52 protein-coding genes, 2 tRNA genes, 4 pseudogenes and 2 CRISPR repeat arrays (2 of these 60 cut by a window edge) are annotated in these 55,443 nt (G+C 68.6%); of the genes and pseudogenes, 36 read left to right on the top strand and 22 right to left on the bottom strand.

All coding sequences use genetic code 11. From position 1 onward, the window contains the following. Both ACFOYY_RS22075 and ACFOYY_RS22070 read right to left on the bottom strand, forming a co-directional pair. Nucleotides 1-103: pseudogene (locus ACFOYY_RS22075) on the bottom strand (IS256 family transposase); its annotated part reaches 660 nt to the left of the window's first position; the annotation flags it as partial. A 124-nt stretch (nucleotides 104-227) separates the two neighbouring features. Beyond that, nucleotides 228-305: pseudogene (locus ACFOYY_RS22070) on the bottom strand (hypothetical protein); the annotation flags it as partial. Between the two features lie 26 nt (nucleotides 306-331). Between ACFOYY_RS22070 and ACFOYY_RS22065 the strand changes: the two are divergent. Next, nucleotides 332-544: a hypothetical protein gene (locus ACFOYY_RS22065; RefSeq protein ID WP_386191468.1), complete on the top strand. Its 213-nt coding sequence runs from the start codon at nucleotides 332-334 to the stop codon at nucleotides 542-544. Nucleotides 545-829: 285 nt separating this feature from the next. Then, a CRISPR array of direct repeats spans nucleotides 830-2,016; the repeat unit is 29 nt; unit sequence CGGCTCACCCCCACGGGCGTGGGGACGAC. Between the two features lie 13 nt (nucleotides 2,017-2,029). Here the strand turns inward: ACFOYY_RS22065 and cas2e are convergent. The 9 genes from cas2e to ACFOYY_RS22020 form a co-directional block, all read right to left on the bottom strand. Further along, the gene (cas2e, locus tag ACFOYY_RS22060; protein WP_386191466.1) at nucleotides 2,030-2,368 is read right to left on the bottom strand and encodes a type I-E CRISPR-associated endoribonuclease Cas2e; all 339 of its coding nucleotides are present in this window, start codon (nucleotides 2,366-2,368) and stop codon (nucleotides 2,030-2,032) included. A 3-nt stretch (nucleotides 2,369-2,371) separates the two neighbouring features. Beyond that, a complete protein-coding gene (cas1e, locus tag ACFOYY_RS22055) occupies nucleotides 2,372-3,307 on the bottom strand; it encodes a type I-E CRISPR-associated endonuclease Cas1e (protein ID WP_386191463.1) in 936 nt (311 codons plus the stop codon). 41 nt (nucleotides 3,308-3,348) lie between these two features. Further along, complete coding sequence (cas6e, locus tag ACFOYY_RS22050) at nucleotides 3,349-3,975, bottom strand: type I-E CRISPR-associated protein Cas6/Cse3/CasE (RefSeq protein ID WP_386191459.1); 627 nt, start codon at nucleotides 3,973-3,975, stop codon at nucleotides 3,349-3,351. After that, entirely contained in the window at nucleotides 3,972-4,709 is a 738-nt protein-coding gene (gene cas5e / locus ACFOYY_RS22045) for a type I-E CRISPR-associated protein Cas5/CasD (protein ID WP_386191456.1), read from the bottom strand. Before cas5e ends, cas6e begins: the two co-directional genes overlap by 4 nt. Then, nucleotides 4,706-5,827, bottom strand: coding sequence for a type I-E CRISPR-associated protein Cas7/Cse4/CasC (gene cas7e / locus ACFOYY_RS22040; RefSeq protein WP_386191453.1), 1,122 nt, complete (start codon nucleotides 5,825-5,827; stop codon nucleotides 4,706-4,708). The genes cas5e and cas7e overlap by 4 nt, the downstream gene beginning before the upstream one ends. After that, nucleotides 5,824-6,447: a type I-E CRISPR-associated protein Cse2/CasB gene (gene casB / locus ACFOYY_RS22035; protein WP_386191450.1), complete on the bottom strand. Its 624-nt coding sequence runs from the start codon at nucleotides 6,445-6,447 to the stop codon at nucleotides 5,824-5,826. Before casB ends, cas7e begins: the two co-directional genes overlap by 4 nt. After that, the gene (gene casA, locus ACFOYY_RS22030; RefSeq protein ID WP_386191447.1) at nucleotides 6,444-7,997 is read right to left on the bottom strand and encodes a type I-E CRISPR-associated protein Cse1/CasA; all 1,554 of its coding nucleotides are present in this window, start codon (nucleotides 7,995-7,997) and stop codon (nucleotides 6,444-6,446) included. The genes casB and casA overlap by 4 nt, the downstream gene beginning before the upstream one ends. A gap of 37 nt (nucleotides 7,998-8,034) precedes the next feature. After that, nucleotides 8,035-10,764, bottom strand: a complete 2,730-nt coding sequence (gene cas3 / locus ACFOYY_RS22025; protein WP_386191444.1) for a CRISPR-associated helicase Cas3' — start codon at nucleotides 10,762-10,764, stop codon at nucleotides 8,035-8,037. Nucleotides 10,765-11,060: 296 nt separating this feature from the next. Next, a CRISPR array of direct repeats spans nucleotides 11,061-11,882; the repeat unit is 29 nt; unit sequence GTCCTCCCCACGCCCGTGGGGGTGAGCCG. Nucleotides 11,883-12,505: 623 nt separating this feature from the next. Beyond that, entirely contained in the window at nucleotides 12,506-12,955 is a 450-nt protein-coding gene (locus tag ACFOYY_RS22020) for an NUDIX hydrolase (protein WP_386191442.1), read from the bottom strand. A 72-nt stretch (nucleotides 12,956-13,027) separates the two neighbouring features. Here ACFOYY_RS22020 and ACFOYY_RS22015 point away from each other — a divergent pair, with 72 nt between their 5' ends. The 13 genes and pseudogenes from ACFOYY_RS22015 to ACFOYY_RS21955 form a co-directional block, all read left to right on the top strand. Next, a complete protein-coding gene (locus tag ACFOYY_RS22015; protein ID WP_386191439.1) occupies nucleotides 13,028-13,813 on the top strand; it encodes a GntR family transcriptional regulator in 786 nt (261 codons plus the stop codon). 183 nt (nucleotides 13,814-13,996) lie between these two features. After that, nucleotides 13,997-14,383: a WhiB family transcriptional regulator gene (locus ACFOYY_RS22010; RefSeq protein WP_386191436.1), complete on the top strand. Its 387-nt coding sequence runs from the start codon at nucleotides 13,997-13,999 to the stop codon at nucleotides 14,381-14,383. Nucleotides 14,384-14,487: 104 nt separating this feature from the next. Further along, on the top strand, nucleotides 14,488-15,372 hold the full coding sequence (locus ACFOYY_RS22005; RefSeq protein WP_386191433.1) for a hypothetical protein: 885 nt from the start codon (nucleotides 14,488-14,490) through the stop codon (nucleotides 15,370-15,372). Continuing rightward, nucleotides 15,369-15,785, top strand: a complete 417-nt coding sequence (locus ACFOYY_RS22000) for an SsgA family sporulation/cell division regulator (protein ID WP_386191431.1) — start codon at nucleotides 15,369-15,371, stop codon at nucleotides 15,783-15,785. Before ACFOYY_RS22005 ends, ACFOYY_RS22000 begins: the two co-directional genes overlap by 4 nt. Further along, nucleotides 15,782-16,195 (top strand): ATP-binding protein, encoded by a 414-nt coding sequence (locus tag ACFOYY_RS21995; RefSeq protein ID WP_386191428.1) that lies wholly within the window; start codon nucleotides 15,782-15,784, stop codon nucleotides 16,193-16,195. The genes ACFOYY_RS22000 and ACFOYY_RS21995 overlap by 4 nt, the downstream gene beginning before the upstream one ends. Then, nucleotides 16,192-16,503, top strand: a complete 312-nt coding sequence (locus tag ACFOYY_RS21990) for a hypothetical protein (protein WP_386191425.1) — start codon at nucleotides 16,192-16,194, stop codon at nucleotides 16,501-16,503. Before ACFOYY_RS21995 ends, ACFOYY_RS21990 begins: the two co-directional genes overlap by 4 nt. After that, entirely contained in the window at nucleotides 16,493-16,876 is a 384-nt protein-coding gene (locus tag ACFOYY_RS21985; protein ID WP_386191422.1) for a hypothetical protein, read from the top strand. The genes ACFOYY_RS21990 and ACFOYY_RS21985 overlap by 11 nt, the downstream gene beginning before the upstream one ends. Nucleotides 16,877-16,908: 32 nt before the next feature. Beyond that, nucleotides 16,909-19,122: an FtsK/SpoIIIE domain-containing protein gene (locus ACFOYY_RS21980; protein WP_386191419.1), complete on the top strand. Its 2,214-nt coding sequence runs from the start codon at nucleotides 16,909-16,911 to the stop codon at nucleotides 19,120-19,122. 606 nt (nucleotides 19,123-19,728) lie between these two features. Beyond that, nucleotides 19,729-20,259: a Pycsar system effector family protein gene (locus ACFOYY_RS21975; protein ID WP_386191417.1), complete on the top strand. Its 531-nt coding sequence runs from the start codon at nucleotides 19,729-19,731 to the stop codon at nucleotides 20,257-20,259. 79 nt (nucleotides 20,260-20,338) lie between these two features. Beyond that, entirely contained in the window at nucleotides 20,339-20,524 is a 186-nt protein-coding gene (locus ACFOYY_RS21970) for a hypothetical protein (RefSeq protein ID WP_386191414.1), read from the top strand. After that, nucleotides 20,521-21,408: a helix-turn-helix domain-containing protein gene (locus ACFOYY_RS21965; RefSeq protein WP_386191411.1), complete on the top strand. Its 888-nt coding sequence runs from the start codon at nucleotides 20,521-20,523 to the stop codon at nucleotides 21,406-21,408. Before ACFOYY_RS21970 ends, ACFOYY_RS21965 begins: the two co-directional genes overlap by 4 nt. 118 nt (nucleotides 21,409-21,526) lie before the next feature. After that, complete coding sequence (locus ACFOYY_RS21960) at nucleotides 21,527-21,682, top strand: hypothetical protein (RefSeq protein WP_386191409.1); 156 nt, start codon at nucleotides 21,527-21,529, stop codon at nucleotides 21,680-21,682. Between the two features lie 27 nt (nucleotides 21,683-21,709). After that, nucleotides 21,710-22,864 (top strand): annotated as a pseudogene (locus ACFOYY_RS21955) (recombinase family protein); the annotation flags it as partial. Between the two features lie 490 nt (nucleotides 22,865-23,354). On the opposite strand, the gene ACFOYY_RS21950 reads toward ACFOYY_RS21955, so the two are convergent. Continuing rightward, nucleotides 23,355-23,440: transfer RNA gene (locus ACFOYY_RS21950), tRNA-Leu, on the bottom strand. 165 nt (nucleotides 23,441-23,605) lie between these two features. Between ACFOYY_RS21950 and ACFOYY_RS21945 the strand changes: the two genes are divergently transcribed. The 3 genes from ACFOYY_RS21945 to ACFOYY_RS21935 all read left to right on the top strand — a co-directional run bounded on the left by ACFOYY_RS21945 (nucleotide 23,606) and on the right by ACFOYY_RS21935 (nucleotide 27,712). Continuing rightward, nucleotides 23,606-24,913: a M20/M25/M40 family metallo-hydrolase gene (locus ACFOYY_RS21945; protein ID WP_352012742.1), complete on the top strand. Its 1,308-nt coding sequence runs from the start codon at nucleotides 23,606-23,608 to the stop codon at nucleotides 24,911-24,913. 214 nt (nucleotides 24,914-25,127) lie between these two features. Continuing rightward, nucleotides 25,128-25,643 carry a hypothetical protein gene (locus ACFOYY_RS21940; RefSeq protein WP_352012743.1) on the top strand — a complete coding sequence of 172 codons (516 nt, stop codon included), beginning with the start codon at nucleotides 25,128-25,130 and terminating at the stop codon, nucleotides 25,641-25,643. A 215-nt stretch (nucleotides 25,644-25,858) separates the two neighbouring features. After that, the gene (locus tag ACFOYY_RS21935) at nucleotides 25,859-27,712 is read left to right on the top strand and encodes a chaplin family protein (protein WP_386191405.1); all 1,854 of its coding nucleotides are present in this window, start codon (nucleotides 25,859-25,861) and stop codon (nucleotides 27,710-27,712) included. Between the two features lie 199 nt (nucleotides 27,713-27,911). Here the strand turns inward: ACFOYY_RS21935 and ACFOYY_RS21930 are convergent, their stop codons facing one another. Next, nucleotides 27,912-28,097, bottom strand: coding sequence for a DUF5703 family protein (locus tag ACFOYY_RS21930; protein WP_312863762.1), 186 nt, complete (start codon nucleotides 28,095-28,097; stop codon nucleotides 27,912-27,914). 155 nt (nucleotides 28,098-28,252) lie between these two features. Between ACFOYY_RS21930 and topA the strand changes: the two genes are divergently transcribed. The 13 genes from topA (at nucleotide 28,253) to ACFOYY_RS21865 (ending at nucleotide 44,616) form a co-directional block, all read left to right on the top strand. Then, nucleotides 28,253-30,910 carry a type I DNA topoisomerase gene (gene topA / locus ACFOYY_RS21925; RefSeq protein ID WP_386191401.1) on the top strand — a complete coding sequence of 886 codons (2,658 nt, stop codon included), beginning with the start codon at nucleotides 28,253-28,255 and terminating at the stop codon, nucleotides 30,908-30,910. Nucleotides 30,911-31,054: 144 nt separating this feature from the next. After that, on the top strand, nucleotides 31,055-32,287 hold the full coding sequence (locus tag ACFOYY_RS21920; protein WP_386191634.1) for a metallophosphoesterase: 1,233 nt from the start codon (nucleotides 31,055-31,057) through the stop codon (nucleotides 32,285-32,287). A gap of 133 nt (nucleotides 32,288-32,420) precedes the next feature. Continuing rightward, a complete protein-coding gene (tmk, locus tag ACFOYY_RS21915) occupies nucleotides 32,421-34,484 on the top strand; it encodes a dTMP kinase (protein ID WP_386191400.1) in 2,064 nt (687 codons plus the stop codon). A gap of 21 nt (nucleotides 34,485-34,505) precedes the next feature. After that, nucleotides 34,506-35,687, top strand: a complete 1,182-nt coding sequence (locus tag ACFOYY_RS21910; RefSeq protein WP_386191397.1) for a DNA polymerase III subunit delta' — start codon at nucleotides 34,506-34,508, stop codon at nucleotides 35,685-35,687. A gap of 416 nt (nucleotides 35,688-36,103) precedes the next feature. Next, nucleotides 36,104-36,805: a hypothetical protein gene (locus ACFOYY_RS21905; protein ID WP_386191394.1), complete on the top strand. Its 702-nt coding sequence runs from the start codon at nucleotides 36,104-36,106 to the stop codon at nucleotides 36,803-36,805. Continuing rightward, entirely contained in the window at nucleotides 36,802-37,956 is a 1,155-nt protein-coding gene (locus tag ACFOYY_RS21900; protein WP_386191391.1) for a glycosyltransferase family 4 protein, read from the top strand. Before ACFOYY_RS21905 ends, ACFOYY_RS21900 begins: the two co-directional genes overlap by 4 nt. Before the next feature lie 72 nt (nucleotides 37,957-38,028). After that, entirely contained in the window at nucleotides 38,029-38,667 is a 639-nt protein-coding gene (locus ACFOYY_RS21895; RefSeq protein WP_386191389.1) for a sigma-70 family RNA polymerase sigma factor, read from the top strand. Further along, nucleotides 38,664-39,338 (top strand): permease-like cell division protein FtsX, encoded by a 675-nt coding sequence (locus ACFOYY_RS21890; RefSeq protein ID WP_386191386.1) that lies wholly within the window; start codon nucleotides 38,664-38,666, stop codon nucleotides 39,336-39,338. Before ACFOYY_RS21895 ends, ACFOYY_RS21890 begins: the two co-directional genes overlap by 4 nt. A gap of 94 nt (nucleotides 39,339-39,432) precedes the next feature. Beyond that, complete coding sequence (locus tag ACFOYY_RS21885) at nucleotides 39,433-40,257, top strand: PSP1 domain-containing protein (RefSeq protein ID WP_386191631.1); 825 nt, start codon at nucleotides 39,433-39,435, stop codon at nucleotides 40,255-40,257. Nucleotides 40,258-40,312: 55 nt separating this feature from the next. Further along, entirely contained in the window at nucleotides 40,313-41,818 is a 1,506-nt protein-coding gene (locus ACFOYY_RS21880; RefSeq protein ID WP_386191383.1) for an alpha/beta hydrolase, read from the top strand. Nucleotides 41,819-41,886: 68 nt separating this feature from the next. Further along, nucleotides 41,887-41,963 (top strand) — tRNA-Thr (locus ACFOYY_RS21875). A gap of 220 nt (nucleotides 41,964-42,183) precedes the next feature. After that, entirely contained in the window at nucleotides 42,184-43,632 is a 1,449-nt protein-coding gene (locus ACFOYY_RS21870; protein ID WP_386191380.1) for an alpha/beta hydrolase, read from the top strand. Between the two features lie 516 nt (nucleotides 43,633-44,148). Then, nucleotides 44,149-44,616 carry a hypothetical protein gene (locus ACFOYY_RS21865; RefSeq protein WP_386191377.1) on the top strand — a complete coding sequence of 156 codons (468 nt, stop codon included), beginning with the start codon at nucleotides 44,149-44,151 and terminating at the stop codon, nucleotides 44,614-44,616. Between the two features lie 509 nt (nucleotides 44,617-45,125). On the opposite strand, the gene ACFOYY_RS21860 is transcribed toward ACFOYY_RS21865, so the two are convergent. The 4 genes and pseudogenes from ACFOYY_RS21860 to ACFOYY_RS21845 form a co-directional block, all read right to left on the bottom strand. After that, a complete protein-coding gene (locus ACFOYY_RS21860; RefSeq protein WP_386191374.1) occupies nucleotides 45,126-45,341 on the bottom strand; it encodes a hypothetical protein in 216 nt (71 codons plus the stop codon). Between the two features lie 231 nt (nucleotides 45,342-45,572). Further along, nucleotides 45,573-46,829, bottom strand: coding sequence for a formamidase (fmdA, locus tag ACFOYY_RS21855; RefSeq protein ID WP_352012789.1), 1,257 nt, complete (start codon nucleotides 46,827-46,829; stop codon nucleotides 45,573-45,575). A 30-nt stretch (nucleotides 46,830-46,859) separates the two neighbouring features. Beyond that, nucleotides 46,860-47,012, bottom strand: coding sequence for a hypothetical protein (locus ACFOYY_RS21850; protein ID WP_352012974.1), 153 nt, complete (start codon nucleotides 47,010-47,012; stop codon nucleotides 46,860-46,862). A gap of 9 nt (nucleotides 47,013-47,021) precedes the next feature. Further along, a pseudogene (locus ACFOYY_RS21845) lies at nucleotides 47,022-47,141 on the bottom strand (FmdB family zinc ribbon protein); the annotation flags it as partial. Nucleotides 47,142-47,683: 542 nt separating this feature from the next. On the opposite strand from ACFOYY_RS21845, the gene ACFOYY_RS21840 reads away from it, so the two are divergent. Next, on the top strand, nucleotides 47,684-47,923 hold the full coding sequence (locus ACFOYY_RS21840; RefSeq protein WP_386191371.1) for a hypothetical protein: 240 nt from the start codon (nucleotides 47,684-47,686) through the stop codon (nucleotides 47,921-47,923). A gap of 234 nt (nucleotides 47,924-48,157) precedes the next feature. Continuing rightward, on the top strand, nucleotides 48,158-48,514 hold the full coding sequence (locus tag ACFOYY_RS21835; protein WP_352012792.1) for a helix-turn-helix domain-containing protein: 357 nt from the start codon (nucleotides 48,158-48,160) through the stop codon (nucleotides 48,512-48,514). Nucleotides 48,515-48,522: 8 nt separating this feature from the next. Here the strand turns inward: ACFOYY_RS21835 and ACFOYY_RS21830 are convergent, their stop codons facing one another. From ACFOYY_RS21830 to ACFOYY_RS21820, 3 genes are all read right to left on the bottom strand, one after another. Further along, nucleotides 48,523-49,125: a ClpP family protease gene (locus tag ACFOYY_RS21830; protein WP_352012793.1), complete on the bottom strand. Its 603-nt coding sequence runs from the start codon at nucleotides 49,123-49,125 to the stop codon at nucleotides 48,523-48,525. Further along, complete coding sequence (locus ACFOYY_RS21825; protein WP_362782274.1) at nucleotides 49,122-49,748, bottom strand: ClpP family protease; 627 nt, start codon at nucleotides 49,746-49,748, stop codon at nucleotides 49,122-49,124. The genes ACFOYY_RS21830 and ACFOYY_RS21825 overlap by 4 nt, the downstream gene beginning before the upstream one ends. Before the next feature lie 302 nt (nucleotides 49,749-50,050). Beyond that, entirely contained in the window at nucleotides 50,051-50,668 is a 618-nt protein-coding gene (locus tag ACFOYY_RS21820; RefSeq protein ID WP_386191367.1) for a TetR/AcrR family transcriptional regulator, read from the bottom strand. A 95-nt stretch (nucleotides 50,669-50,763) separates the two neighbouring features. Here ACFOYY_RS21820 and ACFOYY_RS21815 point away from each other — a divergent pair, with 95 nt between their 5' ends. Further along, a complete protein-coding gene (locus tag ACFOYY_RS21815) occupies nucleotides 50,764-51,573 on the top strand; it encodes an alpha/beta fold hydrolase (RefSeq protein WP_386191364.1) in 810 nt (269 codons plus the stop codon). 184 nt (nucleotides 51,574-51,757) lie between these two features. Continuing rightward, nucleotides 51,758-52,138 carry a hypothetical protein gene (locus ACFOYY_RS21810; RefSeq protein ID WP_386191361.1) on the top strand — a complete coding sequence of 127 codons (381 nt, stop codon included), beginning with the start codon at nucleotides 51,758-51,760 and terminating at the stop codon, nucleotides 52,136-52,138. A gap of 129 nt (nucleotides 52,139-52,267) precedes the next feature. Here the strand turns inward: ACFOYY_RS21810 and ACFOYY_RS21805 are convergent, their stop codons facing one another. Continuing rightward, complete coding sequence (locus ACFOYY_RS21805; RefSeq protein ID WP_386191359.1) at nucleotides 52,268-52,756, bottom strand: hypothetical protein; 489 nt, start codon at nucleotides 52,754-52,756, stop codon at nucleotides 52,268-52,270. A 551-nt stretch (nucleotides 52,757-53,307) separates the two neighbouring features. Here ACFOYY_RS21805 and ACFOYY_RS21800 point away from each other — a divergent pair. After that, the gene (locus ACFOYY_RS21800) at nucleotides 53,308-53,958 is read left to right on the top strand and encodes an ester cyclase (RefSeq protein ID WP_386191356.1); all 651 of its coding nucleotides are present in this window, start codon (nucleotides 53,308-53,310) and stop codon (nucleotides 53,956-53,958) included. 211 nt (nucleotides 53,959-54,169) lie between these two features. On the opposite strand, the gene ACFOYY_RS21795 is transcribed toward ACFOYY_RS21800, so the two are convergent. Beyond that, a complete protein-coding gene (locus ACFOYY_RS21795; protein WP_386191353.1) occupies nucleotides 54,170-55,303 on the bottom strand; it encodes an FAD-dependent oxidoreductase in 1,134 nt (377 codons plus the stop codon). A 107-nt stretch (nucleotides 55,304-55,410) separates the two neighbouring features. Here ACFOYY_RS21795 and ACFOYY_RS21790 point away from each other — a divergent pair, with 107 nt between their 5' ends. Then, nucleotides 55,411-55,443 carry the 5' portion of a TetR family transcriptional regulator gene (locus tag ACFOYY_RS21790; RefSeq protein WP_352012801.1) on the top strand. 513 nt of this gene lie beyond the right edge of the window, so 33 of the gene's 546 nt are visible here — the first part of the coding sequence; the start codon lies at nucleotides 55,411-55,413; its stop codon lies beyond the right edge, outside the window.

Genomic DNA, 55,443 nt, shown 5'->3' with positions numbered 1-55,443 from the left:
AGACCTGGCTCTTGGAGATGGTCTTGATGCCGAGTTGCTCGACGAGTTTGTCGACCCGCCGGGTGGAGACGTCCAGCAGGTAGCTGGTGGCCACCATGCTGATCAGGGCCTGCTCGGCCCGCCGTCGACGCTCCAGCAGCCCGTCGGGGAAGGTAGGAGCCCGAGCGGAGCTTGGGAATGGCGAGCTCCACGGTTCCGGCGCGGGTGTCCCAGCCGCGGGAGCGGTAGCCGTTGCGGCGGTTGGTGCGCTCCTCGGTCCGCTCGCCGTATCCGGCGCCGCACAGGCCGTCGGCCTCGGCCGACATCAACGCTTCGGCCATGGTCTCCCGCCATGGATCGCAACAGATCCGGATCGCCGGTCTCGATCTACTCCGCCAGCCAGGAATCGGGGGCCACACTGTTGTCTGCGGCCATCGCCTGGTTCTCCTTCGAACTTGATCTTCGCTACTCGAAGGATCACGCGATGACCGTCATCATTTCCCGGCGCCATGCCTGTGACCAGGTCAAACTCGTACGCCACCTCCGTGGACGCAACCTTGGGTGATGCTGTCCGGGTGCTGAACGAGGCCGACCCCGAGCGGAAGGCCAGGATCTACGCCGCTTTGGGGATGCGGTTGACCTACCACCCCGGAAAGCGAAAAGTCCTGGTCAGTGCGAGCACTGACCAGGACGATATCGGCCAAGGGTTTGTGTCCGAGGGGCGACCACAACCCTTCGCTCATCTCTTGGACTCTCAGGACACCCTCTGGCTAGACCTTGATTGAGGCGTTAGGCGCCCCCACGAATGTAGGAACGACCGCGAATACGGCATCCGATCGTCCACCATCCGCGGCTCACCCCCACGGGCGTGGGGACGACTGAGGCGGGACGCGGGCCTGACCGGCAGGGAGCGGCTCACCCCCACGGGCGTGGGGACGACCGCTTGGAGCGGCGGCCGTCGCGCGGACGCAACTGGCTCACCCCCACGGGCGTGGGGACGACAACAGCCACTGCGTACCCGCAGGCAAAACGACCGGCTCCCCCCACGGGCGTGGGGACGACGGATCGTCATCAAGGAAGTGAAGCCGCGGGGCGGCTCACCCCCACGGGCGTGGGGACGACGGCGGCGAGGGGCCCTGCGGGCTGCTGGAGGTCGGCTCACCCCCACGGGCGTGGGGACGACCCAGGGACATCCACGAACCGGGTCCCGTCGCCCGGCTCACCCCCACGGGCGTGGGGACGACGGCAGGCCGGGTGATGACCGGCTCCGAAGTCACGGCTCACCCCCACGGGCGTGGGGACGACCTCTACGAACTGCTCTTCCTGGGGGGTCACCGCGGCTCACCCCCACGGGCGTGGGGACGACACCGCCCAGGCCGTGGAACTCCTCACCCAGACCGGCTCACCCCCACGGGCGTGGGGACGACGCCCGGCGAGGCGACGGAGACCGCGGACAAGGCGGCTCACCCCCACGGGCGTGGGGACGACGTGAGGGGGTTGTTGTAGCGCTTGCCGCACCGCGGCTCACCCCCACGGGCGTGGGGACGACTCCTCCAGGAGCATCAGCTCGCGCCACAGCGGCGGCTCACCCCCACGGGCGTGGGGACGACGTCGAACAGCGAGGCCTGGACGTCGCGGGCGGCGGCTCACCTCCACGGGCGTGGGGACGACGACCCATGCGAACATCCGCATGCGCTCGATCACGGCTCACCCCCACGGGCGTGGGGACGACGCTCTGCGGCGGGCTTTGCGGGCCGTCAGGGACGGCTCACCCCCACGGGCGTGGGGACGACTACATCGAATGGGTGAATGGGAGCGGCACTGGCGGCTCACCCCCACGGGCGTGGGGACGACTGCCCGTACGGCTCCTCGACGAGGGGCCCGGCCGGCTCACCCCCACGGGCGTGGGGACGACGTCAGCACCCGGCCCTCCAAGCTGCCGGGCACCGGCTCACCCCCACGGGCGTGGGGACGACGGAGGCTGCGAAGTGGGCGCGTGAGGACGCTGCGGCTCACCCCCACGGGCGTGGGGACGACCCTTTCCGACCTGCTACTTCACAATCGCACTTGAATTTTTCAACACGCTCGACGCGTCGCTCAAGTCGCCGGCGGCGAATCTGATCAACTGTAGGCCGTCGAAGTCGATCACATGGCGGCGGCGTTGGCCCGCTGTGCGCATCGCGAATCCCTGTTCCGTGTTAGCCGGATGGATGAGAACCGCCAGGCCCTCTCCAACGCTCGCGCTGACCGCGGCCCAGAGCTCGTCGCGAACTCGTGCCGACACGGTGCCGACGAACAACCCCGGACAAGGTTCGATCAGCCAGCGGGACAGTGCTCCACCGACATGGTCGGGGACTGCGGTGGTCGAGACGACAATCATCGAGGCCATCGGCTACTCCGATGAAAAGTCGAAGGTTTCGGACCCGTAGTTCACGCCTGCGGGAAGAGCACCCGCGTGCGGATCCCACAGATGCACAAGATCGCTCTGGCGATCTGTGTAATGGGTCCCTCCGGTGTCGGGGTCGATCAGTGCCTGGACGTCGGCCACGATCTGCGGCATGAGCTTGAACGCCCTGAAGTCCTCGCGGAGACGTCTGCGTGCTTCCCGCTCAGGGTCTTCGGAGGCGTGCAGGGAGAAGGCCAGGGGGATGGTCACACGTGCCTTGTAGATGTCGGCGACGTCGTAGACGAAGGACATCTGAGTGCCGTTGTGGACGAAGCCCAGAGCCGGGGAGCAGCCGAGGGCCAGGATCGCCGCGTGGACGACGCCGTACATGCAGGAGTTGGCCGCCGACAGCGCCTTGTTGACGGGGTCTTGATCGTCCCAGGACTCCGGGTCGTAGTTCCGCTTGAACCGCTTGATTCCGTGCTTCGTCGTCAGCAGCCGATACAGCGCTTTGATGCGTTGGCCTTCCAGCCCGCGAAGCTTGGCCAGGGACGCTCCGGCCGGTGCGGAGGCGACGCCGAAGCGAGCCTCGTACATCCGGACCGCGACCTCCAGGCGAGTCTTGTCGTCGGCCCAGGCACGCACCTGCTTCTCCAGCCACGATGTGGTCAGAGAGGCGGGCATGATTCCGGCGTAGCTCCGTACTCCGCCCGCTCCCACGCACACCAGAGAGGTGCCGTGCCGTGCGATCGTCGCCATGGCCGGTTGAGTGATCGACGTCCCAGGCCCCAGAAGCATGCACGCCAGGGAGGCCGTCGGGATGTAGACGCGATCGATCCCCCGAGCCGACTCGACTTGGGCGCAAACACCGGTGTCGTCCTGCACGACCCGGACCGCCTCGGCGTAGAGGAACGACAGGGAGTCCGAGACTCGTGGCAGCATCGCGAGCGTCGGAGCGGCGAGTTTACGCCGCGCGGCGCTGGTCACGGTCGTGCCAGGGCGATGCTGAGGAGCCCGCAGCCATATGTCTTGCCGCGTCCGATGCCTTGCAGTACGGCCGCGCGCACAGCTTCCGGATCGGCCACGGTCGCGCTGCCGTCGAACCGGACGACAGCGTGCCGGATCGTGCCCTTGGCTCGGATGTCCTGCTGGGACTGCGAGGACACTGTGGAGACCACGAGGCCGTTGGCGGCGGCGCGCCTCACCCACCACTCCTCGGCGGCCGCGCCGCGCAACGCCTCGATCTTGCCCTCCTTGGGGCCGGCGTTCCTGCCGAGCCGCTTGGAGGGGTTGGCCGCGATGCGGTAATGCACCACCGTGCCGGACCTGAGCCGCGCCAGCAGCCCGTCCAGCTCACGCATGGCGATTTCCCCGTACCCGTCGGGCAACCGTGACAGATCGGGCTTCATGCCGCTCTGGACCAGGAGCTGAAGGCCGTTCCGGGTGTCCTCCACCCGGAACAGGACACCCGTCTTGGCTCTGGCCTGCTCGCCCAGTTCGTCGGGCACCAACATCATCATGCGCTTGTGCAGCCGGTCGGGGTCGGCCAGGTCGTTGTTGACGTCCCGCCGCCGCACGTCGGGCAGGATCCGAACCAGCCAGGCCGTCACAGCTCCTCCTGGACGTAGGCGATGAGGCTGTCCCAGAACTTCTCCCCGGTGTGACACAGCTCCCTGGACAGCGGCCGGGTGCTGATGCTGACGGTGCGGATGCCGTAGCGCCGGTCGTACCGATTGAAGTTCTCCGGGACGTCGGCCAGCTCAGTCACCGCGTCGGCCGTGTCCATGGCGCCTTCGGTGACGAACTCGACCATGGGCTCCTCATCTCCCCGGAGACGGCGAGCGAGCGGCACCCTCGTCTCCAGGTGGGTCACCGGGTCGTCCGTCTCACGCAGCAGCAACGGCTGATCCGGCGGACACGACCGTCGCCCCAGGTACGGCTGCCAGTACGGCTGCCGCAGCGCCGCGGCGAGCTCGTCCACACGCTGCTCGGAGCCCTCGACGGCGACGGTGAAGACCGCATCCGACAGGTACTGGCGTCTGGTGACCATCGTCGCCGTCTCACGGGAGCGCTGCGTACCGTCAGGCCGGGGCACTCCGCGGGGCAGACCGCCACCGACAGTGTGAAAGTCGATCATTTGCACGCCGGGCCGGTCGATCCGAACCGTGAAGCGCAACGCCTCATAAGCGTCCAGGCGTCGGCCCCGGCTCAACCCCTCGGCGGAGGCGAGCAGACCGATGAGGCCGGAGCGGGTAGGGAACCGCAGGGTGTCACGTTGAGCGAAAACACTGTGCTCCCCCCAGGACTGCAACGGCCCGGCCAGCCGCAGCACCAGGCCGCTCATGCCGAGGGCTCCCCATGGGCGGTGGCAACCGCGCCACCGATGAGCTCGGCGAAGGAGTCCACCTGCGTTCCCAGGCCCTCCAGTGGCTTGTCCTCGATGCACGCGTACCCGCGGTAGACGACACCGGTGGTGCCCCACAGCTTCTCCAGCCGCCCGGCGTGATGTGCCAGCTGCCTGCGAGACGGCGCCGCGATGCCCTGCTCCGGCCGGATCGGAGCCTCGAACGCCGCCGCGAACGAGATCGGCCGGTCGGCACGCACCGCCAGGTGCACCAGGTCAGGAAGCGTGTTGGCGGCCGAGGCGGTCTGCTTGCCCGTCGGCAGCGAGGACACGAAAGCCTTTAGGAACTCGGTCGTGAGCTCCCTCGCCATCACCGCGTCACCGCCGAGGTTGCTCAGCAGGCCGGCCAGGTCGAGGCTGGCGTACCGGTAGAACACTCCCGCGCTGAACTCGGCGCTGTTCATGTGGCCGCTGCCGACCGCGTCCTCAGGCAGGCAGTCGTCGACCGCCGTGAAGAAGTCGATCTCCGGGGCGACCTCGTGCGTGGTGAACGCGTGTGCCACCTGGACCACGCCGTCGACCCCTGCGCCGGGCAGTTCGGCCAGCATCCGACCGAACAGGTTGATGACACCGTTGCGCTCCGACAGCACGGCGGCCACCCGCTCGACCGGCAGGACCCCCTTGGGCTTCTTCACCCCCACCGTCTGCTCGATCGCCTCGCGGTACTCCTCGGCCAGGTCGGCCAGCGCATCGAGCGCAGCCTTCGGCAGGTACAGCAGAACCGAGGTGCCGCCCTTGTCCTCCAGCTTGAGGCCCTCCTTCTTGTTGGCCGACAGAGCGACCTGCGCCCCCGCAGCCAGGGCCGCCTCCTCGCTCCACCCCCGCTCCTGAAGCCGGGCGGCCACCTCTGCCGGCACCCGCCGGGTCCGTACCGCCGGGTCACCGATCGCCCGCTCGACCTCCAGCCGGACGGCACGCTTCCACGACTGGCTGGAGACCCGGGTCCGGGTCGCTCCGCCGTACACCAGACTCTTGGGCGACCCCAGGTCATCACGGTTGAGGTTGGCGAACGGCACCGTCTGAAGCACGTGCACGTCGAGGTATCGGGCAGTGGTCACTGGTCCTCACTTTCAGGGTCGTTGTCACCGGTCGTGCTGTTCATCGCGCGGTAGAAGTCCTGTAGCCAGCCCTTGACCACCCGATCGCGCCCCCACTCCCACCAGCTGAGGTCGATCAGCAGCCGCCCCCAGTCAGGCGCGACCTCCTTGGCGGCCAGCTGGCGAACCAGGCCGGGCAACTGGCGGTGCAGACCCGCCACGTCCTGACGGCACAGCAGATGCAGGCGCGCCTCCACCGTGTCGGCATTGAGCTTGCCGTCCCGTACGGCACCGCCGAGAGTCGCACCGATGCTGGTCGTGGACCGCTTGGGCTTCTCCGGGCCGTCCGGCGCCGCCGGGGGAGTCACCACGGTCGGCGCCTCCTCCGCCTGCCCCTGGCGCCTGGCGGGCTGAGCGGCGATCAACGCCGCGACCGAGTAGTAGGCGCTTTCGACCGCTCGACCGGGCCGGGTAGGAAGCCACGGCACCACGACCGCGTGGGCTTTGCGCACCAGGACGTCCTCCACCGGCCGCCCCAGCCCCCTGCGCAGGGCCGAACGGCGTCCTGGATCACTCCGGGTCACCCGATTGAGGTAACCCACGTACTTGTCAGCCGTGTCGATCGACGGGATCGAGTTCACACACGCTCCTTCGTCTTGCTCGTCCTGCTCGCCTTACCGATCGGAGCCCGCGCCTTGTAGATCAGCCCACGCTTGAGCTCGATCGCCCGCTTGGCCCGGGGCAGGGATCCCGCGCTGTCGGTCACCTCGTCGTAGACCTCCAGCCCCAGTCGTAGGAAGTCATCCACCACGCTGTCGAAACGCCGCTCACGCACCCGGCGCCAGAAGATCCCCTCAGCACGCGCCCAGTACCGGTAAGCCCCCTGAGCGGGCCACGGCCCCTCTGAGACGTCCTTGCGCTGTGGCTTGCCGTCCCCGTTGGACGGGTCGTTGAGCGCGATCCAGACATCACGCAACGCCCACCGCAGATGCTGTTGCACCCGCTCGGCCGCCTGTCGCATGTCGCTGATCGCACGCGCCACCCGGATGTCGCTGGCCAGCGCCAGCAGCGCCGGAGTCACCCCGACCGTCCACTCCTTGTCACGGGTCTGACCGTCCTGGTCGAACCCGAAGGCCCGGACCCGCAAAACCGGCAGCAGCGTGCCCCGCAGATCCTCAAGCGCCGCCAGAACGGCGGGCCGGCGACGATGCTCGTCACCGATGTCTTCGAGCAGCAACGAGTCGAAGTCCCGCCACAGCGCCCGGCTCGCATCGGCCTGACGGGCGTAGAAGGAACCCTCCTTGTTCTGCTGATAGACCAGGTACGGATCCTCAGCCGGGAGCTCCCGATCTCGCCACGCCCAGGTGATCCACGCGTCGACGACCGACTCACCGTCCGCGGACGGCTCCAGCAACACCGCGTGCTGGAAACGCCCGGCCAGCACCCCGCCCAGGCCACTGGGCCGCGGCGGCACCCCCAACGGGTCGGGCAGTTCCTCGGCCTCCCAAGGAGCGAGATCGGCCCCACCGGAGTCACAGAGGTAAGCCGGGGGAATCCCGGCGACCAGCGACTCGAAGACGGTACGGCCCAGCGGGTGGAACGAGATCGTCCTGCGCAACGGACCGGCCTTGCTGTTCCCACCGGAGGTCCCCGAGACCACCCGGGGGGTGCACTGACCCGACGGACCGTAGTAGAGCTGCGTCAGAAGGTGGAACACCGCCTCCGAAGCAGGAACCGGCGGGGGATCCAGCGCGGTCGCGTGGTTGAACCACACCTGGTTGTTACCGGCCGGCCGGGACATGACGAGCTTGTTGACGCCCGACCTGCCCTTGCACTCCTCCCGGAGCCGAGGATCCTGCAACCACGGCCGACCCGCGTCAAAGAGATCGAAGCGCCCCTCATGCTTCCCGAAGTACTTCTCCACCGCCTCCTGATCGAACGCCCCCCTCTCCAGGACCTCCGCCTGCCGTTCACCCCACTCGTAATCGCTCAAGGTCATGTCATCCAGGCCGGTCACCCGAGCCGCGATCACGGTCAGCACCCGCCACAGCCCTGACGCCCCAGGAGGAGGCGAGGCCTCGATGTCGGTCAGCTCATGCGCACGCTCGAACAGCTCCCGTAGCCCGATCTCTTCTCGCACATCCCCCGTCCGGACGGACAACCAAGGACGGGTCAGCAGGTCATACGACACGGCATCCCTCTCTTCTTCTGCGCGATGAGCGCGGGCCTCAATCGACCACGGCAGGAAAGTCCGACAACCCCAGCTCCTGTGACAACCAAAGCTGCCGATCGCCGAGCAGGCCGGACCGTTGCTCCCCGGACATCCGGACCACGACGAGATCACTGAGATGAGGGCTGTCAGCCCATGCCGACGGCGCGGCATTGTCAGCCGACAGCCCGCGCAGCCACGTCCCCGGCACCGGAACGGTGTTGCTCATCACCAGCCGGACCTGCTCCTTGGTGAACCACTTCCTCCCGCCCTTACCTCCCGCCTCGCTCACGGGAAGCGGCTCGTCACCGAGCATGAGCCGTCCGTCGGCCGCCACCGTGCAGCAGACGACCCGACCCGAGTCGGCACCCAGCCGGGTCGAGAACTCGCTCACGAAGTCGTCCCCGCTGAGCCTGCTCAGATCGCCGACACGGCCGGGCAGGGGAATGGCGGCCATCTGCGCATACAGGTCTTTCGCCTGCTCGTCGGCCAGCCGGGCCACGTCGTCACTGACGCAGGGCGAAGTCTCGTCGTCGAAGTTCTCGTCGTACACTCGGTCGACCAGCCCCTGAATGGCTCCAGGAATGGCCACCACACTGCCCGGCAGCCTCGCCAGCACGTCGTGAGTACGGCGCAGCAGGGCCCGAGGATAGACATGGGGCCAGGCCCGGGGAATGACCAGGGCCCCTTGCGGGTCGGCCGGGTTCAGCACCACCAGCCGCATCAGATCCCTCGCCCAGGGCCTTCGTTTCTCGTCGAGCACCGGATGCCGCTGGCAGCGACCCGCCCGTTGAAGCAGCAGGGCGATCGGTGCAAGATCACTGATGACGACGTCGAAGTCCAGATCCAGGGACTGCTCGATCACCTGCGTCGCCACCAGGATCGCCGCCGTCGGCCGATCGTCCCCGGCCTCCTTACCGAACCACCTCACCATCTCCCCGGTGATCTGCTCGCGACGGTACGCCTCGAACCGCGAATGCAGCAGTCTGACCTCCGGCACCACCAGGCCTTCCGCCCCCGACGCCCGCGCCCAGCTACGGAGCGTCAAATAGGTCTGCTGGGCCTCGGCGACGGTGTTACAGATCACCGCCGCACACCCTCCCTCACGGACCAGCGGCGAAAGAACCTCGCGGAGAGCGGGAAACCGATCAGGGCGCCCATCAGAGGCGATCGGGGCATCGCGGGTCTCGATGTGCAACTCCCGCTCCCTGCTGGCCACCTGTACAGGCACAGCCGTCTTCGGACTCACATAGATCCACCCCGGATACACCACTTCGGGCATCTGCTGATCCCGGCATCCGGCACCCGCCAGATAGGCCTCCGCCAGCCGCCGCCCCACCGCCACGGGAAGCGTCGCCGACAGGAGGACGACCGGAACCTTCAACGAGCCCAGCCAACCCAGCAGCGTCTTGAGCAGCCCCTGCATGTACGAGTCGTAGGCGTGGACCTCGTCGACCACGAAGACCTTCCCCGCCAGGCCGAGCATCCGCAGCACGTTGTGCCGCCCACGTAGAACCGCCATCAGCGCCTGGTCGATCGTCCCCACGGAGAGATTGGCGAGCAGACCACGCTTACTGCCACGTAGCCAACGGGTCGCCATGGGGTCATGAGTCAGCACGCCGACCTCCTCACCCTCAGGGGAGTAAGCGGCGTTCAACCAGGCCATGCCGTGCAGCAGGCTCAGCGAGCCGGCACCTTCGATCCGGTCTCTGCGGAAGCCGTCCACCCGGCGGAGCATCTGGTCGGAGGTGGCCATCGTCGGCAACCCGACGAAGTAACCCGGCCGCCCCGACGCCTCACCCATCAGCCGCCCCGCGTGCAGCATGGCCTCGGTCTTCCCTTCACCCATCGGCGCCATGATCAGCAAAAGATCGGGTTCGTCGCTGATGAGGTCGGGAAGTCGCTCGCTGATCGACCGTTGCAGGTCATTCGGCTCGAACGGGAAGTCATCAACGAATCCACCCGGCTTGAACGACAACCGGCCCAGCCCCGCCTCCCGCAACAGCCGTGGGACGGCAGCCCGGCTACGAGCCAGGTGGCGTTCGAGGCAATCCACGTCACCACGCTCCGGCAGACCGGCGCTGATCCGCCCACGCAAGAAGGCGTCCTGGCTCACCAGCCAGTCCGCGAGAATCACCAGCCCACACGCAAGGGCCCCGCCCGCGTCGGACACCTCCTTCGGAGGCGCGGGATGACCAGCCAGTTCATACACCACGGTGGCGATGGCCTGACGCTGCTCCTCCCACCTGCCCTCCCCGAGCGTTGGCAGCGAGCCCAGCGGGTTACGGAACTCGTGGTGGTTGAACGGAAAGAACGTGCCGTGATGGCCGCCCAACAGTTGAGCGACCCGGACGGCGGGAGACGCCGTTCTGCCGACCTTGTAGCCGAGAGCCGCCAGAAGCTGCCCCAGCCAGACATGCGCGGCAAACGCGTGACCTTTAGGGTCAGCATTTACCTCCAAATAGCCGGAGAGCTGGCCAAACCCTATTTTGTCTTGCTCCTGAAAACAGGACATGCACTTACAAATGTCATGCAGTGCCGCCCAATGAGCGAGCAGGGAACGGGCGTGTGTCTCATCGGTTCCCAACTCGTCCGCCAGCAAAGCGCGCAGGCCCGGTGAGAGGTATTCATCCCACAGGACCTCAACTGCCGCAAGGGAGTCAAGGAGGTGACAGACCAGCGGATACCGCCTCGGCAGCCCTCGCGACTTGCCCCACAGGGCGACGTCGACGTCCCGGTGATCTTCCATCTCTGCCCTCCGTGGCCGAGCGGGCCAGCCGATGGGGTGTGCCCGTCGGCCGGATTTACGAGAGATCACTGTAGAGACGCCCACCGACATTTCATCTCAGACAAAGAATGTGAAATTTATTCGATTTTCTGGGCAGGGGCTTTTATAGGCTTTGGTGTATTTGTGCGAACTTTGGGGCGAGTGGGCCTTCGAAGCTCACTCTTGGGGGAGGGGTAGGCTGGCTTGCGATGCCTTCGATCACGCGTTCGGCCTACCAAAAACTTCAAGTGCGAATGTGAAAGCGCAGGTCGGAAAGTGTCCTCCCCACGCCCGTGGGGGTGAGCCGTGGACTGCGGTCTCACTTAGGGAATGGCGGAAGTCCTCCCCACGCCCGTGGGGGTGAGCCGTGCCGGCGCTTTTCCTCTGGATCAGGGTGGGCGTCCTCCCCACGCCCGTGGGGGTGAGCCAGAGGTAGGTCCCATCATGACCGAAAAGAACACGTCCTCCCCACGCCCGTGGGGGTGAGCCGGCCGCCCACGTCTCGGCGCGGAGGGACGGGATGTCCTCCCCACGCCCGTGGGGGTGAGCCGTGGCAGCGGGAGCTGCAGCCTGACGTGTTCCCGTCCTCCCCACGCCCGTGGGGGTGAGCCGGCAGACGGTCCGCTGCGTCGTGTGCGACGCAGGTCCTCTCCACGCCCGTGGGGGTGAGCCGCCGACGGCAGCCGACCGTGAGCAGGCGGTCGCGTCCTCCCCACGCCCGTGGGGGTGAGCCGCGCGCTGGAAGCGACGACGCGGGCCCGGCCCGGTCCTCCCCACGCCCGTGGGGGTGAGCCGGCCAGGCCTGGCGGTACGTGTTGCCCGCGGACGTCCTCCCCACGCCCGTGGGGGTGAGCCGACGAATTGCACCATGGAGGTCGGCGCGGCAGAGTCCTCCCCACGCCCGTGGGGGTGAGCCGGTCAACAAGGACGGCACGATCACGACGATCGAGTCCTCCCCACGCCTGTGGGGGTGAGCCGGCGGATCAGCCGCATCAGCAGCTCGTACGAGCGTCCTCCCCACGCCCCTGGGGGTGAGCCGCTGCTCGATCTCCCGGGCGACCGTCCACATGTGTCCTCCCCACACCCATGGGGGTGAACCGGTCCCAGTTCCGTCCTGCGAGAAGGGCTGATTTCCTTCTCCGCGCTCGTGGAGATGAGCCGACTCTCTATACAGCTTAATGCGCTGCTACCCTCACAAATGTGAGGAAAAGAAAATTCTGGCGTTCGGCGTTCAACTCGTACTGGTTCACCCTCACTAAAGGTGAGGAGAGGCTCTGCAGGCTCAAAAAAGTCGGCTACCTAAGAATCCTATAGCTACTAATGATATCCACCATGCCGTCAACTTGGATTTTTGCCACAAAACTCTCAGATCGCTCTCGTTGATCTGCACCCGAACTTTCATGTGCGCCTCCCGGTACTGAAGGTACGGGTTGAGCGCTATTGAGGAAGACTGAATTGCTGAAAATCCTTTTTATGTCTTATGGGTCTCAGTTCCCCTTTGGGATTTCTGAACTGTTCGTGTCCCACGCCCGGTGGGGTGAGCTGCTGACCTCTGGCGTTCAGGTCTTCGCTCCGAAGCCCTCACCATGCTCGTGAGTGGGCTGTCGTGCATCGGTCATCGAGTGCTTAGAGCGAGCATCCCCGAGTGGGGTAAATCCAGTGGATCGCAGGACCGATTTGGGTACCGAAGTCTTCCTTGCGCCTGTGGGGGCGGTCGGTATCCCTACAGGTAGCTATGGGTCACGTTGAGCAAGTGAGTGCCGTCATGCTGTCGGATTGCGGGAGCGTGGTGCATGCTCATGGCGTCCAGAACGCGGACAGCAAAAGCCTCAGATGCCAGCTCTCGAACCTGGTCGGCATTGGCCCAGCGGAAGGCGCGTGATTCGTCGTTTTCCGTGAGTTGGCCTCCGACAGCGCGGCAGCGGAAGACCAGGGCGACAATGCCGCGGGGCATGTTCTTGTAGACGCCGGTCAGGGCCACGGGCTCGACTTCGAGGCCGGTCTCCTCGCGAACCTCGCGAAGCAGCCCCGACACGATGTCCTCGTCCCGTTCGAGGATCCCCCCGGGTGCTTCCCAGTGCCCGTTGTCGCGTCGTTGGATGAGGAGCGCGCGCCCCTGGTCGTCGATGATCACACCGGCCACGCTCACGGAGTGCATGTTCTCGTGATCCATGGCTACAGACCTTTCGCGCTGGCCGTCACTAGACTCGACGGTACACGTATGTACGAGTTGAGGAGTTAGGGCATGGCGGAGCTCTCGCTGCCGGAGCTGGACCCGGCCGGCGACCGGGCCGTGTTCCGCCAGATAGCCGATCACATCCGAGACGCGATCGGCCGTGAGACCCTCCGCGAGGGTGACAAACTGCCCTCCGAGGCTCAGCTCATGCAGCACTACGGCGTCGCTCGGATGACCATTCGAAACGCCCTCCAGGTCCTGCAGAGTGAAGGGCTCACGGTGGCCGAGCATGGACGCGGGGTCTTCGTGCGGTCGCGGCCGCCGGTTCGGCGGCTGGCCTCCGACCGGTTCGCCCGTCGGCACCGCGACCAGGGGAAGGCCGCGTTCATCGCGGAGACCGAAGGGGCCGGTGGGAAGCCGTCGGTGGACTCCATCAGGATCACCGAGGTCCAGGCGCCGGTCGAGGTCGCCGAACGGCTCAGGCTCGGAGAGGGCGACTCGGTCATCTCCCGCTCTCGGCGGTACTTGATCAATGGGCAGCCGGTGGAGACGGCTGTCTCCTATGTTCCGGCTGAGATCGCGAGGGGCACCCGCATCGAGCAGCCGGACAGCGGGCCCGGCGGCATCTACGCCCGGCTGGAGGAGCTGGGTTACCAGCTCGATCACTTCGTCGAGGAGATCCAGTCTCGAATGCCGTTCCGCGATGAGGTGCGTGCGCTGAAACTTGCTCCCGGCGTTCCTGTGTTTCGTCTGGTTCGTACGGCTTACGCCGTTGATGGGCGCCCCGTTGAGGTGTGCGACACGGTCATGTCTAGCGACGCCTACCTGCTCTCTTACGAATTGCCGGCGAGATAGCTTGACGAACTCGTCTAGAGGAGTCATAAAGAGAGGGCAACTCCTCTAGTTGAGTAGGTGTCTGCGGATGAATCTGTAGCCACTGCTTAGGAGGAACGGCAGATAGGTCAGCGAAGACGGCCCCGGTGTTCCAGCACCGGGGCCGCGAGAACCCGGGTTCACCTCAGGAAAGGACACACCCGGATGCCGTCCATCATTTCATTCCTGATCACGCCCACCCCCACCCTGTCCCGCCGTGTTCTCGGCGCCGGGGTATGCGTCAGCAGCGACGACCCCGACGCCTGGTTCCCGCCAGAGCCCTCTCCGAGCGGCGGTGAGCCCGTGGAAGCGGTCAAGGCCCGGCGCGCCGAGTACGAGGCCATCGCCCGTCGGCTCTGCGGCGGCTGTCCTGTGCGGGCGGAGTGCCTGGAGCTCGCGCTGCGCGAAGAGCATGACCTGCCCCGGACCTGGTTCCACGGCATCCGCGGCGGTACCGCTCCATGGGAGCGGCAGAACATGGTTCACAACCGACGTCGCATCGCCCGCCGTGCCGTCCAGCGTCTTGCCGAGGACTCGGAGGCGGTGGCCTGATGAGCGTCACGACCCCCACTCCGGAGCCCTTTCCTGAGGATGTCGCGCGTGGTCTGGCCGAGATCGAGCGGTACGTGGCTGATCGGGCTCCGAGTCTTCCGTCCGTGTCCAACGAGAGCGAGGAGGGCGAGACCCGGCAGGTCCGTCAGCTGCGCGCGAAGGTCGCCGAGGCCCGGCTTCTGCTGGACCTCCAAGAGGACGACGCGCCGCTGTTGCTCGACACGCCGAAGGTCCGCAGGCGCCGCCGGGCCGCCCATGAGGCCGCGCGGTTGCATGAGCTGGCCCAGGATCCCGTGATGCGGGCCTGGCAGGCGTCGCGGACACGTCGGCTCCTCGTGACCGGTGCGATGGTCTCCCTGACCCTGGCGCTCGGCTGGTCCACCGCAGGCGTGCAGGAGTTCGCCGCCGACGGCGCCCCGACCTGGTCTCCCGCGTGGATGTCCGCCTGGTTCGTCGAGCCGTTCGTCTCCCTGGCACTGCTGGTCGTGGTCGGTGCCCGCGCCTACCTGGCCACCCGGGGCCGGCCGCTCGACGACCCGAAGCTGGCGCGGATCGAGTGGCTGTTCCTGCTCATGAGCCTGGGCATGAACGCCTGGCCGTACCTGCCGTGGTCGCTGGCGGACGGTGAGGCGTTCTCGGTCGCCGATCTGGCGATGCACCTCATCGGTCCCGTCGTCGCCGTGACCATCGTGACCGCGCTGCCGATCATCCTGGCCGGATTCACCGCGCTGGACCACGGCCGTCGGTACGGGGGTACCGGGGCGGAGTACAGGGCAAACGCGGTGACCCGGTACCCCTCCGCGTACACCGTCGCGCCGGACATCGAGGTCCTGGCGACCCGCGTCCGGCGCATGATCGAGATCGGGGAACTACCCGCCGAGCCGGGCATCCACAAGATCCGCAAGGTCCTCGGATGCGGTACGGACACCGCCCGCGACGTCGCCAAGGCCGTCCGCAGCGGCGGTGCGCAGACGGGCGGTGCGGCATGAGCCCTCGCGAGATCACCAAGGGGATCACCCTGTGGCCGACGGACCGGCCGGACTACCCGCTCGCGGCGGTGCTGTCCTACCGCGTCAGCGACCCGTACGCCGTGCGCCTGGCCTTCGTCCAGGGCCGCAAGGAGACCGTCGTGTACGGCTTCGCTCGGATGTTGCTGGCTGCCGGCCTACTTGAGCAGGTCGGCGAGGGCGACGTGACCGTGGCCCCGCACGAGGAGGTCGACGACTACCTCGTCCTGACCGTCACCCCCGAGCACGGTTACCCGTTCGCGCTCTACGCCCAGCGTGAGGTCGTCCAGGACTTCCTGGATCGGGCGTTCGGACTGGTTCCACTGGGCCGCGAGCACGAGCACCTGGACGTCGACGCCGCGATCACCGCGCTGCTACGGGAGGTGCCCTCATGACCGCTCGCGCCTTCGCCGGAGTGCCCGAGCAGGTCCCCGCCGCTCGTGTATGGGCGCTGGGGTGCCTGCCCGCCGGTTGCCCGCGTGCCGTCGACGTGGCCCTGGTCACCTCCGAACTGGTCACGAACGCCGTCCTGCACAGCCTGTCCGGCGTGCCCGGTGGCGCGTTCACGGTGCAGGTCGAGGTCACCGCGGCCGCGGTGGAGGTCAGCGTGATCGACCAGGGGCCGCGACCGGTCCCGGCCCGCCGTGAGGCGGGTGCCTCCGGGTGGGGGCTGGCCGACATCGTGGCCTGTCTGGCCGACGCCTATGAGGCCACTCTCACCCCGGCGGGCCGCGTCGCCTGGTGCCGTCTGGACTGGGCTGCTTCCTCGGCCACTCCGGCGGACGGGATGGAGACGGTCCGGTGATGCTCCGCCTGATCGACCTGCTGGTCTCCCTGGTCACGCACCTGTCGCGCCGTACCGCCGATCTGGTGGACGTCGCGCTGGCGCGGACCGGGGAGCCTGGCGGGGGAGCCGCGGGCCTGGCCATGTGGGCCCGCTACCGCACCGCCCAGGCGCTGCTGGAACGCGCCGCCGACCAGGTCCGGCCCGGTGACGAGCTGACCGTCCAGGTCGCCCCCTGGATCCGCTGCCTGGTTCCTGACCCACTCGACCCGATGCAAGACGCCGACCTGTTCGACACCGACCCTGAGGAGTCCACGCATGCGCACTGACCTGCCCGCCCTGGTGCGGAAGTGGGAGAACTACGAGTTCAAGACCAACAAGGATCTGGAGATCTACTCCGAGCTGACGCGCACCATCGCCACCGAGATGTTCCTGCGCTCGCACATGAACGCCCGGGTCATCCAGGGCCTGTTGGGCCGCTACAAGGGCCGCTGGTACAGCTTCGGCGTCTCCTCCAAGGTCAAGGCCCGTATCTGCGCCGCCTACCTCAAGCTCGGCGCCGAGGCGCTCAAGCAGTTCGGCGTCGCGGCCGCCCGCTTCTCCGGCGCCTTCGACAAGCACTTCGTCCAGCCCGAGCGCGAGGCTCGCACCGGCTTCCGTAAGGCGCCCGCTCGCGGCGGCGGCTTCACCATCGACGTCTGACCCAGCGAACCACCTGAGCAGGAGAAACACTCATGGCTTCCAAGTCGTCCTCCACTTCCAAGGCCCTGGAGCGCTCACTCAGCAGGCGCGTCGACCGGCAGTGGCTGTCTCGTGGACTGCCGATGGCGGCTCCCTGGGGACTGGCCGTCGTGTTGATCCTGCTGATCGCCCTGGTCCACGATCTGTGGGGCGGAGACGCCCTCGTCACGCCGTTGGTGGCCCTGTTCATGAGCGCTCTCGGTGTCGTCGTCACCGGATACACCTGGATCGCCGCCGGTAACCGGCCGCACCTGCGCCTGATGGCGACCATCTCCTCCGCCCTGGTCACGCTCGCCCTGGTGGTCGGGTTGATTGTCGGATTCGGCCCGATGTGGCAGGTCTACGCCATGGTCGCGTTCACGTGGTGCGTGTGCTGGGACATTCGCCACGTCATGAAGTGGGCGAACGAGGAGAAGGTCGCCGCGGCCAACGGCCTGGCCAGACTGGGTGAGGTCGTCGAGGCCGAGAAGTTCTCCTGGCGCAAGATCAAGGCCACCGGAAAGGGCATCGTCAAGGCCGAGGTCATCGCCACCGCCCCGGACGCCACCATCGGTGAGGTCCAGGACATGCGCGAGCGGATGGAGACCGCCGCCCACCTGCCGGTCGGCGCGGTCACCGTCAAGCGCGACCCCGGCAACGCCGCCCGTGGCCTGGTCGAGGTCATGGTCGACGACCTGCTGGCCGTACCGGTGCCGTGGCCCGGCCCGCACCGGGTCGGCGCCCTGATCAGCGACCCGATCCCGGTCGGCATCTACAACCACGGTGAGGCCGTGGAGGTCTACGTCACAGGTCGCACCGAGGACGTCGACCTGGAACACCTGTTGGCCATGGGCGTCTCGGGCGCAGGAAAGTCCTTCTTCGCCCGTGTCCTGGTCGCCGGGATGCTGGTTCGCAAGAAGGTCACCGTGTGGGCCATCGACTGCAAGGGCCTGCAGACCTTCGGCTGCCTCGCCCACGGCCTCGACTGGCTGATCACCGACTACAAGGAAGCCCGCAAGGCACTGCACGTCATGGCGAACGTGATCACCGTGCGGACCAACAAGCTCGCCGAGGAGGGGCTGGACCGCTGGTCGAAGAAGTCGTCGCTGAACTTCCTGGTGGTCTGGATCGAGGAGGCCGCAGACTTGTTCGCCAGCAAGAACGCCTACGACGAGTTCGTCCGCAAGGCCCGCTCCGCCGGGATCATGGTCGTCTCCTCGTTGCAGCGCGCCACGCACGACAATCTGTCCACCGATGCCCGCGCCAACCACGGCTCCGGGATGTGCTTCGGAGTACGCGAGACCGCCGACGCCGAGTTCGCGCTGCCTTCGGAGGTCGTCGACGCCGGAGCCAGCCCCTCCTGGCGGGCCTCCAAGCCCGGCTACGCCTATCTGGCCGGGCTGGGCACCGACCCCGACGACTGGGCCCGGCCGCTGCGCACATACCTGGCCGGTAAGGCCGAGCTGGCCGCGGCGGTGACGGCGGCCGTTGGAGTGCGCACCCCACTGGACGAGACCACCGTGCTCTCCGCCGGGGTGCCGTACGCCAACCGGACCGTCTACGACGCCCCGATCGGCGTCGAGACCCCCGACCCGGCACCGCGCACCGTCGCTACGGTGCCGCCGGCCCCCGCCCCGGTCGTCACGGCGGACCCCGCGGCGGAGCGGCCCGCTTCGCCCACCCTGCGGATGCACGCGGTCCGCACCCCCGGTGGCGAGGACGAGTTCGCCGTCGACGACGGCACCGGAGACGAGACCGAGATGTTCACCGACCCTGAGGACGTGGACCTGATGAGCATGCAGGCCGAACACGAGATCAGCGACGCCCGCCGTGACCTGGAGGAGGCCCTGGCCGAGGCCGAGAACGAGCACCTGGCCGACGTCGACCCCGCCGAGCGGGCCGAACTACGCGGCATCGGCATCGACACCCCGCTCCCGCGCTCCGAGGACATGGAGCTGTCGTTCGGAGAGGAGGAGACCGAGCTCACTCCCGAGCAGGCCCACGCCGTGATCGACCGCCAGCTGCACGAGTGGATCCGCACCGGGCGGACCACCTTCGGCGTCAAGGACCTGGGCGACCTGCTGGAGGCCCTGGGCAAGAGCCGCCGCTGGTTCTACCACCACCGTGACGACCTGATGGAGCAGGGCGTGCTGGCCGAGGGCGCCGAGTACGGCACCTACGACATCCTGCGCTCCCCGCTGGAGCCGACCGACCCCGTGGCCGCCTGACCCCTGATTCGTCACGGATCGTGACTGTGCAGGGAGTGTGCGCCCGGTCGTCCCACAGGTGTGCGAGGCGGTGCGTCCCCGCTGTGCACGGGTGTGCGAACCACTGTGCGTACCCCGCACACCAGCGCACAGTTCAGCTCTCTCTATAGGCCCGACGGCTGTGCGCACACCCCGGGTGTGCGCACAGCTCCCCATCCCGCCACGGCCCACCGCCTCTCAGGCGGGCGGGCACCCAGCGTCACCGAACTACAAGATCATCATCCAGGCGAAGGAGCCCTGAAGTGATCCACTCCAGCCCTCCGGCCCCCGCGGTGGACCGGGTACGGCGGCCACAGGCGAGCGCGGCCGTCACCTGACATCGGCCTGCCTTCCGGTCCCGCATTCACACGATCACCGAGGAGATCTTCACGGGACCGTTCGCCCGCGACCCGCAGCCCGCGAAGAGCTCGCCGCGTTCAAGGCCGACGCCGACTGGCCGCGTGACGACCGCCACCGAGCCCCCTACCTCGCCCGGGAGCAGGAGACCGTCCGCAAGTACCGCCCCTGACTCCCGCACACGCGGTCCACGCTCGCACCTCCCATCCATCAAGACAGGAGAGAACCATCATGCACTCCACTGACGGCGCCTCGACAGAGGCTGGCCCTGTTCCGGCCGGGAAGGCGTCCGCGCCGCGTGATGATTTCGGCACCGCCGACCTGCTCGCCGAGGCCACCGCGGCCCGTGCCGAGCTGGCCCGGACCGACACCAAGACCGGGATCCTGCTCGCCTTCGCCGGGACCGTGTTCTCGGTGCTTGCCGCGCTGGCGGTGCTTGCCTCCGGGCTGGCCGTGTCGGCCCGGATCGGCCTGGGAGCGGCGGTGGTGCTGCTCGCGGCCGCCTGCGGCGTGGGGCTGGCCGTCGTCCGGCCTTCCCTGCCCCGAGCCGGGCAGGCGACCGGTGTTCTGGCCAATGCCGCCGTCACCGATCCCGAAGAGCTGCTGGCCGTACTGGCCGGTGACGTCGAGACGCGCAGAGCTGAGGACGTCATTCGCCTGGCGCGGATCGCCAGCGCCAAGTACCGGCGGTTGCGGCTGGCGATCGACCTGGCGCTCGCCGCACTGGTCGTCCTCGTGATCACCGCCGCCGTCGCGCTCTGACCGTCCGATCGGACCGCGCGGCGCGGTTCGGACCGCGCCGCGCTTCCTCCCCTGACTCTCTCACCGATCTGAGGTGACCATGACTTCCCAGAACAACGACCTGCCCGTCTACTGCTACGGCCAGGTGCCTGAGGGCCTCGCCACCAGGACCCAACTCGCCCGGGACCACCGGCGTCGTCCCGCCGAGGGCCAGGTCCCCCGAGGCCGGCTGTTCTACCACGGCAACAAGCACGCCCCGCTGAACGAGTCCGAGGCGGCGCGGTGAGCATCGCGGTCATGAACTGGGTGTGGCAGCACTCGCCCACCAGTGGCAATCAGCGCCTGGTGCTGCTGGCGTTGGCCGACGCCTGCTCGCGTGACGACGGGACCGGCTGCTGGCCCGCGGTTGCCACCGTCGCACGCAAGGCCAACATCAGTCCCCGCTCGGTACGGCGGGTCATGGCCGACCTGGTCGCCGCCGGGCACCTGATCGTGCATCGCGGGATCGGACCCCGAGGGACGAACGGGTATTCACTCGTTCTCCACAAGCCTGTGTACAACGAAGTCGAACCTGTGTACGACTCTGTGGAAACTGTGGATAACTCGTTCGATCGCGGACAGGATGTCACCCCTGACGAACTGTCCGGGCTGACACCTGCGACCGCAAGGGGTGACGCAGGTGTCAGGGGAGGGGTGACACAGGTGTCACCCAATCCACCAAAGAACCACCATGAACCACCACCGCCAACGCGGGCGCGCGCGATCGTCGCTCCGACGCCGAGTCAGGCGTCGGGCGGTGGTGGGAAGTCGAAGCGGGAGATCCCCGAACCGGTCCAGCGGTTCGTCGCCGCGCTCGGTACGGCCTGGCCGCTGTCAGCGACGCAGGTCCGGCGCCTGGTTCCGATCGTGGCGGCCGCGCTCGCCGACGGCTGGACGCCCGCCGCGCTGGCCGAGCACGTCGGCGCCAACACCACCGGGGTGCGCAACCCGTACGCCGTTCTGAGCAGTCGCCTGACCGACCTGCCGGACCCGGTCAGCACCGCGCTTCGGGCCGGGCCGGCCGACCAGACCCTGGCCGAGGCCTTGGCCGTTGGTGGCTGCCCGCATGGTGCCGCCCATCCCGGCCGGTGCGCCCTGTGTCGCCATGGCCGTGCTCCGGCCGCTTGGTGATCCACGAAGCAACCGCTGAAGCGATCCCTGACCGCAGAGCGGCTCCGGAGCCCACCGCCAAGCAAGCCACCGGAGCCGCGCCCCTATCGACGAACAGACGAACAGGAGCGTGACCATCATGACCACCCTCAAGGGATCCGGCCAGCCCACCGTGCACGTGGTGCTCCCGCAGAGTCCACCACGGCTGACCCCTGGCGCCGCCCGGGAACTGCTGGAGATCCTCCTCGACGCCCACGCCGAGCTGGTCGGCGCCGCTGTCCCCGACGTCGCCTGAGAACCCGAGAGAAAGGCTGGAGCACCGATGCGGTTCGCCTTCTACGGCCGGGTCTCGACCGAGGATAACCAGGACCCCGAGTCGTCGCGGGCCTGGCAGATCACCCGGTCGCGGGCGCTGATCGAGTCGCGTGGCGGGGAGATCGTCACCGAGTTCTTCGACGTCGACAAGTCCCGCTCGATCCCCTGGCAGCGACGCCCCCGCGCGTCGGCTCTGCTGGCCGAGCTGCGCGACCCGCACCGGGGGTTCGACGCCGTGGTGATCGGCGAGCCGCATCGGGCGTTCTACGGCAACCAGTACGGCCTGACCTTCCCGATCTTCGAGCACTTCGGGGTGCCGCTGTGGGTGCCCGAGGTCGGTGGGCCGATCGACCCGGCCAACGAGGCGCACGACCTGGTGATGAGCGTCTTCGGCGGGATGAGCAAGGGGGAGCGGAACCGGATCAAGATTCGAGTGAGAACCGCGATGTCGGCCCAGGCCCAGATGGAAGGGCGCTTCCTGGGCGGGCGCCCGCCGTACGGCTACCGCCTGGGGGACGCCGGCCCGCACCCCAACCTGGCCAAGGCCGCCGACGGCCGGCGCCTGCACTGTCTGGAGCTCGACCCGGTGGCCGCGCCCGTGGTGGCCCGGATCTTCGCCGAGTTCCTGGACGGGTACGGCCTGTACGCCATCGCCGAGGGCCTCACTCGCGACGGCATCCCCAGCCCGTCCGCGCACGACCCCGAGCGCAATCGGCACCGGGTCGGCGTCGCCTGGTCGAAGTCGGCGGTGCGGGCGATCATCACCAACCCCCGCTACACCGGGCATCAGGTGTGGAACAAGCAGCGCAAGGACGAGGTCCTGATCGACGTCGACGACGTCGGCCTGGGCCACACCACCAAGCTCCGCTGGAACTCCCGTGAGGAGTGGGTGTGGTCGGAGGCCGCGGCTCATCCGCCGATCGTCGGTGTCGAGGATTTCGACGAGGCCCAGGCCGTGCTCGCCGGACGGGGCGGACGGCAGAGCGGGCGGCGCCCCAGGAGAGTCGGCAAGCCGTACGTGCTGCGGGGGCTGATCTTCTGTGGGGTGTGCGAGCGGCGGATGCAGGGCAACTGGGTCAACGACGCACCGTATTACCGGTGCCGGTTTCCTGAGGAGTACGCGCTGGCCAACCGGGTGACGCACCCGCGTAACGTCTACCTGCGCGAGGACGTGGTGGTGCCGCGGCTGGACCGCTGGCTCGGCCGGCTGTTCGCGCCGCACCGGGTGGAGGAGACCCTGGACATGCTCGTGGCCGCCCAGTTGGTCGGCGCCTCCGAGGGTGAGGTGCTCGTCGCGGCCCGGCGGCAGATCGCCGAGTCCGACCGCAGGCTGGCTCAGCATCGGGCGGCCCTGGAGGCCGGGGCGGATCCGGGAGTGGTCGCCGGGTGGATCAGGGAGGAGCAGGCGCGGAAGGTGGAGGCGGAAAGAAGGCTCCGTCGCACTCCGGTCCGTTCACGCAGGCTCGGCAGGGACGACCTGGCCGAGATGATGCACGCCCTCGGTGGGATGGTGCGGATCCTGGGCGAGGTGGAGCCGGTGCGCAAGGCGAAGATCTACACGGACCTCGGGCTGCGGCTCGTCTATCACCCGGGAAAGAGAAAAGTGCTGGTCAGTTCGAGAACTGACCAGCACCTCATAGGCGAATCGAGTGTGTCCGAGGGGGGACTTGAACCCCCATGCCCCGCAAAGGGCACTAGCACCTCAAGCTAGCGCGTCTGCCTATTCCGCCACCCGGACTTGGTGCCTGCACGCGGGACCGTCATCCCGCGTCGGCGGAATCAGGTTAGCAAACTCTTGAGCTTGCGTCATATCGGTATGCGGGCAGGTCCGCCGGGGATGCCGAGACGTGTCCGGCGACGGCAGGATGGGAGGCGCAGGCCGTACGAGATTTAAGGAGTCGCCATGACCACGCTCAACGGTGAGGACGAGGTCGCGGGGCTGTGCCGTGATCTGATCAGGATCGACTCGACCAACGCGGGCGACAACTCGGGTCCGGGGGAACGGGCGGCGGCGGAGTACGTCGCGGAGAAGCTGGCCGAGGTCGGGCTTGAGCCGCGCATCCTGGAATCCGACAGCCACCGGGCGAACGTGGTCGTGCGCGTCGAGGGGGAGGACCCCTCCCGTGACGCGCTGCTCCTTCACGGTCATCTCGACGTCGTCCCGTTCGACGCCGCCGACTGGACCCTCCACCCGCTCAGCGGGGAGATCGCCGACGACTGTGTCTGGGGGCGTGGCGCCGTCGACATGAAGAACATGGACGCGATGATCCTCGCGGTCGTCAGGCAGCGGATCAGCGAGGGGCGCAGGCCGCCGAGGGACGTGGTGCTGGCGTTCACCGCCGACGAGGAGGCGGGGGGCGAGTACGGCGCGCAGTGGCTGGCCGCCGAGCACAAGGACCTCTTCGAGGGGTGCACGGAGGCGATCGGCGAGGTCGGCGGGTTCAGCGTCTCCATCGACGACGCGCGCAGGCTCTACCTCATCGAGGCCGCGGAGAAGGGCATCGCCTGGATGCGGCTGACCGCGACCGGCAGGGCGGGGCACGGCTCCATGCTCAACGCCGAGAACGCCGTGACCGAGCTCGCCGAGGCGGTCGGCCGTGTCGGGCGTTACCAGTGGCCGGTACGGCTGACGCGGACGGTGGAGACCTTCCTCACCGAGACCTCCCGGGCGCTGGGGTTCGACTTCGACCCCGACGACCCCGAGGCGACCGTGGCCAAGCTGGGCCCGTTGGCCAGGATGATCGGCGCCACACTGCGCAACACCGCCAACCCGACCATGCTCCAGGCGGGTTACAAGGCCAACGTGATCCCGCAGACCGCCACCGCGCACATCGACGGCCGTTTCCTGCCCGGTTACGAGGAGGAGTTCTTCCAGACGCTCGACGAGCTGCTCGGGCCCAACGTGACCAGGGAGTTCGTCTATCACGACGTCGCCCTGGAGACCGGGTTCGACGGGCCGCTGGTGCGGGCCATGGCCGACGCCCTGGTGGCCGAGGACCCGGGGGCGCTGGCGGTGCCGTACACGTTGTCGGGGGGGACGGACCTGAAGGCGTTCAGCGTGATGGGGGTGCGCGGGTTCGGTTTCGCGCCGCTCAAGCTGCCCGCCGACCTGGACTTCTCCGGGATGTTCCACGGGGTCGACGAGCGGGTGCCCGTCGACTCGCTCAAGTTCGGGGTGCGGGTGCTTGACCGTTTCCTCGACGCCTGCTGAGAGGTTCTTGGCCAAACCCTCAGGAAACCTCTCACGTTGACTCCCCGTGCTGATAGCGTAACGCTCCGTTGAGGGCCGGGCTTTGCCTTGGGCTGGTCCGGCTGGGAGCTTCGGGGAGGTTCGCGTGGCGCGTGTGCCGCATGGTCGGTGGAGGGTTCTCCCGTCCGCCGTCCAGCGCGCGTGCGTGACTGTCCCCGTTGTCCGGGCTGACCGGATGGCACGGTTCGTGGCCGGTGCCCGGACAGTCGTCAGGCGGGTTCTCGCGCTCGGCGGCCTGGTGGCCGCCGGGTGGTTGCTCGCGCTTGTCTTCGGGCTTCTCGGTGCCGCTCCGGCGATCGCGGACACCACCGCGGCCACGGAGACGGCACATCTCGACGTTCTCGATCCGGCCGCTCCCGGACCGGCCTTCCAGGCCGGTGTCTTCCCCACGGGCGGCGGCGGGTTCTCGGTGTCAGGAGACGCCGAGGCCATGGCGGGGCGGGGTGTGGACGGGCTCACCAGCCAGTCGAAGCCTGCTTTCCCGACCCCCGCGTCGGCCGACCACAACTCGGGCGCGAACGGTTTCGTGCCCCAGGGCGGTGGCGGTTCCGGTCTTTCCTGGCCGGGCGCGGGGGACGTCACCCGGTTCGTTCACGACCCGCGGGTGACGGCGCGGCGTGTCCCTGCGGCCCGCGCGTTCCCCCCGGTCGTCCGCACAGCGGCGGACGACCCCTCCATCTCCCCTGACTGAGTTCCCCTGGCCCCGATCCGGGCCTCTCGCGCGCTCGTGCCGGGCGCCGGCCCGATGGTCGCGAACTCAGATCATTCCGCCGGAGAACACACATCCCTCGTGACGGTCGCCGCCGTACGGGCGCTCAGCCGACCCCGCACGGCCTCCGGCCGATCACGAAATTTCCGGCATTCCCCTATTAAGCACCGATAAATAATCGCATAGGAGCATAAATCATGCGTATGTGGGTCAAGGGCACCGCCCCGGCGGCACTGCTCGCGCTGGGCGTCATGTCCCTGGGCAGCGGTACGGCCCTCGCCGACACCGACGGCAGGCACTCGGTCGGCGGCGGCAACCAGATCCAGGCTCCCATCACCCTGCCCGTCGACATCAGCGGGAACGCCGCGGCCGTCGGAGGCACGTCGACCGCGGTCTCCCCGGGCGGCGCCTCGGCCGCCGAGAAGGGCGGTATCCCCGGCAAGACCTCGGGCAGGTCGTCCGTGCTCGGTGGCAACCAGGTCAACGCGCCGGTCACCGCTCCCGTCAACGCCTGCGGCAACGCCGTCTCGGTCGTCGGCGGCTCCTTGGCGGCCTGCCGGGGCGGCGCCTCGGTCGTCAAGCGGGGCCGGGGCGCAGGCGGGGCCGGTGGCAACCGTACCGACGGGACCTCCAGCGTCCTGGGCGGCAACCAGGTCACGGCGCCGATCACGGCGCCGGCGAACGTCTGCGGCAACGCGATCGCGATCTTCGGTGACGCGGTCGCGGGCTGCCGGGGCGGCGCCTCCGTGGTCGGGTCCGGCGGCCGCGACGGGGCGGGTGGCAACACCACCTCGGGCAGGTCGTCGGTGCTCGGCGGCAACCAGGTGACGGCGCCGGTCACGGCCCCGGCGAACGTCTGCGGTCTCGCAGTCGGGGCGGTCGGCAACGCCTTCTCCGGCTGCACGGGCGGTGCCGAGGCCCCCGGCATCCCCTCCCGTCCGAACACCGGCTACGCGGGCACCGGCCGCCCCGGCGCGGGCGGTAACACGACCTCCGGCACCTCCGGCGTGGCGGCGGGCAACCAGGTCACGGCGCCGGTCACGGCCCCGGTGAACGTCTGTGGCACGGCGGTCGCGGTGGCGGGCGACGCCGCCGCGGGCTGCGTCGGCGGCTCCTCGATCAACGGGTTCGGCGCGGGGCGGGGCGCGGGCGGCAACACGACCTCCGGCAGGTCCGGTGTGGTCTCAGGGAACCAGGTGACGGCGCCGGTCGCGGCCCCGGTGAACGTGTGCGGTACGGCGGTCGCGGTGGCGGGCGACGCCTTCGCCGGGTGCCGGGGCGGTTCCTCGGTCGGCGCCGGTTACGGCCGGGGCGCGGGTGGCAACCGTACCGACGGGACCTCCGGGGTGGCGGCGGGCAACCAGGTGACGGCGCCGATCACGGCCCCGGTGAACGCGTGCGGCAACGCGGTCGCCGCTCTCGGTGACGCCGCCGCGGGCTGCCTCGGCGGCTCCCGGGTGGGGAACCCGGTCGGTTCCGTCGCCGGGGTGCCCGTCGGGGCGCGTCAGGTGTGGCAGGCCTACGGCAAGGGGAACCCCCCGGCTCCCGCCGCGCCCCCGGCCGCGCCCCCGGCCGCGCCCCCGGCCGCGCCCCCGGCTGTGGCCCCCAGGGTCGTCGGAGGGCTGCTGTCCGTGCTTCCCGCCCCGGTCAAGGGGCTGATCGGCCGCGTCAAGGGAGTCCTGCCCACGCTGCCCCAGACGCCGGTCGGCTCGCGCCCGCGTCCGGCCTCCGCCGGTCTCGTGGACGGCCTCCTCGGCAGGGGCGGGATCGTGGGGGTGACCCGTACCTCCCAGTCGGCGCCCCAGGCGGTGCCTCAGTCAGCGCCCCAGTCGGCGCCCCGGCCCGCGCAGGGGAAGGGCGGCGCGCTGCTCGGCGGCAAGGACCTGCCCGTCGACACCGGGCTGCCGGTCGGCCTGATGAGCGCCGCCCAGCCGATCGGGGTGACCGGGATGAACTCGGGCTCGCTCTTCGCGCTGCTGCTCGGAGCCATGGCCGCCGCCTCCGCCGCTCTCTTCGTGACCGCGCGCCGTATCCGCTTCGCCAAGAAGTAAGGCGTTAGTAACCCTCTAGACATGTCTCCTCCGATCATCTGTGGGAGACGCCGGACGCTTCGCGGATGACGGGGGAGATCGACGATCTTCGTTCATCGAGCGGGGCACGAGAGCTTTGCCCGCTCCGGGGGCGCGGCCCGGGGCGGGCAAAGCCATGTCGAAAGCCGTCGAGGGGCATGGCCGAAAGCCATGACAGAGGTCACATTGTCCTGGTCACACGTATGATCTTGCGACGCAGGCGGATGTCACGGCGGCCGTCGGGATACAGTCGCAGACGGTCGAGTTCCCAGTCGCCGTATTCTGCATGTTCGGTCAGTATCCTCCGGGCCACGTCCCGGGAGGTGCCACGCGGAAGATGGAGAACCAAGTAGGAGTAGTCGAGCACAGCGATTAGTCTCCGAGGGTGTGCAGGGGACGTCGGCTCCCATAGGGCTTTATTGTGCGTCCTTGCGGCTTTACTTGGAGTGTGCCCGATGCGGATCGGGTAACCCGAGTGGAAGTGAACGGGGAACGAATGGGAACAGCGAGGTAGGAAGCAGCGTGCCAGCCAAGAACGGCAACGTCGGCGGAACCCGCCTGGTGATCGTCGAGTCGCCCTCCAAGGCGAAGACCATCGCTGGGTACCTCGGCCGTGGCTACGTCGTGGAGTCCAGCATCGGACACATTCGCGACCTCCCCGAGAAGGCCGACGACATCCCGGAGAAGTACAAGGGCGAGCCGTGGGCCCGTCTGGGCGTCAACGTGAACCACGAGTTCGAGCCGCTCTACGTCGTCAACCCCGACAAGAAGTCACAGGTGAGCAAGCTCAAGCAGCTGCTCAAGGACGCCGACGAGCTCTACCTCGCCACCGACGAGGACCGCGAGGGCGAGGCGATCGCCTGGCATCTGCGTGAGGTGCTCAACCCCAAGGTCCCGGTTCACCGCATGGTCTTCCACGAGATCACCCCGAGGGCGATCCAGGAGGCCGTCGCCAACCCGCGTGCCCTGAACCTGCGTCTGGTCGACGCCCAGGAGACCCGGCGCATCCTCGACCGCCTCTACGGCTACGAGGTCAGCCCGGTTCTGTGGAAGAAGGTCAAGCCCCGCCTGTCCGCCGGGCGCGTGCAGTCCGTGGCGACCCGGCTGGTCGTCGAGCGGGAGCGTGAGCGCCTGGCGTTCACCAGCGCGAGCTACTGGGACCTGCAGGCGCTGTTCGACACCGGCCGCGACGAGGTTCCCCACGAGTTCACCGCCGCGCTGACCGGCGTCGAGGGCAGGCGCGTCGCCCAGGGACGCGACTTCGCCAGCAACGGCACCCTCAAGACCGCGGGCGTCCTCCACCTGGACGAGGAGGCCGCGCGGGCACTGGCGGGCAGGCTGGCCGGTACGGCCTACACGGTCGCCTCCGTGGAGCGCAAGCCGTACACCCGCAAGCCGTACGCGCCGTTCAGGACGACGACGCTGCAGCAGGAGGCGAGCAGGAAGCTGGGCTTCTCCGCGAAGTCCACCATGCAGGTCGCCCAGCGCCTCTACGAGAACGGCTTCATCACCTACATGCGAACCGACAGCATCACGCTGTCGGAGACCGCCGTCGCCGCCGCCCGCAGCCAGGCCATCAAGCTGTACGGCTCCGCCTACGTGCCGGACAAGCCCAGGGTCTACACCAGCAAGGTGAAGAACGCCCAGGAGGCGCACGAGGCGATCCGCCCCTCGGGGGAGGAGTTCCGCACCCCCGGCGAGACCGGGCTGACCGGCGACATGTTCCGGCTGTACGAGCTGATCTGGCAGCGGACCGTCTCCTCCCAGATGAAGGACGCGGTCGGCGAGTCGATCAACGTCAAGGTGACGGGGACGTCCAGTTCGGGGGAGCAGGTCGAGTTCTCCGCCACCGGCCGGACGATCACCTTCCACGGCTTCCTGAAGGCCTACGTCGAGGGGGCCGACGACCCGGCGACCGACCGTGACGACTCCGAGAAGCGGCTGCCGACCCTGACCGAGGGCGACCGTCTCACCGCGGCCGAGCTCAACGTGCTGGCGCACGCGACCAAGCCGCCCGCGCGTTACACCGAGGCCTCGCTCGTCAAGGAGCTTGAGGACCGGGAGATCGGCCGTCCGTCGACCTACGCCTCGATCATCGGAACGATCCTGGACCGTGGCTACGTCTTCAAGAAGGGCACGGCGCTGGTGCCGTCCTTCCTGGCGTTCGCGGTGGTCAACCTGCTCGAACAGCACTTCGGGCACCTCGTCGACTACGACTTCACCGCCGACATGGAGAAGGTCCTCGACGACATCGCCAACGACCGGGCCGAGCGGGTCCCCGAGCTACGGCGCTTCTACTACGGCGCCGAGGGCGACGAGGGCCTGAAGGTCCTGGTCACCGAGCTGGGGGAGATCGACGCCAAGGAGATCAGCTCCTTCCCGATCCGGGGCACCGACATCATGATCCGGGTCGGCCGCTACGGTCCGTATCTCGACCGTGACGGCGCCAGGGTGAACGTCCCGGAGGACCTCGCCCCCGACGAGCTGACCGCGCAGATGGCCGAGGAGCTGTTCGCCCGGCCGTCCGGGGTCAGGGAGCTGGGCAAGGACCCGGTCACCGGCAACGTGATCGTGGCCAAGGACGGCCGCTACGGCCCCTACGTGACCGAGATCCTCCCCGAGGTGGAGGAGCCTCCCGCCGAGGGGAAGAAGCGCACCAAGAAGGCCGACGCGCCCAAGCCGCGCATCGAGTCGCTGCTGAAGAGCATGACCCTGGACACCGTCACCCTGGACGACGCCCTGCGCCTGCTCTCGCTGCCCAGGAGCCTGGGTGAGCTCGACGGCCAGGTGGTCACGGTGCAGAACGGCAGGTTCGGGCCCTATGTGAAGAAGGGCACCGACTCCCGATCGCTGGCGTCCGAGGAGGAGATGTTCACGGTCACCCTGGAGCAGGCCGAGGCGCTGTTCGCCCAGCCCAAGGCCCGTGGCAGGGGCAGGGCCGCCGCGGCTCCCCCGCTGCGCGAGCTGGGTGAGGACCCGGTCTCCAAGAAGCCGATCGTGGTCAAGGAGGGACGTTTCGGCCCGTACGTGACCGACGGTGAGACCAACGCCTCCCTCCGCAAGGGTGACGAGGTCGAGCAGATCACCACCGAGCGTGCCGCCGAACTGCTCGCCGAGCGTCGCGCCCGTGGCCCGGCGCCGAAGAAGCGCACCACCTCCAGGGCGAAGGCCAAGGCCTGACGTTCGTCCCCGCCCGGGGCCCCGATTTCCGGGGTCCCGGGCGTTTTTTCGTGGTTTTCACGGAACGCATCCGGGGTTGCGGACGTTCTTGGAAACGAGCCGGGTACGGCGAGCGGACGCGAAAGAAAGCGAGTCGTGGCGGCGATGGGCTTCGTGGTGCTGATCGTCCTGATGACCACCCTCGTCCACTACTACCTGTGGCGCAGGCTCGTCCGGGCGACCACCGCCCCGGGGCCGCTCCGCAGGGCGCTCACCTGGGCGACGGTCGCGCTGGGAGCGCTCATCCCCGTCACGCTCGTCGGCTCCCACAGCGACTGGGGGCGTTTCCTGGCGTGGCCGGGGTTCCTGTGGCTGGCGGTGATGTACTACCTGGCCGTGTTCCTCGTGGTTCTTGAGGTGCCCAGGGCGGTCGCGCCGGCCGTACTGCGGCGGCGGGCGCCCGCGAGAACCGCCCCCGTGCTCGTCGGGGCTCCCGAACCTCCTGGCGAGGAGCCCTCCGACGAGGAGCCGAAGGGGGTGGCGATGAACCGCAGGGACTTCGTCGCCCGTACGGCCGCCGCCGTCGCCGGGGCCGGGGCGCTCGTCACGGTCGGGACGGGGGTGCGCACCGCCCTCGGCGACCCGCTGATCGAGCGGGTGAGCGTGGCGCTGCCCGGCCTCGACCCGCGTCTGGGCGGGCTGCGCCTGGCCGTGGTCAGCGACATCCACCTCGGCCCGCTCACCGGCCTCGGGCACACGGAGCGCATCGTCCGCATGATCAACGGGCTCCAGGCCGACGTGGTGGCCGTCGTGGGAGACCTGGTCGACGGCACGGTCGCCGAGCTCGGCCCGCTGGCCAGGCCGCTGCGGAGCCTGGAGTCGCGCTACGGCGCCTACTTCGTCACCGGAAACCACGAGTACTACACCGCCAACGGCCCGGACGAGTGGGTCGAGGAGCTCCGTGACCTGGGAGTCCGCCCGCTGCGGAACGAGCGGGTCGAGATCGCCCACGCGGGAGCCGTACTCGACCTGGCGGGGGTCGACGACGTCACGGGGGCCTCGGGCGGGGGAGGGCCCGACTTCGAGCGGACCTTCGGCGGGCGGGACCCGGGACGCTCGACCGTCCTGCTGGCCCACCAGCCGGTGCAGGCCGTACAGGCGGCGAAGTACGGAGTGGACCTGCAGCTTTCCGGGCACACCCACGGCGGGCAGATGGTGCCCTTCAACCTGATCGTCCCGTTCCAGCAGCCCATGGTCTCCGGCCTCGGCGAGGTCGACGGCACCCAGGTCTACGTCACCAGGGGAGCGGGTTTCTGGGGGCCGCCGGTCAGGGTCGGGGCCCCGCCGGAGATCACCCTGCTCGAACTCCGTCCGGGAGACCGGCGGAAGGCGGGGTGAACCCACCGGTTTTCCTACCGCCTCCGCTGCGCGGGCCGGGCCGTACGTACTAACCTCAGGCGACGAACGGCCTGGCACATCGCCTGGTCCCGTGTCTTCCCCCGCCCGGCGAACACCTGGATACGCTGACATCATGACCACCCCTGGCCGGAACACCGCGCGTCGCAAGCCTCCCCACGTGCTGGCCAACGCGCCGTTCCGCAAGCTGTGGACGGCCATGTCGGTGTGCAGCCTCGGCGACTGGCTCAACCTCATCGCGCTGACCGCCCTGGCGGGCAACCTCACGGCCGGGTCCGGCTACCGGATCCAGAGCTTCGCGATCGGCGGCGTCTTCGTGGCGAAGATGCTCCCGGCGATCCTGCTCGGCCCGCTCGCCGGCGCGTTCGCCGACCGGTTCGACCGCAGGCTGACGATGGTCGCGGCCGACGTGGCGCGCTTCGCGCTGGTGCTGTCGATCCCGCTGGTCGGCAACTACCAGTGGATCATCGTCGCCACGTTCCTGGTCGAGTGCGTCAACCTGTTCTGGGTCCCGGCCAAGGACGCCACGGTGCCGAACCTGGTGCCCAAGGAGCGCCTGGAGGCCGCAAACCAGCTCAACCTGCTCGTCACGTACGGCACGGCCCCGATCGCCGCGCTGTTGTTCGCGGTGCTGTCCTTCACCACCGACCTGCTGGGCGCCCTGGTGCCCTCTCTCGCGGACACCTCGCTGGCGTTGTTCGTCAACTCCCTGGCCTACCTGGCCTCGGCCGTCATCATCTTCACCCTCAGGGAGATCCCGAAGACGACCTCTCCGACCGTCAAGGTCGCCACGCCCTCGGTGCTGCGGCAGATCGTGGACGGCTGGCGCTTCGTCGGCCGGGACAGGCTGGTCCGCGGACTGATCACCGGCATGATCGGCGCGTTCGCCGCCGGGGGCGCGGTGGTCGGGGTGGCCAAGCTCTACGTGCGGGCGCTCGGCGGCGGCGACCCGGCCTACGGCGTGATGTTCGGCGCGGTCTTCCTCGGCATGGCGGCGGGCATGTTCTTCGGCCCCCGGATGCTGCGGGAGCTGTCCCGGCGCAGGCTGTTCGGACTGTCGATCATCGGGGCCGGGGCGGTGCTGGCCGCGGTCGCGCTGGTGCACAACCTGGCGATCGTCGTCATGCTCACCACATTGCTGGGGGCGTGCGCGGGAACGGCCTGGATCATCGGCTACACCATGATCGGCCTGGAGGTCGAGGACGGGCTGCGGGGCCGTACGTTCTCCTTCCTGCAGTCGCTGGCCAGGGTCACGCTGCTGCTGGTCGTCGCGGTGGTGCCGACGCTGGCCGGCCTGTTCGGCAGCCATGACTTCGTCTTCCGCCGGGAGACGGTCTACGTGTTCGACGGCTCCAACCTGGTGCTGCTGATCGGGGCGCTGCTCGCGGTGACCGTCGGCTTCCTCGCGCTGCGGCAGATGGACGACCGTCCCGGCATGTCGGTCCTGGCCGACCTGGTCGCGGCGCTGCGGGGGCACGGCAGCCCGGTGCCGGGCGGTGCCGGGCACCGCAGGGGGGTGTTCGTCGCCTTCGAGGGCGGCGAGGGGTCGGGCAAGACCACCCAGTCGCGGCTGCTGGCGATCTGGCTGCGGGACCAGGGCTTCGACGTCGTGCAGACCAGGGAGCCCGGCTCGACCAAGGTGGGGATGCGTCTGCGCGCGATCCTGCTCGACGCCGTGCACCAGGGGCTCTCGGCCAGGTCGGAGGCGCTGCTGTACGCCGCGGACCGGGCCGAGCACGTGGAGAAGGTCATCCGTCCCGCCCTCGACAGGGGCGCCCTGGTGATCTCCGACCGCTACGTCGACTCCTCGCTGGCCTACCAGGGCGCGGGGCGGGCGCTCGACCAGGCGGAGGTCGAGCGGCTCAACAGGTGGGCGACGGGCGGGCTCGTCCCCGACCTGACCGTGCTCATCGACACCCCGCCCTCGGTCGGGCTGGCCCGGCTCGGCGGGGCCGCCGACCGGATCGAGTCGGAGCCGATGGAGTTCCACGAGCGGGTGCGGCGTGAGTTCCGCGCGCTGGCCGCGGCCGAACCCGAGCGCTATCTGGTCCTCGACGGGACGCTTCCCCAGGAGCGGATCTCCCAGCTCATCCACGACCGGATGCGCGAGATGCTGCCCGACCCGGTGCCGCAGGAGGCGGAGGACGCCACGGGGACCATCCCCGTCATCCGCGACTGATCCCGGCGGTAGGTTGATGGCGTGGGTGTCTTCGATGACCTTGTGGGGCAGGAGCAGGCGGCCCTGACGCTGCGCCGCGCCGCCGTGGCGGGGGCCGAGCTCCTGGCGGGCGGGCGCGGAGCGGGGATGACCCACGCGTGGCTGTTCACCGGCCCGCCGGGGTCGGGCAGGGAGGAGGCGGCCAGGGCCTTCGCCGCCGCGCTCTTCTGCAAGGACCAGGGGTGCGGCCACTGCGACATGTGCCACCAGGTGGCCGTCGGCTCCCACCCGGACCTGGAGACGGTACGGCCTCAGGGGCTGTCGTACGGCATCAAGGACACCCGTCAGCTCATCCTGCGCGCGGCCGGGGCGCCGACCCTGGGCCGCTGGCGTGTCGTGCTGTTCGAGGACGCCGACCGTGCCACGGAGGGCGCCTCGAACGCGCTGCTCAAGGCGATCGAGGAGCCGCCGCCGAGGACGGTCTGGCTGCTGTGCGCGCCCGCCCCCGACGACATGATGATCACCATCAGGTCGCGCTGCCGTCAGGTCACGCTCGTCACCCCGCCGACCGCCGCGGTCGCACACGTGCTGGCCACCCGGGAGAACGTCCCGCCCGCCACGGCGGAGTTCGCCGCCAGGGCCGCCCAGGGGCACATCGACCGGGCCCGCAGGCTGGCGCTGGACGAGGAGGCGCGTAAGCGCCGGGACGCGGTGCTGTCCATCCCCAGGTCGCTGACCGGCGTCGCCGAGTGCGTCACGGCCGCAGAACGGCTGGTGAAGACCGCCGAGGAGGAGGCCGCCGCGGTCACCGCGACCCTGAACGAGTCCGAGGTCGCCGAGCTGCGGAAGATCTACGGTGAGGGCTCCTCGGGCAAGGGGCTCAACAAGGGGCTCATCCGGGGTGGGGCCGGCGCGCTCAAGGACCTGGAGGAGCGGCAGAAGTCCCGGGCGACCAGGACCAAGCGCGACGTCATCGACACGGCCCTGCTCGACCTGGTGGCGTTCTACCGGGACGTGCTGGCCGTACAGTTCGGGGCGCATGTCGAGCTGGCCAACGAGGACCGCAGGGACGACCTTGAGGGGCTGGCCCGCTCCTCGACGCCGGAGGACACCCTGCGCAGGATCGACGCGATCATGCGGTGCCGGGAGCGGCTGGCCGCCAACGTCAACCCGCAGATGGCCGTGGAGGCGATGACGCTCTCCCTACGGCGTCCAGTCGCCTGATTTTTCGGACTTTTCACCACCTGTAAGCAACCTTACGGGTGGGTTTCGGCGTCTCTTGGGCATGCAGGTCGGGATGAAACCCCGCCCGGGACGACTCCGCCTCCCTGTGGCCTCGCTCACGCTCGCCGGGCGTGAGCCCGCCAAGGACGTGCGAGAACGCCCGGCGCGCGGGGAGCGGGTGCCGCCTGGTGAGGAACGGTTCTTAGATCGGATGGAACCATTCCCGGCTAATCCCCCTCAAAGTTGGGGTGTGCATCGTTAGAATTCCCAGCAAATTTCGATGCATTCGTTATAAAACTACCGAACATGTCCTGTTCGACGGGGATGGACAGGGAAGGACCGGGGGACTCTTGGTCAGCATGGGATCGCGGGGGGACGTGACGGTGCCAGGGGGCCGGCGGGCCGTCACCAGCCGCGTGAGAGACGACGACACACTGCGGATCGAGTGGCCGGGGCAGACCGCCCCGGCCGACGACGCGGAGATCGTTCTGCGGCACGCGGAGACAGGGGAGGAACGTTCCGGGACGGACCTGACAGGTCTGCGGGCCGGGATATGGCTGGCCTCCCACCGGGGGGAGCCGCTGGCCACCGACGACCCGGGCTTCTCCCTCGACGACCTGGTCGCCTACGCCGGGACTCCCCGTGACCGGGAGGTCAGGGCCTTCCGTACGTCGGCGGGAATCCTCGCCCTGACCGTCCGCGAGGTCGAGCCGTACGTCGAGGTCACCGGGGTCGTCGCCGACGGCGGGGTGATCGAGGTCGAGGGCCTGGTCGCCTACGGAGAGCAGTACGAGGGGGCGGCCAGGCTCGTGGCCGTGCCGCGCAAGGGGACCGAACCGATGAGCGGGCCCGCCTCCTTCGGCGGACGGCGCTTCGGCGGCAGCGTCCTGATCGAACCGATGGCCGACGGCCAGGCGCGTAAGCGCGTCTTCTGGGACCTGCACGCCGAGATCGCGGGAGTACGGCTGCCGCTGGCCGCCCGGCTCGACGACGTCGCCGACAAGAAGACCAAGGTGCGCTTTCCCGCCCAGCACGTGGGCCGGATCAGGGTCAGGCCGTACTACACCGACAGCGACAGCCTGGCCGTCGCCTTCAGCGTCGAGGAGGAGGCCGCGTGAAGGTCTCCTACCTGATCCTCAACGCGTACGGCATGGGCGGCACGATCCGTGCCACCTTCGACCTGGCGACCGAGATGTCCGAACGGCACGACGTCGAGGTGATCAGCGTCTTCCAGCACGCCGACCGGCCCTTCCTGCCGCTGGGGGAGAAGGTCAGGCTGCGTTCGCTGGTCGACCTGCGGCCGGGGGCACGGGTCCGCTGGCCGTACACGAAGCGGGCCGAGCGGCTGAGCGCGATGGAGAGCACGCTCGTCCACCCCGAGGAACGCGCCTACCCCTCCTTCACCGCCTGGAGCGACGAGGTGCTCAGGCGGGAACTGCGGAGGCTGCGCACCGACGTGCTCGTCACCACCAGGGCCGGGCTGAACATCATGGCCGCCAGGTTCGCCCGCAGGGGGGTCGTGAGGATCGCCCAGGAGCACCTGCACTTCGAGGCGCACAAGCCCGGGATCTTCGAGGAGATCCGGCAGTGGTACCCCAGGCTCGACGCGGTCGTCACCCTCACCGAGGCCGACGAGCGCGACTACCGCGCCATGCTCGGCCAGGCGGGGACCCGGGTCTACACCATCGGCAACGGCCTGGCCGGAGGGGCGCGCCCGCGCTCGAAGCAGGACAACCGCATCGTGCTGGCCGCGGGAAGGCTGGTGCCGGTCAAGGGCTACGACCGGCTGCTGAAGGCCTTCGCCCAGGTGATCACGAAGCGCCCCGACTGGAAGCTGCGCATCTACGGCGAGGGCCGGATCGCCGACAAGCTGATGAAGACGTCCGTCAAGCTCCGCCTGCACAACAACGTCATGTTCATGGGGCCGACGGACGACATCGAGGGAGAACTCGCCAAGGCCTCGATCCACGCGGTCAGCTCCCGCTTCGAGGGCTTCGGCATGACGATCATCGAGGCGTTCGCCTGTGGCGTCCCGGTGGTCAGCTTCGACTGCCCCCGGGGCCCCCGGGAGATCATCACCTCCGGCCACGACGGGCTGCTGGTCCCGCCCGACGACGTGGACGCCCTCGCCGAGGGGCTGCTGGAGATGATCGACGACGAGGAGGGCAGGCTCAGGATGGCCGCCAACGCCCTGCGGACGGTGGAGAAGTACGACATCTCCACGATCTCCGCCCGCTGGGAGAGGGCCTTCGCCGACCTCACCCGCTGACGGCCACGGCCCGGGGTTTCGAGCGGCCGGGTTCGGGTGGGTCCGGGTTCGGCGGGCAGAGGTTTTCGCCGGATGAAAGCAGCAGATCCCGATCGGCGGCGTCTCTGTGATGTGAAGGCCGAACTGCTCTCCCACGGAGAGCCAACGATCAGGGACGGCACCGACATCGCGGCGCTGTTCGCCGACCACCACCTCGGGCTGGTACGGCTCGCGCTGCTCATGGTCGGCGACCAGCCCACGGCCGAGGACGTCGTGCAGGAGGCGTTCGCCCGCACCCACGCGGGCAGACGCCGCCTGCGCGACCCCGGGCGCGCACTGGCCTACGTCCGCTCCGCGGTGCTCAACGGCTGCCGTTCCGTGCTGCGGCGCAGGGCCGTGACATGGCGGCGGGCCGTGCCGTACGAACCGCCCGTCTGGTCGGCGGAGCATGCGGCGCTGCTCGGAGAGGAACGCCGTGAGGTGCTTCTCGCCCTGCTCCGGCTGCCCAGGCGGCAGCGGGAGGCGCTCACGCTGCGCTACTACTTCGACCTGTCGGACCCCGAGATCGCCGAGACCATGGGCGTGGGCGCCAGCACGGCCAGGTCCACCATCACGCGCGGACTGGCCGCCCTCGCCAGAGCCCTCGGTGGCCCCGGAGCGCCTGGAGCGTCCGGAACCCCGGCAAGTCCTGGAGGCCCTGGAGACCTTAGAGACCTTGGAGAGCAGCCATGACCGAGACGGAGAACCGTCTGCGCGACGCCCTGTCCGCCGCCGCCTCGACCGCCGTGAACGTCCGCCCGCTGACCGTGCCTTCGCGCCGTCGCAGGCGGTGGGTGATCCCGGTCGCGGTTGTCGCCGCCGCCGCGTCCGTCGCCGTGTTCCTGACGGTACGGGTCGCCGCTGTTCTGTCCTCTCCCGACCGGAGCGAGGTCGTCGCCATGTCCGTGGGGGCTCTGGACGAGTCCGATACATCGAGCGTCAACGTCTTCCTGTGCCTCAGCGGTGATGCGACCGTGCACCCCGGATGCGCGGGAGGGAAGGCGACCGAGACGGAGAAGGCCGACATCCAGCGGGCGCTTCAGGGGCGGCCCGAGGTGGGGAGCGTCTCCTTCAGGGACCAACGGACGGCCTACGAGGGCTTCCAGCGGCAGTACGAGGACAAAAACCCTGCTCTTCTGAAGACCGTGAAGATCACGGATATGCCGGAAACCTTCATCGTCCAGGTCAGGCCGGGCGCGGACCGGGCGGCGCTGCTCGGAGCCGCGAGCGAACTACCCGGGGTGGCCGTCGCCGTGGACGCCGTGTGCCTCCGCGAACGCGCCTCCCTGCGGTCGGTCATCATCGACACGGTCTTCGGGGACGAGGACCGACCGTCGTGCTCGGTGAAGGGCAGGGGCAGGTAACCCGAGCTTGGGAGTCCCCAGGGACGGCCGTGACGCGTAGGGTGGCTGGCGTGGGCGCTTAGCCGTACCCCCAGCCGCTTGGAGCCATATGAGCATGATCATGGCCGTGAGCTTCACCCGATACGGCCGTCTGTACTACCTCGATCCGGGCGGCCACAGCCCCAAGATCGGCGACAAGGTGCTCGTGCCGACCGACGCCGGTCCCGAGGTCGCCGAGTGCGTCTGGGCGCCGCAGTGGACGAGTGAGGAGATCGACGGCCTGCCGGTGTGCGAGGGCCTCGCCGGGGAGGAGCACCTGACCCGCGACGAGACCAACAGACGTCGGCGGGCCGAGGCCAGGAGCGTCGCCAAACGGCTCATCAGACGGCACGAACTGCCCATGAAGGTCGTCGGGGTCGACTACCTCGACACGGACAACGTCTACACCGTCTACTTCTCGGCCCCCCACCGGGTGGACTTCCGTCTCCTCGTCCGCGACCTGGCCAGGAACCTGCGGGCCCGCGTCGAACTGCGCCAGATCGGCCCCCGCGACGAGGCCCGGCTGCAGGGCGGAATCGGTCCCTGCGGCCGTGACCTGTGCTGCGCGACCTTCCTGAAGGACTTCGAACCGGTCTCGGTGCGGATGGCCAAGGACCAGGAGCTGCCGGTCAACCCGATGCGCATCGCCGGGGCGTGCGGGCGGCTGATGTGCTGCCTGAAATACGAACACCCCCTCTACACCGAGGCGCAGAGCAGAATGCCCAAGGTCGGGGCGAAGGTGGACACCGCGCAGGGCCCGGGAACCGTGGTCGGGCGCAACGTCCCCTCCGACTCAGTGGTCGTCCGCCTCGACGACGGCGGCCGTCGCTGCGCCTGCCCGTCCGCCTCCGTCTGCTCCCCGAGAAAACAACACGACGCCGCCTACGGCGACTCGCAGTAGGATCCGAACGTCTCGCGCGTGACCTCGCACGCCCTGACCCAGAAGGATGAGGCGAGTGGTCACACCGCACAGGTACCGCCGTACGGCCGCCGCGTTCGCGGCGCTGACGTTGTTCGCGACGGCTTGTTCGGGGGTGGACGCCCGCGACGGTCGTGACGCCGGTGCCGCTCGTGACGGCGGGGTGGCCACCTCACTCGCGTGGACCTCCTGTGGCGGTGGCTACGAGTGCGCCAAGCTGGGGGTTCCCCTCGACTACGCCAAGCCGGACGGCGAGAAGATCGAGATCAGCGTCATCCGGCTGCCCGCGAAGGGCAAGCGTGTCGGCTCCATCCTGATCAATCCCGGTGGTCCCGGCGCCTCGGGCGTCGAGTACGCGCGCAACGCCCAGTCGGTGCTGAGCGACGCCGTACGGGAGAGGTTCGACGTGGTGGGCTTCGACCCACGCGGGGTCGGCGGCTCCGCACCCGTGCGCTGCCTGTCGTCGAAGGAACTGGACGACTACACCGGTCTGGACGGCTCCCCCGACTCCCCGGAGGAGATCGCGGCCCTGGAGAAGGGCGCGCGTGCCTACGTCGCCGGGTGCCAGGCCCGCTCGGGCAAGCTCCTGCCGTACGTCGGCACCACCAACGCGGCCAAGGACATGGACCTGCTGCGCGCCGCCCTCGGCGACGAACGCCTCACCTACCTCGGCAAGTCGTACGGCACGCAACTCGGCGCGGTCTACGCCGACCTGTTCCCCAAGCGGGTGCGCGCCCTCGTGCTGGACGGCGCCGTCGATCCCTCGCTCACCCCGGTGGAGATGAACGTCACCCAGGCCCGTGGCTTCGAGGTAGCCCTCGACGCCTTCCTGGAGAACTGCCTCACCGCGCCCGACTGCCCCTTCCAGGGCACGGTGGCCTCCGCCCGGAAGCAGATCGCCGAACTGCTGAGCCGCGCGGACCGGCAGCCGCTCACCAACAGGACCGACAGCCGCGCGATCGGTGAGTCGTGGACCGTCCTCGGCCTGGTCACCCCGCTCTACGAACGGCAGGCGTGGCCGATCCTGCGCCGTGCGCTCACCGACGCCCAACGCGGCGACGGGACCACCCTGCTGCGCCTGGCCGACCTGCTGGTCAACCGTGACCGGAACGGCGAGTACGCCAACCAGACCGAGGCGAACACCGCCATCAACTGCGTCGACTCCGCCTTCCCCCGGGGTTCGGCCGAGTTCGCCGCCGCGGCGCGTGAGTCGCTCAAGGACGCTCCCCTGTTCGGGCCGTACATCATGTGGGGAACGCTGGCCTGCGCCTACTGGCCGATCGAGCCGGCCCCCAAGGAGAAGATCGATGCCCCAGGGGCCGCGCCCATCCTGGTCGTGGGGACCGAGCGTGACCCGGCGACGCCGTACGAGTGGGCCAAGGCCCTGGCGAGCGAGCTCTCCTCGGGAGTCCTGGTCGACTTCGACGGCGACGGTCACACGGCCTACCGCAGCGGTTCGTCCTGTGTGGACCGTTTGGTCGACGACTATCTGATCAACCTGACCGTTCCCGAGGACGGTGTCCGCTGCCCGAAGATCGACTGACACGGTGGAGCGCAAACCCCCGCGAAGCCTGTAGACTGCCGTAGGTCGCGTTCACGCGGACGCGACATGCCGCCTTAGCTCAGTCGGCCAGAGCACTTCACTCGTAATGAAGGGGTCTCGGGTTCGAATCCCGAAGGCGGCTCCAGGTCAGAGGCCCTCTCTCCCTAGGCCGGAGAGAGGGCCTCTGTCATTTTGGGAGAGCTTTGGGAGAACAGTGGGATCACGGCCCTTCGGTCGAAGCCCTGCAGAGCCTCATCAAGGACGCCCACCGCCGACCGAGGTGAGATCTCGAATCTCCTTTGGAGAGTGAACTATCGTCCGTTCGGCCGATGGCGGAGGCTGGTGGGGTGGGGACGATCTAGATCATGAAATGGACACCCCTCATCACGGGCTTGGCGCTGATCGCGGTAGCGCTTCCCGCGGCACCTGCCGCCGCGACCGGCCAAGTGACCCAAGCGGTAAGTGTGACCGGTACGGACACGATCGACTGGCGAGCCTGCGGGGAGGAACCCGGGGCCGAGTGCGGCGCCCTCGCGGTGCCGGTGGACTGGGAGAAGCCGGACGGGCCTCGGATCTCGCTGAACATGACGCGTCGCAAGGCCACCGGACAACGGGTCGGGACGCTGTTCTACAACCCGGGCGGACCAGGGGCGGGTGCGGCCTATCTGGTGCGGAATTGGTCGCAGTACTACTTCTCCGAGGAGTTACGCGAGCGGTTCGACATCGTCGGGATCGATCCGCGCGGGGTCGCCGGCAGTGGGCAGATCCAGTGCGGGAAGGCGGTGCATGATCCGGCTGTCACGCAGTTCCCTGAGACGCGGTGGGAGTATGACCGCCTTGTCGCGCACAACCGGGCCGTGGGCGTGAGTTGCGGGCCGTTGATCGGTCACGTGGACACCGGGAGTGTGGCGCGAGACTTCGACGCGGTGCGGGCCGCGCTGGGCGAGGAGCAGATCAGCTACCTGGGACGCTCCTACGGGAGCATGCTGGGGACCGAGTACGCGCGGCGGTTCCCCGACCGGGTACGGGCGATGGCCCTGGACGGGATCGTCGATCACGGGATGAGCTCGCGCCAGATGGTGCGGGATGCCGCGACGGCGGTGGAGGACGGGTTCGACAGATTCGGCGAATGGTGCGAGCGGACGGAGGAATGTGAGCTGCACGGCCGGTCCGTACCGCAGGTGTGGGACGCGCTGATGCGCAAGGCGGAGAAGACGCCGATTCCGGTGACCGGCGGGCGTCCGCTGACGGCGGAAGAACTGCGCTACGCCGCGTACGTGATGCTCACGCTGGCCCCCGAGTTCAACGGCGATCTGGCCCGGGGCATCGTTCAGGCGGAGCAGGGCGATGCGGAGATCCTCGGGCAGATGCGGACTGAGGCGCTGGACAACTCCGCGATGACCTCGGCCTACCGGGCGGTCCTCTGTCAGGACATCGACCCTGGAACCAACGGATTCTCGCAGCTCAGGGCCTGGGCTCGGGACGCCGCACGGAGGGCCCCGCACATGCGCGGGACATCGGAGTTCTGGGACATGACGACCGGATGTCTGGGATGGCCCGTCCAGCCGTCCAATCCGCAGCGGCCGGTGCGCATCACCCAGGTGCCGCCCGTTCTGCTGGTCGGGAACACGCATGATCCCGCAACGCCGCTCGTCTGGGCCAAGAGCCTGGCCAGGGGTATCAAGGGGTCACAGGTGCTGACCTATGACGGCGACGGGCACACCGCGTACCTGCGTAACGCCTGCGCGACCGGGAGTGTCGACCGTTACCTGATCTCCGGGGCGCTCCCTGCGCCCGGTACGGTCTGCCGCTGAACCCGGCGTGGGCGCCGGTATTCAGTCGCGGCGTCCAACCTGCGGGTAGCCGGTTCGCTCCAGCTTCCCCAGGGTGTCCGGTGCCGCGTTGCTGATCGAGGGTGTGGATGCCGGCTGGGCCGGGGGAACGATGGTTCAGATCATCATGCCGAACCACTGTTCGCGCGCCTGAGGCTGGACACCGACGAGGGTCGAACGCGGGTGATCATCGCCTTGGCGTGCTCGGCCCCGCCCGGGCACCCGGTCCGCGACGAGGCAGGCGCCCTGGTGGCGGCCGATGAGAGCGGCCCGCCGCGGTGGATGCCGAACAGCTTGACCGCCGCCGCCCGTGTGGCGGGCATCGGCATCCACCGCTCTCAGGCGCGCCGAATTCTGGTCACCGCATCGGATCCGGTTGCTTCAGCGGACCGCCGCGGCCAACCGGCGCGGACCGGTCATCGTCGTCACTGACGATCTGTCCGGCCGTTTCAGCTGACGGGCACGCCTGACAACTACGGCCAGGGCGGGACCGTCTACATGGGCATGTCAGGCCATGCCTGGCGGTTGATTGTCGTTCTGTGCGAGTTTGATCTCGTGGATTCCGAAGATCGGCCTTCGTCGTGGTTCAACGCGCTGTCCAAGCCGCAAAAGGTGACCGCGATCACAATGTCGTTGACCGGCTCCATAGGAGGAGCGGCCTACCTCTGGCTGGGGCCGCCAATGGATCTCGCTCCGGGCTTCCTGATCTTCGCTTACGTGATTCTCAGCCTGATGATCCTCAACGGCATTCCCCGTGTCCACCTGTGGTTCGACGGGCGAGGATTCGTGCTCTATCTGGGTGTCTTCTTCGTCCTCAAGGGGGCGTCAAGAGACCTGGAGACCCCCGCTGTCCGCGTGGGTGTCCTCGTCGTGGGGGTACTGCTGCTGACCTATCTGATCGTCCGCGCCGTACGCGTCGAACGGAGGAAACGGCAGACAGACCGTGCCGATTCGCAAATTCTCTGATGGTCCTACGGCGACGTCTCACACCGGTGTGGAGGCCTTTGCCGTACAGACGCTGTGCGTGGTTCCGATCGTGATGTGGAGATCCGGTCCACGAGATGGCGGGCCATCGGCTTGGGAAGGTTCAGCGGAGGGGACCGGCTGAGGTTGTCGGCGCCTGTGCGCTTTCCGAGCTTGAATTCATCTGGCATCGGTCTGTTCGAGATCGTCGGTAAACGGTGCGGTGCGGCCCTTCGATCGCCACCCGCCGGCTCGTCGGCCGCGCCCTCACCCGGCCGTCGCCGACCTCTTCCGCGTCGACGAGAACGTTCGGAACCCCCGGTCGAGGCCAAGGCCGTACCGGCCGGTATCTCGCTGTCGTTCCTGGAACGCTTCCCCAGCCCGCAGTCGGCCCCCAGCAGAGCGCCGTCACGACGACGGCTTTCCGCTACACCGGCGGCAGGTCCGGTGCCGAGCTTGTCGAACGACCGCGTCAGACACCCCAGCCAGTGTGAGGTGACTGAACCCTGTGGTCAGTCGTGGGAGCGACGGCGGACGATCGCATCGCTGATCTGCTGTGCCGCGTACAGCTCGGGCGCCACCCACTGCAGGGTCGCGTCGACTGGGTTTCCGGGCTCGGCGATCACCTGCGGCAACGGGTCCTCATCCCGGCCCGGCATCCAGGTCGCAGGGTCCGGCCGCTCAGGCAGACGCTGGAACCGGCCGGTTGGCTTCTCATCGCTCGTCATGATCAGTTAACGCCGTCCACCTTTGCAGGGTTCCTCGGTCGGTGTGGATGTGTCGTTTCAGACACCTCAATCTCTGGAGGCCTCATATGCAGCCGCCCACCGAACCTCGGGCTTGTCTTTCACGTGGCCCGCAACCGGGCCTCGCACTCCACGTGTTCCGGCTCACTTCGGCCACCGTCTTCGTTACCCGACCAGAGCGATCGGCCCGCCTGAAAGCGGGAAGTCGGCGGCTCAGTCAAAGCCGGCGTGCGGGGCGCTGGTGCCCTGCGGTACGCGGAACGGGCCGGAGGAGCCAGGACGGACGTCGAAGTCGAAGATCGCGGTTGGCAGATAGACGGTGGCGCAGGAGTTGGGAATGTCTACCACCCCCGACAACCGGCCCTCGATCGGCGCGGCGCCGAGCAACAGATACGCCTGCTCGGGGCTGTAGCCGAACGCCGTCAGGTAGTCGATCGCGTGCAGACAGGCCCGCTGGTAGGCCAGCTGCGAGTCGAGATAGCGCTGCTCGCCGTCCAGGGTGACGGACACCCCGGAGAAGGCCAGCCACTCGCTGTACTGAGGGTCCGTACGGCCCGGCATGAAGATGGCGTTCTCGCCGACACGGTAGGTCTGCATGCCGTCCTTGATGACGTCGACCCGCAGGTCGATGAAGCCACCCATCTCGATGGCGCCGCAGAAGGTGATCTCACCGTCGCCCTGTGAGAAGTGCAGGTCGCCGACCGACAGGTTCGCACCGGATACGTACACCGGGTAGAAGATTCGGGAGCCCCGGGTGAGGTTCTTGATGTCCTGGTTGCCGCCGTTCTCTCGCGGCGGCGCGGTACGGGCGGCCTCGGCCGCGATCCGGTCGAACTCGGACGGGGAGACGCCGCCGAGGATGGCCTCTCGGGGCTCGGGAGACAGGGCCAGCGGTGGCACCCTCTGCGGGTCTGTGGCTATCAGCGCCGACTCCCGCGCGTTCCACTTCGACAGCAGCGCCGCCGACGGCGCGGTGCCCATGAGCCCGGGGTGGGCGATGCCGGTGAACGACACCGCTGGGATATGGCGTGATGTGGCGACCTGGCCGGAGAAGTCCCAGATCGCCTTGTAGGCGTCGGGGAACTGTTCGGTGAGGAACCCCCCGCCGTTCTTGGTGGGGAAGATCCCGGTGTAACCCCAGCCCTGACCGGCCAGTGGGCCGCTGTCCTCCTGGGGGATGGGCCCCAGGTCGAGGATGTCCACGACCAGCAGGTCACCCGGCTCGGCTCCCTCGACCGCGAACGGGCCGCTGAGCGCGTGCACCTTCATCAACGGGGCGTCACGGACGTCCTCGGCGGAGTCGTCGTTGTGGATCGCGCCGTCGAACCACTCCCGGCAGTGGACCCGGAAGCTGTCGCCGGGCTTGACCCGCGCCACAGGCGGGATCGCGGGGTGCCAACGGTTGTGACCGATCTTGGCCTGGTCGGTGAACTTCTTCGTCGAGTCGAGCGGGAAAATCAACTCTGGCACGGCTGGATTCCTTTCGGCGCTGCGGGACGGTCACGGCCTCGGCAGGCGGGCGGTGGCGGGATGGACGGCCACCGCGCCTCCGGTACGGCGCCGTGGCAGGGACGTGACGACTTCGGGCTCGGAGGCGCTGCGCTCCGCGCGCTGCAACTGCGCGGACACGGCGGTCGGAATGCGCGCCAGCATCGGCGCTGAGAACGTCCGAACAGAGGCCGCGCCGCAGTCTGGGCACGGCACCGTAGCGGGTGCGGTGCCGATCGGAAAAACGGCCTCAATTTCGGAGCAATGCGGACATCGGTATGCATATGCCGCCATAGCATGCGCCCTTCGAGCGAATTCAATCCGGTCCACCCCGGTCGTGATCCCTCTCTACCGATGTGGCCTCGGGAAACAGTCTCAGAGTCGGATGTATCCGCAATTTAATGTGTGAATTGGATGTAATCCATCTCGCTTCCGTCAACTTGCTCACGCAGTAAGGTAGATCGCTTGGTTCATGAGCGGAAATGCGGTGATATGTTCTTTCGTGCTGAATAAGTGAATTATCTCCTGTTTGCCGATCCGGCCGGGATCCGAGGGCGTTGGGGGAAAGAAGGAGCGTCGTCTCCCCCTGGTGTCGGCGCGCGTCGCAACACTCCAGGTAGGTCCGCCAGGTCGAACCGCTCGTCGAGGACGTCGAGGTCCGGGATTCGCGAGACTCGGCAGGTACGATCCGTTCGGCGTCGCCGGCCACGAGATACCGCTCACGCGGGCTCGCGGAGACGGTGGAAACACGTGGTCACCCTGAAGGCCGTACCTGTGCTTCGGGAGGGTGTGTGTCGCGTCGTGACCGGCGAGGTTTCCGTCGGCTGCCCGACTGGGTGGGCAGGGAGCTGTCCGAGAGGGAAGCCGCTGACCTGATCACCTCTGGCGAGATGGTGGAGGTGCGCCATGACCCTGACTGGCTGGCTCAGGGAATGGCCGCCTTGCGAGAGCGACGGGAGAGGTACGCCGCCGAGTGGGAGAGCGGTCAAATGGTGGACTATCAGGCAGTCGCCGCCAGGCGTGACCGTCTCATGCCTGTCAAGACCGAGTACCGCCGTCGCCGGAGAAGCGACTGACCACCCGGCTAGAGCTTGGTGATCGAGCCCTGTCCTGCCGATGAAGGACTTGGCGCTGAGGCGGATGGCCAGGAGCTTCCGGGTTGACCTCCATGGCGTGGGCCCCTCGATCCAGCCATGGAGGTGTTCGTCCACGGTGATCGTGCTCACCGAGATGGGCCAGGGAAGACGGGAACGGTTCTGCTCTGCGCGGATTGGACTGAACTTGGGGGTGGCGTCTCCTTAAGGTGAGGTATGGCCTCTTCCGTTCCGCCGCTGCGTCCGGCGATCGTTCGGACCGACTCCAAGCCGTCTCCGGTTCGCGAGCCGTTGTGGCGGCACGCGCTCGGTGAGTGTCTCAGAGGTCTTCGTCACGAGCGGGGCGAGAAGCTGAGCGAGACGGCACGTCGTGCCGGGGTCTCGCCGCAGTATCTCTCCGAGATGGAACGGGGCGTCAAGGAGCCGTCGAGCGAGATGATCGCCGCGGTCGCCGGAGCGCTGGATGTGACCCTGATCGACCTGACCCTCGCGGTCTCCGAGAGCCTGCGGTCCGCGCAGAGCGGCGTGTCGAGAGGCGCCACCTGCTCGGCGGCGTACGCCCTGGCCGCGTAGCCGCCGGATCACCTGCGGGCGGGCGAACGCTCCTCGATGATCTGGTCGATGAGCCCGTACTCCAGGGCCGAGGCCGCGGTGAACACGCGGTCGTGGTCGGTGTCGGCGCGGAGGGTCTCGACCGTCTGACCGGTGTGCCGTGACAGGATGCGCTCGATGTCCGCTCGGACACGGACGACCTCGTCGGCCTGCAGGATGAGGTCGGGGATCGTTCCGCGCCCCTGGGCGGCGGGCTGGTGCAGGATCACCCGTGCGTGCGGCAGGGCGGCGCGCTTTCCCTCGGTGCCCGCGGCGAGAAGGACGGCGCCGACCGCCACGGCCTGTCCGACGCAGGTCGTCGAAACCCGCGGGCGGATGTAGCGCATGGTGTCGTATATCGCGAGCATCGCGCTCGGGTCCCCGCCCTCACAGTTGATGTAGAACTGTATTTCGGCCTCGGGGTTGTCCGACTCCAGGAAAATCAGCTGCGCGATGAGGGCGTTCGCGACGCCGGCGTCGATCGCGGTGCCCAGATAGACGATTCGCTCGGTGAGCAGGTGCGAGTAGACATCCATGATGCGCTCGCCACGAGGGTTCTGGGCGATGACGTTCGGGATCGTGTATGTGCTCACTGGCCGACTCCTCCGGTGATGCCGAAACCGGTTCGGGGGCGATTGTGTGGTGCGATCTCGTGGAAGTCCTGAACGATCGCGTCTATGAAGCCGTATTCCAGTGCCTCCTGCGCCGTGTACCAACGGTCGTGCAGAGAGTCCTCGAATATGCGCTCGACGGACTGCCCCGTGTCCGCGGCGATGAGACCGAGCACCGTGTCGCGAGTGTGCCGCAGGTCACCGGCCTGCAGTTCGATGTCGACCGCGGTGCCACCGATTCCCGCCGAGCCCTGGTGCATCAGGACGCGTGAATGCGGCAGGGCGCGGCGCTTTCCCCTGGCCCCCGACGAGAGCAGGAACTGTCCGGCGCTGTAGGCGATGCCCAGGACGAGGGTCGACACATCACAGGGAATGAGTCGAATGACGTCGCGAATGGCGAGCATCGAGGGAACGGAACCGCCCGGGGAGTGAATCCAGAGCGCGATGTCCGTTGACGCGTCCTGCGTGGCGAGTGCTATCAGCTGCGTGGCCAGCAGGGTCCCGTTGTCGTCATCGAGAGGGCCGTCGAGAACGAGGACACGCTGTTCGTAGAGTTCGCGCCTCACCCGCGTGTCGAAAAGCGGAGGATTCGATTTTTCGCTCATGCGTCCATCCTGTGAGGCGACCAGGACCGGCGTCGACACGATCCGCCTGGGGCAGATCTGCTCTGAGCAGCGTGGGTTCGGTTTCCGGCCCGGTGAACACCCGTCATCCCGCGGCGCCGGTGGCCTGTTCGACGAGGCGGCGGGAGCGGATGAGGGCTGCGGCGACAGCGACGAAGGAGGAGAAGCGGTCTGCCCGGCGTTCGCAGCGGCGCGGGGACGGCGGCATGCCGGCTCGACAGCCCGGAGCCGGTTGGACGCGGTGCCTCGGCGACCGGCGGTGGGTCGTCGTGGCATCCGAAGGGTCAGGGCTTCTCCGCGACCGGTTGCCCGGCATCGAAGCCGGGGGCAGGGGCGTGGAGTATCGCGGGCAGGAGGACGGAGTCGACGATCTCGGTGATCGCGTCCTCGCCCGGCGGCCGGCCGTACAGCACGATCTCGTTGCGGATCAGGTCGAGCGGGAGTGTGGTCACGCGTGAGGGCAGGAGGACGGGGAGGATCTCGTTCCGCTCGACGGCTCGCCGGACCATGGTCGCGACCTGTCGTCCCCGGGTTGTGACGGTCAGCCGGGCGCGTAGGGCGTGGGCGGCCTCCGGGTCGCGGGCCGTCTCGGCCGTCATCCCGGCGAGGACCTCGCCGTGCACGGAGCCGAATCGGTGGGCGATCTGCCGCATCATGGCGAGCAGGTCGGTCCGCAGCTCGCCGGTGTCCGGTGGCTCGGTGTCCGAGGGCGCCGTGTGGTCGAGGGCCGCGAGCGCGAGTTGCGCGCGGGTGGGCCAGCGGCGGTGGATCACCGGTCGGCTGGTACCCGCTCTGGCGGCCACGGCCTCCATGGTCAGCTTGGCGTAGCCCACCTGGATCAGTAGATCCCAGGTGGCGTCGAGGATGGCCTGCTCCAGTCGTTCCCCTCGCCGTCGGCCCATCGTGCACTCCTTTAGATGCGTTGCGCATCTTATTGGGAACGGTCTACGTTAGATGCAGTCCGCATCTTATCCGCCGCGTGCGAAGGTGAGGCGTGATGGCTGTGCATGAGAACCATGTCCTGGATGTGGGCGGAGCCCGCATCCACTACGAGGTCCGCGGTTCGGGGCCGGTGCTCCTGTTGATCCCTGGGAGCAACGGCGACGCCGGTTTCTTCGACGCCATGGCCGATCGGCTGGCCGATCGTCATACGGTCGTCAGCTACGACCGGCGAGGCTTCTCCCGGAGCTTCGCCCAGGAGGAGCCCGCAGGGTGGATCGAGACGCACGTCGAAGACGCGCGCCGCCTGATCGGTGCCGTCTCCGAGGGACCGGTCCGTGTTTTCGCCACAAGCGCGGGAGCCGTCATCGGGCTCGACCTCATCGGCCGGCATCCCCGGCTGGTCAGCAGGCTCGTGGCTCACGAACCGCCCATCTTCGAGGTTCTGCCGGACGCCTCGCGCTGGCGTGCCTTCTTCGATGAGGTCGGCGCGACCTACCGGAGCGAGGGACAGGAAGTGGCGATGCGTCGATTCCTGGCGGGCATCGGGGTCGCCGAGGCTCGGCGACCGGCCGATCCCGATCCGGAGTTGCTCGCCCGCATATCCGGGAACACGCACACCATCCTGACCCAGGAAGTGCCCAACGCTCCCGGCCACCGTCCGGACTTCGCCGCGCTTGACGCGTGGCGTGATCGCGTCGTCCTGGCGGGTGGCCGGGACTCCCGTGCCCACTTTCCCCACCGGCCGGCCGTCGTGCTCGCGGCCCGATGGAATCGGCGGGTCGTCGACTTTCCGGGGGACCATCTGGGTTACTGGTCCCACCCCGATGAGTTCGCCGCCGTTCTGGAGGGCTGCGTGACCGTGTGACCCGGAACTTTCGGAGTGGCGATGATTGCCTTTGCGGAAACTCCGTTACGGCTTCCGGGGTGTTCGGCTCAGGACCGGAGTGTTCGGTGGTCGCCGATCTCGGTTGAAACCAAAGGTAAAGGTCCTGAGGATCGCCGCTCGGCGATAGGTTTGTGTGGGTTCTCGCTTTTGAGAAGTGAGGGCTGTGGTCAAGCGGTTGGTGAATGCGCCTGCCGTACGTCTGTCCCGTAAGCTCTCTCGATCCTCGGAGGTCAACGTGCCTAATGTACGACGTCTCATCCTCGTGGCGGCGGTCGGCGCCGGTGCGGTCGCCATGGCTCTGACCTCGACGTCCATTGTCAGTGCGGTCGGCCCGTCACCTGCGGACACCGCGACGATCACGCCTCGGGAGAAGGGACTTCCGCAGTCGGACAAAGCGGTGACGGTAACCGTGGACCCCAGCACCGGCCGGGTACTGGAGGTGTCGGAGGGGAAGTCGTCGACGCTCGGCGGGAAGACGGTGAACGTGGATCCGCTTACCGGTCAGGTGCTATCGCTGTCCACGAACGGGAAGCAATCCCGGTGAATCTCGTCTCCGGTTTCGACGGTCCGTGAGTCGACGTTCTCCATACGCAGAGCGGGAAGGCTCGGCCTCCCCGCTCTCGATCGCTCAATGTGAGCGACGATGTCGCTCGGTCATATCCTCACCGGTGGCTCAGTAGAGCGTGACGCTGGTGCCGGTGACGAGCGAACCGTTGAAGTTGACGTAGCTGTTGGGACCCCACGGGCCGCTGCAGGGTGACGATCCCTGATAGGTCCAGCAGGCCCGGCCCCTGTAGTTGCCGGTGTCGAAGTAGGACCGGGAGGGCCAGCTTCCGGTCTTCGTGCCCGCACTGCCGTAGAACCCCTGGTGTGCGTACGGGACCTGGCCGGACGCGTAGCAGAAGTCACCCGAGTTGCAGATGTTGTGCTGGCTGATCGCGGGGGTGGAGATGGCTCCCTCGGTCACCGACAGCACCTTGCCGGTTCGCGGGTCCACCGAGATCGTGTGCGGGGCGTCGGATTTGAGGAGTTCGAGTTGCTGTGGACTGAGGGCCGAGACGTCGGCCGACGCCGGAATCGGAGTGGAGTCCGCGGCCATGGCGGTGTGAGGCGAGAGCAGTGCCGTCGCGGCGGCAGCGGCGCCGACAATGGAAGCCAGCATAATTCGTCGTGACTTTAACACGTGCAACCTCCGGTGGTAGGCGATAAAGGCGGGTTGAAATTCAAATCCCGCCTTCGCACTTCTTAAACATATCCCTCCCGTCGTCGAATGCGGTGTGATGTGGATCACAATTCATATTGTGTTCCGCTCGTCGCCGCAGGTGGCAGGGGTTTTCGTGCGGGCACCGTCGGTAAGAATTGCAGCTCATCACAGCCGTTCTCGCGGATTTGCGACCTCCGGTCGCCGGCGATTATTACGGAGTGTGTGAGCGTTAATTTCAGTTCGTGATTTCCCTGGGTTCTGAAAGGTGGTTCCCGGGCGACTCGAACAAGCATTTCGGTCCCGCCGCGGCCGATGACGCCTTCTGGTGCGGGCCGGGGCTTTCCGCGATCGATCCGATCCCCCTGCGGAGTGACGGACTCCGTGGGTCGCCTCGGAAAACGGAAGTCGATGCCGCCCCTGCGGGGGGTGCTTGACGGGGCGGGAGGCGTCCGTGAGGATCTGTGGGCTTCGGCTCTTTCGTGGTAGTCGTCCTAAATGGGGTGATTGTCTTGGCTGAAACTCCGCTGTGGCTTCAGGGGCGTTCGGCCGTGGTCGCGGCCGCGGATCCGAGTGAGTGGCGGGACGGCCTGCCCGACTACGACCTCTCGCACGAAGTCATGCCGCGGCAGCGGACGCACCACTTCGAGCCCGGTTCGCTGGAGGCCGTGGTCGAGGGGATCGTGCAGGTCTTCGAGATGGAGGTCTCGCACAAGAAGGATCCGGCGACCTGGGTGTCGATGGCCGCCGACCGTTTCCGGACCAACGTCAACGGAGGTCCGTGGGCCACCGCGGCGGACATCGCGGAGATCGGCAGCTACAACGTCCTGATCGGCGACAGCGTCTTCTACCCGACCGGGCAGGAGACCTTCGACTCCTCGCACCGGATGTTCCACAGGGCGTTTCCCGGCGGATTCTTCTGGGAGGTGCTCGAAGTTCTCACCCCGCCGCCGACCGTCACCGTCAAATGGCGCCACTGGGGCGTCTTCGAGGGTGAGTACCACGGTTTCCAGCCCACCGGGCAGACGATCGAGATGTACGGCGTCAGCATCGCCAAGCTGTCCGACGACCTCAGGCTGGTGGAGGTCGAGCACTACTACGACCCCAACGACTTCCTCGGCAGACTGACCGGTGGCTGCCCGGTGGCGCACAGGGAGTCGTGACCGGCCCGCCGCCCCGGCGGCGGCGGTGGTGCTTTGCCCCGACGAAGCCGGTCTGAGCGCGTCGGGCGCGTGCCTCCGGTGCGGCCGGTCGGGTCGCGGGGAAGCCGCCCCGGTACGGCCGGTCGGGCCGCGGTGGGATATGCCCCGGTGAGACCAGCCCGGTCGCGGGGAGCCCGCTCGCGCCGCTCACGGTGCGGCCGGTCCGGTCGGGTCAGCGGTTGGCCACGGTGAAGTTCGGCAGTGCCTCCAGGCTCCGGACGACCGCCGCGAAGCCGTAGTCGAGCATTTCGCGTTCGTAGCGTTCGACGGCGGGCAGCAGGTCGCTCTCGCCCCGGTGGACCTCGGTGAGCCGGCGGCAGAGCAGGGCCGCGTCACGGAAGGCGGTGTTCGCGCCCTGGCCGCCGCTCGGCGGCATGACGTGGACGGCGTCGCCCAGCAGGGTCACCCGGCGGGTTCCCCAGTGCGGCACCGGCCGCGCGTAGCCGACCTTCAGCGGTGAGCTGTTCACCACGTCGGACCGCTCGACCAGCTCGACCAGGTCCGGGTGCCAGCCGTCGATCAGGGTCAGCAGCAGGTCGCGGGTTGCGGCCCAGCCGTCGGGCAGCCGCTCGACGCGCTCGGGCAGGAACGCGGCCCAGCGCAGGTAGCTCTCGGTGGCGGGCAGTTCGACGTCGGGGGCGAGTTCGGCGGCGGCCAGGTGAGGCGGGCGGCGGAACTCCATCTTGCCGAGCAGCATGCCCATGTCCGGGCCGCGCACCACGGTGCCGAACCCCGGCACCAGACCGGCGAGGCGCTCGGTGAGCGGGGTGCGCCCGAGCAGGCCGTTGCCGCCCAGCGTGACGACCGAGGCCTCGGGCAGCAACCGGCGGCGGACCGCAGAGCCGACTCCGTCGGCGCCGACCAGGAGGTCACCGGTGGCCGTGCCGCCGTCGGCGAAGACCGCCCGCACGGTGTCGTCGGGCAGCTCGACGTACTCGACCAGCCGCCTGCCGTACTCGATCCGGTCGGAGAGGCCGGCCAGCAGCAGGTGTCGCAGCACGTGCCGGTCGGTGGCCATGCCGTCGTCGATCGGACCGAGTTGGCCGATCACGTTGAGGTGCTGGTCGACGACCGGCCGTTCCCCGGACAGCTCTCCTGTGGTGGCCTCCAGCAGGCCGTGCAGCCGCCGCGGCAGGCATTCGCGTAGCGCGGCGAGGCCCGCGCCGCCGATGCCGATCCGGAAACCCTGGTAGCGGCTGTGGGCGCCCGCCTCCCGCTCGTGGATCCGCACGTCGATCCCGGCCTGGGCCAGCCCCTGTGCCAGGCACAGTCCGCCGATGCCCGCCCCGATCACCAGAACCCGCATGGTGGCTCCCTTGACTTGAACATTGCTCAATTGAGCGGTGTTCAAGTTACTTGGTCGGTGTTCAAGTGGCAAGCTCTCCGTGGAGGACGAGGAGAAGGGGGAAGCGGATGCCGCTCCGGCAGGCCGATGTGCTCCGAGGC

Source organism: Streptosporangium jomthongense (assembly GCF_042650425.1).
Taxonomy (GTDB): Bacteria; Actinomycetota; Actinomycetes; order Streptosporangiales; family Streptosporangiaceae; genus Streptosporangium.
Note: the sequence above shows the minus strand (reverse complement) of the source record. Positions and strands in the feature narration are given on the sequence as shown.

What these genes read in the sequence shown, in the direction of transcription:
- ACFOYY_RS21995 (WP_386191428.1), top strand. Translation starts at nt 15,782, where the DNA reads ATGACCGCTCGCGCCTTCGCCGGAGTGCCCGAGCAGGTCCCCGCCGCT.
- ACFOYY_RS22020 (WP_386191442.1), bottom strand. Translation starts at nt 12,955, where the DNA reads ATGGATCACGAGAACATGCACTCCGTGAGCGTGGCCGGTGTGATCATC.
- ACFOYY_RS21805 (WP_386191359.1), bottom strand. Translation starts at nt 52,756, where the DNA reads ATGCTGGCTTCCATTGTCGGCGCCGCTGCCGCCGCGACGGCACTGCTC.
- cas1e (WP_386191463.1), bottom strand. Translation starts at nt 3,307, where the DNA reads ATGCTGCCACGAGTCTCGGACTCCCTGTCGTTCCTCTACGCCGAGGCG.
- ACFOYY_RS21985 (WP_386191422.1), top strand. Translation starts at nt 16,493, where the DNA reads ATGCGCACTGACCTGCCCGCCCTGGTGCGGAAGTGGGAGAACTACGAG.
- ACFOYY_RS21865 (WP_386191377.1), top strand. Translation starts at nt 44,149, where the DNA reads ATGGGCATGTCAGGCCATGCCTGGCGGTTGATTGTCGTTCTGTGCGAG.
- ACFOYY_RS21815 (WP_386191364.1), top strand. Translation starts at nt 50,764, where the DNA reads ATGGCTGTGCATGAGAACCATGTCCTGGATGTGGGCGGAGCCCGCATC.
- ACFOYY_RS21890 (WP_386191386.1), top strand. Translation starts at nt 38,664, where the DNA reads ATGACCGAGACGGAGAACCGTCTGCGCGACGCCCTGTCCGCCGCCGCC.
- ACFOYY_RS21835 (WP_352012792.1), top strand. Translation starts at nt 48,158, where the DNA reads ATGGCCTCTTCCGTTCCGCCGCTGCGTCCGGCGATCGTTCGGACCGAC.
- ACFOYY_RS21945 (WP_352012742.1), top strand. Translation starts at nt 23,606, where the DNA reads ATGACCACGCTCAACGGTGAGGACGAGGTCGCGGGGCTGTGCCGTGAT.
- ACFOYY_RS22000 (WP_386191431.1), top strand. Translation starts at nt 15,369, where the DNA reads ATGAGCCCTCGCGAGATCACCAAGGGGATCACCCTGTGGCCGACGGAC.
- ACFOYY_RS21960 (WP_386191409.1), top strand. Translation starts at nt 21,527, where the DNA reads ATGACCACCCTCAAGGGATCCGGCCAGCCCACCGTGCACGTGGTGCTC.
- ACFOYY_RS21795 (WP_386191353.1), bottom strand. Translation starts at nt 55,303, where the DNA reads ATGCGGGTTCTGGTGATCGGGGCGGGCATCGGCGGACTGTGCCTGGCA.
- cas3 (WP_386191444.1), bottom strand. Translation starts at nt 10,764, where the DNA reads ATGGAAGATCACCGGGACGTCGACGTCGCCCTGTGGGGCAAGTCGCGA.
- ACFOYY_RS21980 (WP_386191419.1), top strand. Translation starts at nt 16,909, where the DNA reads ATGGCTTCCAAGTCGTCCTCCACTTCCAAGGCCCTGGAGCGCTCACTC.
- ACFOYY_RS22010 (WP_386191436.1), top strand. Translation starts at nt 13,997, where the DNA reads ATGCCGTCCATCATTTCATTCCTGATCACGCCCACCCCCACCCTGTCC.
- ACFOYY_RS21940 (WP_352012743.1), top strand. Translation starts at nt 25,128, where the DNA reads ATGGCACGGTTCGTGGCCGGTGCCCGGACAGTCGTCAGGCGGGTTCTC.
- ACFOYY_RS21970 (WP_386191414.1), top strand. Translation starts at nt 20,339, where the DNA reads ATGACTTCCCAGAACAACGACCTGCCCGTCTACTGCTACGGCCAGGTG.
- ACFOYY_RS22015 (WP_386191439.1), top strand. Translation starts at nt 13,028, where the DNA reads ATGGCGGAGCTCTCGCTGCCGGAGCTGGACCCGGCCGGCGACCGGGCC.
- ACFOYY_RS21850 (WP_352012974.1), bottom strand. Translation starts at nt 47,012, where the DNA reads ATGCTGGCGCGCATTCCGACCGCCGTGTCCGCGCAGTTGCAGCGCGCG.
- ACFOYY_RS21825 (WP_362782274.1), bottom strand. Translation starts at nt 49,748, where the DNA reads ATGAGCGAAAAATCGAATCCTCCGCTTTTCGACACGCGGGTGAGGCGC.
- tmk (WP_386191400.1), top strand. Translation starts at nt 32,421, where the DNA reads ATGACCACCCCTGGCCGGAACACCGCGCGTCGCAAGCCTCCCCACGTG.
- ACFOYY_RS21820 (WP_386191367.1), bottom strand. Translation starts at nt 50,668, where the DNA reads ATGGGCCGACGGCGAGGGGAACGACTGGAGCAGGCCATCCTCGACGCC.
- ACFOYY_RS21895 (WP_386191389.1), top strand. Translation starts at nt 38,029, where the DNA reads ATGAAAGCAGCAGATCCCGATCGGCGGCGTCTCTGTGATGTGAAGGCC.
- ACFOYY_RS22065 (WP_386191468.1), top strand. Translation starts at nt 332, where the DNA reads ATGGATCGCAACAGATCCGGATCGCCGGTCTCGATCTACTCCGCCAGC.
- ACFOYY_RS21920 (WP_386191634.1), top strand. Translation starts at nt 31,055, where the DNA reads ATGGGCTTCGTGGTGCTGATCGTCCTGATGACCACCCTCGTCCACTAC.
- cas2e (WP_386191466.1), bottom strand. Translation starts at nt 2,368, where the DNA reads ATGGCCTCGATGATTGTCGTCTCGACCACCGCAGTCCCCGACCATGTC.
- ACFOYY_RS21870 (WP_386191380.1), top strand. Translation starts at nt 42,184, where the DNA reads ATGAAATGGACACCCCTCATCACGGGCTTGGCGCTGATCGCGGTAGCG.
- ACFOYY_RS21885 (WP_386191631.1), top strand. Translation starts at nt 39,433, where the DNA reads ATGATCATGGCCGTGAGCTTCACCCGATACGGCCGTCTGTACTACCTC.
- ACFOYY_RS21860 (WP_386191374.1), bottom strand. Translation starts at nt 45,341, where the DNA reads ATGACGAGCGATGAGAAGCCAACCGGCCGGTTCCAGCGTCTGCCTGAG.
- ACFOYY_RS21935 (WP_386191405.1), top strand. Translation starts at nt 25,859, where the DNA reads ATGCGTATGTGGGTCAAGGGCACCGCCCCGGCGGCACTGCTCGCGCTG.
- cas5e (WP_386191456.1), bottom strand. Translation starts at nt 4,709, where the DNA reads ATGAGCGGCCTGGTGCTGCGGCTGGCCGGGCCGTTGCAGTCCTGGGGG.
- ACFOYY_RS21975 (WP_386191417.1), top strand. Translation starts at nt 19,729, where the DNA reads ATGCACTCCACTGACGGCGCCTCGACAGAGGCTGGCCCTGTTCCGGCC.